The 57372-nt window shown below is 72.3% G+C and carries 45 protein-coding genes (2 of these 45 cut by a window edge); 20 read left to right on the top strand and 25 right to left on the bottom strand.

Going from position 1 to position 57372, the window contains the following annotated elements; translation table 11 throughout:
- Both C4V41_RS39730 and C4V41_RS65535 read right to left on the bottom strand, forming a co-directional pair.
- Nucleotides 1–163, bottom strand: the start of a protein-coding gene (locus C4V41_RS39730; RefSeq protein WP_200824531.1) for a MerR family transcriptional regulator. It extends 743 nt beyond the left edge of the window; 163 of the gene's 906 nt are visible here — the first part of the coding sequence; its start codon is at nt 161–163; its stop codon lies off the left edge, out of view.
- Nucleotides 164–212: 49 nt separating this feature from the next.
- A complete protein-coding gene (locus C4V41_RS65535) occupies nt 213–3893 on the bottom strand; it encodes a WD40 repeat domain-containing protein (protein WP_103961150.1) in 3681 nt (1226 codons plus the stop codon).
- Between the two features lie 132 nt (nt 3894–4025).
- On the opposite strand from C4V41_RS65535, the gene C4V41_RS39720 reads away from it, so the two are divergent.
- Nucleotides 4026–4703, top strand: coding sequence for a hypothetical protein (locus C4V41_RS39720; RefSeq protein ID WP_200824530.1), 678 nt, complete (start codon nt 4026–4028; stop codon nt 4701–4703).
- Between the two features lie 13 nt (nt 4704–4716).
- Here C4V41_RS39720 and C4V41_RS39715 read toward each other — a convergent pair whose 3' ends face one another.
- The gene (locus C4V41_RS39715) at nt 4717–5388 is read right to left on the bottom strand and encodes a response regulator (RefSeq protein WP_103961148.1); all 672 of its coding nucleotides are present in this window, start codon (nt 5386–5388) and stop codon (nt 4717–4719) included.
- A 43-nt stretch (nt 5389–5431) separates the two neighbouring features.
- On the bottom strand, nt 5432–6325 hold the full coding sequence (locus C4V41_RS39710) for a sensor histidine kinase (protein WP_103961147.1): 894 nt from the start codon (nt 6323–6325) through the stop codon (nt 5432–5434).
- Between the two features lie 132 nt (nt 6326–6457).
- On the opposite strand from C4V41_RS39710, the gene C4V41_RS39705 reads away from it, so the two are divergent.
- Nucleotides 6458–7579 (top strand): cobalamin-independent methionine synthase II family protein, encoded by a 1122-nt coding sequence (locus C4V41_RS39705; RefSeq protein ID WP_103961146.1) that lies wholly within the window; start codon nt 6458–6460, stop codon nt 7577–7579.
- A gap of 52 nt (nt 7580–7631) precedes the next feature.
- Here the strand turns inward: C4V41_RS39705 and C4V41_RS39700 are convergent, their stop codons facing one another.
- From C4V41_RS39700 to C4V41_RS39675, 6 genes are all read right to left on the bottom strand, one after another.
- Nucleotides 7632–9707, bottom strand: coding sequence for a beta-galactosidase (locus C4V41_RS39700; protein ID WP_200824529.1), 2076 nt, complete (start codon nt 9705–9707; stop codon nt 7632–7634).
- Between the two features lie 11 nt (nt 9708–9718).
- Nucleotides 9719–10588: a carbohydrate ABC transporter permease gene (locus C4V41_RS39695; protein WP_200824528.1), complete on the bottom strand. Its 870-nt coding sequence runs from the start codon at nt 10586–10588 to the stop codon at nt 9719–9721.
- Nucleotides 10585–11454: a carbohydrate ABC transporter permease gene (locus C4V41_RS39690; RefSeq protein WP_235030667.1), complete on the bottom strand. Its 870-nt coding sequence runs from the start codon at nt 11452–11454 to the stop codon at nt 10585–10587. The genes C4V41_RS39695 and C4V41_RS39690 overlap by 4 nt, the downstream gene beginning before the upstream one ends.
- Nucleotides 11451–12788: an ABC transporter substrate-binding protein gene (locus tag C4V41_RS39685; protein ID WP_103961144.1), complete on the bottom strand. Its 1338-nt coding sequence runs from the start codon at nt 12786–12788 to the stop codon at nt 11451–11453. The genes C4V41_RS39690 and C4V41_RS39685 overlap by 4 nt, the downstream gene beginning before the upstream one ends.
- Complete coding sequence (locus C4V41_RS39680) at nt 12785–13810, bottom strand: LacI family DNA-binding transcriptional regulator (RefSeq protein WP_103961143.1); 1026 nt, start codon at nt 13808–13810, stop codon at nt 12785–12787. Before C4V41_RS39680 ends, C4V41_RS39685 begins: the two co-directional genes overlap by 4 nt.
- Nucleotides 13811–13916: 106 nt before the next feature.
- Complete coding sequence (locus tag C4V41_RS39675) at nt 13917–16877, bottom strand: WD40 repeat domain-containing serine/threonine-protein kinase (RefSeq protein WP_103961142.1); 2961 nt, start codon at nt 16875–16877, stop codon at nt 13917–13919.
- A 128-nt stretch (nt 16878–17005) separates the two neighbouring features.
- Here C4V41_RS39675 and C4V41_RS62275 point away from each other — a divergent pair, with 128 nt between their 5' ends.
- On the top strand, nt 17006–17914 hold the full coding sequence (locus C4V41_RS62275; RefSeq protein ID WP_160150545.1) for a hypothetical protein: 909 nt from the start codon (nt 17006–17008) through the stop codon (nt 17912–17914).
- 5 nt (nt 17915–17919) lie between these two features.
- Here the strand turns inward: C4V41_RS62275 and C4V41_RS39665 are convergent, their stop codons facing one another.
- From C4V41_RS39665 to C4V41_RS39650, 4 genes are read right to left on the bottom strand one after another with little or no spacing between them, the layout of a single operon-like run.
- Nucleotides 17920–19527 carry an alpha-L-arabinofuranosidase C-terminal domain-containing protein gene (locus C4V41_RS39665; protein ID WP_103961141.1) on the bottom strand — a complete coding sequence of 536 codons (1608 nt, stop codon included), beginning with the start codon at nt 19525–19527 and terminating at the stop codon, nt 17920–17922.
- Between the two features lie 20 nt (nt 19528–19547).
- Nucleotides 19548–20378, bottom strand: coding sequence for a carbohydrate ABC transporter permease (locus tag C4V41_RS39660; RefSeq protein WP_103961140.1), 831 nt, complete (start codon nt 20376–20378; stop codon nt 19548–19550).
- A complete protein-coding gene (locus tag C4V41_RS39655; RefSeq protein WP_103961139.1) occupies nt 20375–21307 on the bottom strand; it encodes a carbohydrate ABC transporter permease in 933 nt (310 codons plus the stop codon). The genes C4V41_RS39660 and C4V41_RS39655 overlap by 4 nt, the downstream gene beginning before the upstream one ends.
- Nucleotides 21308–21328: 21 nt before the next feature.
- Nucleotides 21329–22813, bottom strand: coding sequence for an ABC transporter substrate-binding protein (locus C4V41_RS39650; protein WP_103961138.1), 1485 nt, complete (start codon nt 22811–22813; stop codon nt 21329–21331).
- Between the two features lie 345 nt (nt 22814–23158).
- Between C4V41_RS39650 and C4V41_RS39645 the strand changes: the two genes are divergently transcribed.
- Together C4V41_RS39645 and C4V41_RS39640 are read left to right on the top strand one after the other, a co-directional pair.
- Nucleotides 23159–24214: a LacI family DNA-binding transcriptional regulator gene (locus tag C4V41_RS39645; RefSeq protein WP_103961137.1), complete on the top strand. Its 1056-nt coding sequence runs from the start codon at nt 23159–23161 to the stop codon at nt 24212–24214.
- Nucleotides 24215–24291: 77 nt separating this feature from the next.
- Nucleotides 24292–25443 (top strand): hypothetical protein, encoded by a 1152-nt coding sequence (locus C4V41_RS39640; protein WP_200824527.1) that lies wholly within the window; start codon nt 24292–24294, stop codon nt 25441–25443.
- Here the strand turns inward: C4V41_RS39640 and C4V41_RS39635 are convergent.
- The 6 genes from C4V41_RS39635 to C4V41_RS39610 form a co-directional block, all read right to left on the bottom strand.
- On the bottom strand, nt 25421–26320 hold the full coding sequence (locus tag C4V41_RS39635) for a helix-turn-helix transcriptional regulator (RefSeq protein ID WP_103961136.1): 900 nt from the start codon (nt 26318–26320) through the stop codon (nt 25421–25423). The genes C4V41_RS39640 and C4V41_RS39635 overlap by 23 nt on opposite strands.
- 10 nt (nt 26321–26330) lie before the next feature.
- Nucleotides 26331–27176 (bottom strand): phytanoyl-CoA dioxygenase family protein, encoded by an 846-nt coding sequence (locus tag C4V41_RS39630; RefSeq protein WP_103961135.1) that lies wholly within the window; start codon nt 27174–27176, stop codon nt 26331–26333.
- Between the two features lie 69 nt (nt 27177–27245).
- Nucleotides 27246–29078 (bottom strand): MGH1-like glycoside hydrolase domain-containing protein, encoded by a 1833-nt coding sequence (locus tag C4V41_RS39625; RefSeq protein ID WP_103961134.1) that lies wholly within the window; start codon nt 29076–29078, stop codon nt 27246–27248.
- Nucleotides 29075–30967 carry a glycoside hydrolase family 127 protein gene (locus C4V41_RS39620; protein WP_103961133.1) on the bottom strand — a complete coding sequence of 631 codons (1893 nt, stop codon included), beginning with the start codon at nt 30965–30967 and terminating at the stop codon, nt 29075–29077. The genes C4V41_RS39625 and C4V41_RS39620 overlap by 4 nt, the downstream gene beginning before the upstream one ends.
- Entirely contained in the window at nt 30964–33039 is a 2076-nt protein-coding gene (locus C4V41_RS39615; protein WP_103961132.1) for a golvesin C-terminal-like domain-containing protein, read from the bottom strand. The genes C4V41_RS39620 and C4V41_RS39615 overlap by 4 nt, the downstream gene beginning before the upstream one ends.
- Before the next feature lie 46 nt (nt 33040–33085).
- Complete coding sequence (locus C4V41_RS39610; RefSeq protein WP_103961131.1) at nt 33086–34054, bottom strand: dihydrodipicolinate synthase family protein; 969 nt, start codon at nt 34052–34054, stop codon at nt 33086–33088.
- 185 nt (nt 34055–34239) lie between these two features.
- Here C4V41_RS39610 and C4V41_RS39605 point away from each other — a divergent pair, with 185 nt between their 5' ends.
- The 7 genes from C4V41_RS39605 (at nt 34240) to C4V41_RS39575 (ending at nt 41674) form a co-directional block, all read left to right on the top strand.
- Nucleotides 34240–35286, top strand: coding sequence for a LacI family DNA-binding transcriptional regulator (locus tag C4V41_RS39605; protein WP_103961130.1), 1047 nt, complete (start codon nt 34240–34242; stop codon nt 35284–35286).
- Nucleotides 35287–35326: 40 nt separating this feature from the next.
- Nucleotides 35327–36256, top strand: coding sequence for an ABC transporter permease (locus C4V41_RS39600; RefSeq protein ID WP_103961129.1), 930 nt, complete (start codon nt 35327–35329; stop codon nt 36254–36256).
- Nucleotides 36253–37116 carry an ABC transporter permease gene (locus tag C4V41_RS39595; RefSeq protein WP_103961128.1) on the top strand — a complete coding sequence of 288 codons (864 nt, stop codon included), beginning with the start codon at nt 36253–36255 and terminating at the stop codon, nt 37114–37116. The genes C4V41_RS39600 and C4V41_RS39595 overlap by 4 nt, the downstream gene beginning before the upstream one ends.
- 61 nt (nt 37117–37177) lie before the next feature.
- Entirely contained in the window at nt 37178–38722 is a 1545-nt protein-coding gene (locus C4V41_RS39590) for an ABC transporter substrate-binding protein (protein ID WP_103961127.1), read from the top strand.
- Entirely contained in the window at nt 38719–39738 is a 1020-nt protein-coding gene (locus C4V41_RS39585; protein ID WP_103961126.1) for an ABC transporter ATP-binding protein, read from the top strand. The genes C4V41_RS39590 and C4V41_RS39585 overlap by 4 nt, the downstream gene beginning before the upstream one ends.
- Nucleotides 39735–40580 carry an ATP-binding cassette domain-containing protein gene (locus C4V41_RS39580; RefSeq protein WP_103961125.1) on the top strand — a complete coding sequence of 282 codons (846 nt, stop codon included), beginning with the start codon at nt 39735–39737 and terminating at the stop codon, nt 40578–40580. Before C4V41_RS39585 ends, C4V41_RS39580 begins: the two co-directional genes overlap by 4 nt.
- A 59-nt stretch (nt 40581–40639) precedes the next feature.
- Nucleotides 40640–41674, top strand: coding sequence for an endonuclease/exonuclease/phosphatase family protein (locus tag C4V41_RS39575; protein WP_103961124.1), 1035 nt, complete (start codon nt 40640–40642; stop codon nt 41672–41674).
- A gap of 294 nt (nt 41675–41968) precedes the next feature.
- Here C4V41_RS39575 and C4V41_RS39570 read toward each other — a convergent pair whose 3' ends face one another.
- Entirely contained in the window at nt 41969–42391 is a 423-nt protein-coding gene (locus tag C4V41_RS39570; protein ID WP_103961123.1) for a nuclear transport factor 2 family protein, read from the bottom strand.
- 33 nt (nt 42392–42424) lie between these two features.
- On the bottom strand, nt 42425–42907 hold the full coding sequence (locus C4V41_RS39565; protein WP_103961122.1) for a DUF3237 domain-containing protein: 483 nt from the start codon (nt 42905–42907) through the stop codon (nt 42425–42427).
- A gap of 132 nt (nt 42908–43039) precedes the next feature.
- Here C4V41_RS39565 and C4V41_RS39560 point away from each other — a divergent pair, with 132 nt between their 5' ends.
- The 3 genes from C4V41_RS39560 to C4V41_RS39550 all read left to right on the top strand — a co-directional run bounded on the left by C4V41_RS39560 (nt 43040) and on the right by C4V41_RS39550 (nt 48279).
- Nucleotides 43040–43693: a winged helix-turn-helix transcriptional regulator gene (locus C4V41_RS39560; protein ID WP_103961121.1), complete on the top strand. Its 654-nt coding sequence runs from the start codon at nt 43040–43042 to the stop codon at nt 43691–43693.
- 741 nt (nt 43694–44434) lie between these two features.
- Nucleotides 44435–47233, top strand: coding sequence for an MMPL family transporter (locus tag C4V41_RS39555; RefSeq protein WP_103961120.1), 2799 nt, complete (start codon nt 44435–44437; stop codon nt 47231–47233).
- A 161-nt stretch (nt 47234–47394) separates the two neighbouring features.
- Nucleotides 47395–48279, top strand: coding sequence for a phosphatase PAP2 family protein (locus C4V41_RS39550; RefSeq protein ID WP_160150544.1), 885 nt, complete (start codon nt 47395–47397; stop codon nt 48277–48279).
- On the opposite strand, the gene C4V41_RS39545 is transcribed toward C4V41_RS39550, so the two are convergent.
- Both C4V41_RS39545 and C4V41_RS62270 read right to left on the bottom strand, forming a co-directional pair.
- Entirely contained in the window at nt 48215–49183 is a 969-nt protein-coding gene (locus tag C4V41_RS39545; protein ID WP_235030665.1) for an NAD-dependent epimerase/dehydratase family protein, read from the bottom strand. The two genes, C4V41_RS39550 and C4V41_RS39545, sit on opposite strands and share 65 nt — an antisense overlap.
- A 216-nt stretch (nt 49184–49399) precedes the next feature.
- A complete protein-coding gene (locus C4V41_RS62270) occupies nt 49400–50563 on the bottom strand; it encodes an N-acetyltransferase (RefSeq protein WP_160150543.1) in 1164 nt (387 codons plus the stop codon).
- Between the two features lie 201 nt (nt 50564–50764).
- Between C4V41_RS62270 and C4V41_RS62265 the strand changes: the two genes are divergently transcribed.
- From C4V41_RS62265 to C4V41_RS39530, 3 genes are all read left to right on the top strand, one after another.
- Nucleotides 50765–51964, top strand: coding sequence for an aminotransferase class I/II-fold pyridoxal phosphate-dependent enzyme (locus tag C4V41_RS62265; protein ID WP_160150542.1), 1200 nt, complete (start codon nt 50765–50767; stop codon nt 51962–51964).
- 63 nt (nt 51965–52027) lie between these two features.
- Complete coding sequence (locus C4V41_RS39535; protein ID WP_160150541.1) at nt 52028–53203, top strand: ROK family transcriptional regulator; 1176 nt, start codon at nt 52028–52030, stop codon at nt 53201–53203.
- Between the two features lie 14 nt (nt 53204–53217).
- Nucleotides 53218–54183, top strand: a complete 966-nt coding sequence (locus tag C4V41_RS39530) for a hypothetical protein (RefSeq protein ID WP_103961116.1) — start codon at nt 53218–53220, stop codon at nt 54181–54183.
- Between the two features lie 23 nt (nt 54184–54206).
- Here the strand turns inward: C4V41_RS39530 and C4V41_RS39525 are convergent, their stop codons facing one another.
- A complete protein-coding gene (locus C4V41_RS39525) occupies nt 54207–55646 on the bottom strand; it encodes an MFS transporter (RefSeq protein WP_103961115.1) in 1440 nt (479 codons plus the stop codon).
- A gap of 137 nt (nt 55647–55783) precedes the next feature.
- Here C4V41_RS39525 and C4V41_RS39520 point away from each other — a divergent pair, with 137 nt between their 5' ends.
- Together C4V41_RS39520 and C4V41_RS39515 are read left to right on the top strand one after the other, a co-directional pair.
- Nucleotides 55784–56755 carry an NAD(P)H-dependent flavin oxidoreductase gene (locus tag C4V41_RS39520; RefSeq protein WP_235030664.1) on the top strand — a complete coding sequence of 324 codons (972 nt, stop codon included), beginning with the start codon at nt 55784–55786 and terminating at the stop codon, nt 56753–56755.
- A gap of 37 nt (nt 56756–56792) precedes the next feature.
- Nucleotides 56793–57372, top strand: the 5' end (the start) of a protein-coding gene (locus tag C4V41_RS39515) for a PP2C family protein-serine/threonine phosphatase (protein ID WP_103961114.1). 617 nt of this gene lie beyond the right edge of the window; only the first 580 of its 1197 coding nucleotides appear in the window; its start codon is at nt 56793–56795; its stop codon lies off the right edge, out of view.

The following is a 57372-nucleotide window of genomic DNA, read 5'->3' as shown; positions in this document are numbered from 1 at the left end:
GCGCCATCAGCGACCGGATCTGCTCGACCTGCCGTACCGCGATCGGGTCGTACTCCCGGTAGCCGTTGGCGCGGCGGCCGGGGACGACCAGGCCGGCCGCCTCGTAGTAGCGCAGTGCGCGCACCGTGACCCCGGTACGCCGCGCCAGCTCGCCCACTCTCACGATCGAAACCATAAACCTGGACCCTGGGGTACAGGTCAACCCCTTCAGCTCAGAGGTGGTAGGTGAAGCCGAAGAGTCCGGCCGCGCCGACCGCGCACACCCCCGAACCGTCCGGGAACCAGGCGCAGTCGTGGAGATCGCCGTCCACCAGGATCGCGCTCTCGCAGGTACGCGTCTCGACGTCCCACACCTGCAGGCACCCCTGCTTGGTGGTGGTGACGAGCCGGGCGCCGTCCGGGGAGAAGGCCACCCCGGTCAGCCATTCGTCCGGGCCGAACCGGGCCGCGCACTCGCCCACCTCGTCACCGCGCAGGTCGAACAGCTCGATGGATCCGAACAGCGTGGCCGCCGCCAGATGGCGGCCGCCGGGGGCGATGGTGAGTGACTCGGCGTGGCCCTCCGTGTCCAGGCCGGGCCCCATCGGGCGCCCTTCCCTGGTCCACAACCGCAGGTCGGAGCCCGCTGAGACGGCCAGCCAGGAGGAGTCCGGTGCGATCGCGACCGCGGTCACCTCCTCCGCGTACGGTCCCAGGACCGTGGTGCCCGGCCCGTCCGGCGTCTGGATCCGTACCGTGTTGGCCACCGCGACGGCCATCCAGGTGCCGTCGGGCGCGATCGCCGCCGACGGCGCGTGCATCAGGGCGCCGGCCTGCGGCGTCTGCTTCGTCCAGCGCACGGTCCCGTCGGGGTCGAACAGGCGGATGCGCGCCTCTGTGTCGCCGGTGATGAGGAACCTGCCGCCGGGGGCGATGGCGACGCTCCACATCCAGTCGTCGGGTCCCTGTTCCCGTACGCTGCCGTCGGGGTTCCACAGGGTGAGACCGCCGGGGCCGGCCGTGGCCAGGTAGGAGCCGTCGTCCGCGACCGCCACCGAACTCAGGGTGCGCCGCCGGTCGCGCGGCTCGCCGGGACCGGCCCGCGGCGCCACGCCGACGTCCCAGACGCGGACCGTACGGTCGCCGGCCGAGACCAGCCGGCGGCCGTCGGGCATGATCACCAGGCCGCTGACGTCCACGGTGTGGGCGGGGAACCGGGCGCGTACCGAGCCGTCGAGGCCCATGATGGCGATGTTCTCGTCGATGTCGGAGACCGCGAGCCAGGTGCCGTCAGGGGCGATGGCCAGGCCCTTGCCGTGGGCGAACACGCCGTCCAGCTCACCGCGCGGGGTTCCGTCGGCGTTCACGAGCAGGATGGTGCCGTGGCCGGACATCAACGCCAGCCACTCCCCTGAGGGCGCGATGGCGACCATGTCGGCACCGCCGTCCTCAACGTCATCAGTGCCGTCGTCCGTGGCGAGGTCTGTGTCGTCGTCCCTGTCGTGGTTCGTGACGATGGTGGCTTTGCGGGTGCCGTCGGGGTGCCACAGCTCGGCGACCTCCCCGCCGACGGCGGCCAGCCAGGTGCCGTCGGGGGCGATGGCGACGCGGTCGTACGTGCCGGCTTCGACGAGGGCGCGTAGTGTGCCGTCGGCCTCCCAGAACGCCAGGAAACCCTCCCCGCCCGCGACCAGCCACGTCCCGTCCGGTGCGATGGCGAGGGTGTTGGGGTCGTCGGGCAGGTCGTCGAGGACGGCGCGCGGCTTTCCGTCGCGTTCCCACAGCCGTACGGTGCCGTCCCAGCTCGCGGTGGCCAGCCAGTCGCCGCCGGGAGCGACGGCCACCGCCGTGACCCGTCCCTCGTGCCCGAGCAGGGCGGGCATGCCGGTGCCGTCCGCCTGCCAGCGCATCACCCGCCCCTGGTCTCCCCCGGCGGCCACCCAGGAGCCGTCCGGGGCCATGGCCAGGTCGGTCATGCGCTCGGACCGGCTGTGGTGGGTACGCAGCAGCGCCGGGTGCTGCAGGTCGGGCGCCGTCCAGCGGGATTCCAGCCACGGCTCGCCCAGCTCCTCCAGCCATCGGCGGGCCTCCTCGCCCTTGCCCGGGGCCGCGTTCAGGCGGGCGGCGAGCGTGGGCAGCAGGTTGAGGCCCTGCTCGCGCGCCGGTTCGAGCAGATGGGACGAACCCGCCAGAATCCGCCCGACCACTTCGACCTGCCCCAGCCTCATCCCGGCGAAGTCAGCCGAAGACCCGGCCGAATGCTCAGGCAGGGATCCGATCAGGGGATCGGCGAAGGAAACGGTGGGGGAATCGACATCGGTCGTAGGGCCGACCACGGCGGAACGGGCCAAGGCAGGACCGGAGCCAGGAGGATCGGTCACGGCCGGCCCGATGACGACGGTGGTCGCAACGGGGCCGACCACGGCGGGACCGGTCACTGCGGGGCCGGCTTCGGCGGGGCTGACCACGGCAGGACCGGTCGGGGCGGAACTGCTCACGGCAGGGCTGATCACGCCGGGGCTGGTCACCGCAGGGCTGATCACGCCGGGGCTGGTCACCGCAGGGCTGGTCACGGCAGGGCTGGTTTCGGTGGGGCTGGTTTCGGTGGGGGTGGTTTTCGGGGGGTGGAGGGCCCTGGTGAGGTCGGACAGGGTTGCGGTCAGGCCGGACTGTTGGAGGCGCATGGAGAGCCACGACGCGTCGCAGACCAGTTCCTCCAGCAGTTCCCGGTCCCCCGCCTCGGCGTACAGGCGGGCGAGGTTGCGGAGCATCCACTCGCCGGTGCCCGGCAGGTCGCCCCACCCGTCCGGGGTCTGGCTCGGGGAGCCGTCGATCAGGGCCTGGCGCGCCCGCTCCAGCCCCTCGGGCCCGAGGAGTTCGCGGACGCGAGCGCTCACGGCGGTCGCGAGCAGCAGCACCGGATGGTCGGTACGCCGTCTGACCAGCGACATCCCCTCCAGCCTGGCGATGAGCGCGCCGATCCGGCCGCCCGTCGTGCTCTCACCGGCGCTCCACATCATGGCCGCCACCCCGATGGGTACGGCCTCCCCCGCCTCGAACACGCCGAGCCGCAGGAACCGTTCGGCGGCGGCCGGGTCCACCATGCGCAGCCAGTCGACCGCGTGATCCACGATCGCCCCGATCAGGACCGCGCGGGAGGCGGGATCGGTCAGGTCCACGCCGGAGGGCAGCCGGGCGGCCAGGCGCGACGCCGCCTCCGTGGCCGCCTCTCCCGTCACGACCTGGCTGGCCAGCGTGCCGTGGATCAGGCCGAGGGCCAGCGGCCAGCCGCCGGTGGGCGCCGCCAGCCGACCGGCCGTACCCTCGTCCAGCGCGGGCAGGTCACGGCGCAGCAGTGCCGCGCTCTCCGAAGGCGGCATCGGCCCGACGGGCACCGTGATCGCGAATTCGAGGTCCGCCTCGGCGGCCCTGGCGGTGACCAGCCACGTACATCCCGGCATCGCGAACGCCAGCGACACGACCATCCCGGCATGCGCCAGCCCGTCGATCACCATCAGCCGGGCGGACGGCTTGAAGATCTCCTCCTGGAGCAGCCGATACACCGCCGCCTCGTCATGGGCCAGCTCCAGCGGGTCGAGCCTGCCCATCCACGAGTACGGCTCCAGCTCCTCCCCGTTCAGATGCTCCAGAACCCTCCCCAGCTCCTCCGCCCACTCCTCCGGGTGGGCCCCACCGGAGGACACCCAGCCGATCCCCTCGGGAAAACGCTCCACCACCTCGGGACGGCGCACCGCGGCCGCGGCGGCGGCGGTCAGGCCCAGCCCTTCGACGCCGGCCACCTCGGGAACGACCACCACCAGCCCGCTCTCCCCCGAGGTGAGCGCGGTCACGAGCCGGTCCACCACCTCGGGCCGCTCGATCCATCCCGCCGTGCCGGGAATCGCCCCCGCCATGTACGCCTCCTCCTGGCCGCCGTCTTCCCGATCAACGACCCGGTGCCCGGGGAAAGTTGCCTGCTGAGCGACGCTTCGCAAAACGCTGAAGCGTGACGGTACGCTTCCCGGCCGCTACTAACCTGGCGTCCCATGACGTACGGCCCCCACCCTCAGCGGCAACCCCCGTTCAACGCCCCGTATCCACCTCAGCAGATGCCCCACCAGCCTCCCGCCTACGGGCCGCAGCCCGTTGTGATCGACGTGGGCGGGGATGCCAAGGTCAAGGCGGTGATCGGCGGGTCCGTCGCCGGGGTGATCGGGCTGTTCGCGATCTTCTCCGCTCTCGGCGGGCTGACCACGGGCGGCGCGGGCGGCGCGATCGCGGGCGGCGTGCTGGGGCTGCTCTTCCTGTTCATCGGCCTGCTGCCGATCATCACCTGGAAGAAGCTGAGCCGGCCGCGCAAGCTGGTCTTCGACGGCTTCGGCGTGCGCTGGGACGATCCGCAGGGGCGGCCGTGGGCGGTGGCGTGGACGGAGCTGTCCGGGGTGGGCATCTCGCGTACGCAGCAGCGCCGGGTCAAACCGGCCGACTACCTGATCCGCAAGACGATGGTCCGGCTCGACCTGTTCCCCGGCGACCAGGGCTTCCGGCAGCGGCATCCGGAGATGGAGCACCTGTGGGAGTTCCACACGGTCAAGAACGGCTACCGGTTGCCGCTGGGCTCGAACCCGAAGTACATCCCGGTCATCGAGCGCGCGATGGGGCAGTACCGGCCGGGCGCCTATCTCGGGGTGAAGGACGAGGGGTTCATGGTGGGGCTGGTCTGACGTCTGCCGGGTGTCATTCGCGGCTCGGTGAGACGAGGCCGGTCTCGTACGCCAGGACGACCGCCTGGGCACGGTCGCGCAGGGCGAGCTTGGCGAAGATGCGGGCGACGTGGGTCTTCACGGTGGCCTCGCTGAGGGTGAGCGCGTACGCCAGCTCGGCGTTGGACAGGCCCTTGCCCATGAGCGTCAGGACCTCCAGCTCGCGCGGCGTCAGCGCGGCGAGGTCGCCGTGGATCGGCCGTGGGCCCGGCGCGCGGTCGGCGGCGGCGAAGCGCTCGACGAGGCGGCGGGTGATCGAGGGGGCCAGGAGCGCGTCGCCGGTGTCGACCAGGCGTACGGCGGCCGCGAGGTGTTCGGGGGTGACGTCCTTGAGCAGGAAGCCGCTGGCGCCGAGGGCGAGGGCGGCGTAGACGTACCGGTCGAGGTCGAACGTGGTCAGCATGATCACGCGGCAGGCCGGGGACTGGGCGAGCACCCGCCGGGCCGCCTCCAGGCCGTCCATGCCGGGCATGCGGATGTCCATCAGGACGACGTCGGGGGCGAGCCTGAGCGTCTCGGCCACCGCGTCGGCGCCGTTGGCCGCCTCGCCCACGACGTCGATGCCGCGCGCGGTCAGGATGAGCCGGAAACCGGCCCGTACCAGCTCCTGGTCATCGGCGATCAGCACCCGGGGTCCCGCCGTCACGGCCGCTCCAGGGGAATCCGGACACGCACCTGCGGCCCCGTTGTCACGGCCGCTCCAGAGGGATGCGGGCGCGGACGCGGAAGCCGCCGCCGAGGCGCCGCCGGGCGTCCAGGTCGCCGCCGTAGACGGCGACCCGTTCCCGCAATCCCAGCAGCCCCCGCCCGGCCCCGCGCGCCGGCACCTCACCGCCGTCCGGCGACCCGCCCGAAAGACCGTCCGAGCGGCCGCGTGGTGCTCTTTCGTCGCCGAACAGGCCGCCCCTTGGTGCGAGGGCGGCGCCGGTGAGGACGCTGGGGCCGGTGTTGAGGACCTCCACCCGCAGGTACTGGTCGGTGTAGCGCACGGTCACCGCCGCCTCACCCCCGTCGCCGTGCTTGAGCGCGTTCGTCAGCGCCTCCTGCACGATCCGGTACGCCGTCACATCCACCCCGGCCGGCACCGGCCGCGGCTCCCCCGAGATCCGTACCTCCACCGGCAGCCCCGCGAACGCGATCCGGTCCGCCAGCGCCCCGAGCTGTCCCAGACCAGGCTGAGGCGCCAGGTCGTCGCCGGCCGGCGGGTCGGTCCCGTCCTGGGCGGGGGCCAGCAGGCCGAGCAGGTGCCGCAGCTCGGTCATCGCGTCCCGCCCCGCCGCCTCGACGGCCTTGAGCGCGGTCTCGGCCGTGCCCGGCATCGTGGGCAGCACCTCGCGGGCGGCCCCGGCCTGGACGACCATGAGGCTCACGTTGTGGCTGACGATGTCGTGCAGCTCCGCCGCGATCCTGGCCCGCTCGGCGTCCACGGCCGACCGGGCGGCCCGTTCGCGCTCGCGTTCCAGCAGCCGCCCCTGCTCCGCCAGTGCCGCCCGGTAGCGCCGCCGAGTCCGTACGAGCGCCACCGCCAGCCACCCCGCGGCCCCGCACGCCGGCCCGAGGGCGGCGATCAGCCATTCCTGCACCCGATCATCTTCCCGCCCGACAGCGCTGAGCACATCCTCCCGAAGCCGTACATCCAGGGGATGACAGCGAGGATGACTCGGCGCAGAGTGGCTCTTGAACGGAGATCTCAAAGCACCACGAAGGAGGAAAGCATGCCCGCGACCCACCACGCAGAGCACGTCGGCAGCCTCCTGCGCCCGCCCGAGCTGCTCCAGGCCCGGCAGGCGCGCGAGCGCGGCGAGATGAGCGACGAGGAACTGGTCAAGCTGGAGGACGACGCGGCGCTGGCCGCGATCGAGGTCCAGCGCGAGGCCGGCATCGAGGTCTTCACGGACGGCGAGGTACGGCGGGCCACCTGGATGGCCGGCCTGCTGGAGTCGCTCGGCGGGGTGGTGCCCGTCCCGCCGCCCTCCCCGGTCTGGTACCGGAACGGCGGCGAGACGGTGCCGGCCGAGGAGACCACCTTCGACATGGTGGCCGCGAACGCCAAGGTCACCCAGAAGACGAACCTCACCGCGATCGAGGCGGAGTTCCTCGCCCGGCACGCCCCCGGCCAGTTCAAGATCACCATGATGAGCTCCTCGATGGGCAACCTGCTGTGGCGGCCCGAACTCAGCCGGGAGGTGTACGCCACGCCCGACGACCTGGTCCGTGATCTGGCCGCCCTGCGGATCAAGGAGATCGAGGGCCTCCTGGAGCGCGGGGTGAGCTGGATCCAGCTCGACTCGCTGAGCTACAACAACGTGATCGATCCGGAGTTCCGTACCCGGTTGCTGGGCCCGGCTGCGCCCACCGGGGAGGCCGTGCTCGACATGGCGGTCACGATCGACGCCGAGCTGGTGCGCGCGACCAAGCGGATGAATCCGGACGTCACGGTCGGCCTGCACATCTGCCGGGGCAACAACCGCAGCGCGTGGATGTCCAAGGGCGGCTACGAGCCGATCGCCGAGCGGCTGTTCGGTGAGGTGCCGGTGGACCGGTTCCTGCTGGAGTACGACACCGAGCGGGCGGGCGGGTTCGAGCCGCTGCGCTTCGTCCCCGATGGCACGACCGTGGTCCTCGGGCTGGTCTCCTCCAAGGTTCCCCGGCTCGAACCGCAGGACGAGCTGCGCCGCCGGATCGACGAGGCGGCCGCGTACGTGCCGCTGGAGAACCTGGCGCTCAGCCCGCAGTGCGGCTTCGCCTCGACGGCGCGGGGCAACCTGCTCACCGTGGACGAGGAGCGCCGCAAGCTGGCGCACGTGGCCGAGACCGCCGCGCTGGTCTGGGGCTGAAACCCCGTGAAAAAGGGGCCCGCCGTGACAGCGGCGGGCCCCTGAACAGGCGTCAGCCGGTCTCCTCCAGCACCAGCACGTCCCACGGCCCGAGCCGCAGCTCCGCCCCGGCCGCGTGAGGGGTGTCGCCGAGCACGTCGCGCACGGGTACGGGCACCGCGACCGCCGTCTCGTCCCACGTCCAGTTGTGCAGGAAGCGCACCCGCCGCCCGTCCGCCGCCGTGGCACCGGTCGAGGTGACGCCGGCCGGCATCGACGCCCACGGCCCGGCGGCCGGGGCCAGCCAGCGGAACAGGGCCTCGCCCAGCACCGCGTTGGGAAGAGTGCCCACATAGGTGATGCGGCCCTGCCCGTGCGCCCGGGTGGTGATCGCGGCGAACCGCCCGAAATGGGGGTGCCGGTAGCCGGCCAGCACGTCGGCCTCCTCGGCGTGCAGCCCATCGGCCCAGCGGGTGCCCGCCGCGTCCGGGGGCAGCGTCAGGGACGAGCCCTCGAGAGCGTGCACGGGCAGGTCGGCGGACAGGTTGCTGAACTCGTCGTACCAGGCCCCGGCGGCGTCGGCGAAGCCGGCCGGCTGCACGTCGCGGCGGGCGCGGGCCTCGTGGTCGGCGTAGCAGGAGCGCGGCCCCAGCACCAGGTGACCGCCCGCGGCCGCGTACGCCCGCAGCCAGTCCAGGGTGGCGTCGTCGGTGACGTAGAGGCCGGCGGCGATTAGCACCGGCTGCCGGGCCGCGACCTCGGCCGGATCCTGCGCGACCGCCTGCCCAGCGTGCAGCAGCCGCACCTGGAGCCCGGCGTCGAACGCGCCGCGGTAGAACGGGTCGAACAGGCCCTGGTAGGACCGCTGGTCAGGCCCGGCCCCGTCGGCCAGCGCGGGCTGTGCGGCCAGGGCCCACTTGCTCGGCGTGGAGTAGATCATCAGCACGTCGGCGTCGGGGGTGAGACCCGCGACCAGGTCGCCCGCCCGTTCCAGCTCGCCACCGATCCGGGCCAGCTCCCGGTACGTGCGCCCCGGCCGCCCGCTGTGCGGCAGCACGCCGCCCCAGTACGTCTCGGTGCCGAACACCAGTGTCCGCCACTGCCAGTACTCGATCATGCTCGCCCCGCGCGACACCAGCGCCCAGGCGGCCTGCCGCCACTGCCCGTCATAGGCGGGCTGGTTGTGCCAGGGCCCGCCGATGGCCTGCGCGTTGGTCTCGGTGACCAGGAACGGCTCCTGCCGCGAGGCGAACATGCGGTCGGCCACCAGGTAGAACGCCCACGTGTCGTGCGTCATCCAGTGCTGCGAGGCGTCCTGCCCGGCCGGAAGGGCGAGCCCGTCCTGCATGACGTAGTACGGGTTGCCGGCGGTGACGTCGAGATGCCGCGTCAGCTCCTCGTCCGCCACGCCGGGCCGGTCGTAGGAGATGCACGTGGTCACGAACTGCCCGGGCTTGGCGTACTCCCGGACGATGTCGGCCTCCCAGTTGATGAACGCGGTCACCTGCTCGGCCTGGAAACGCCGCCACGCCTGCTCGTACTGGGGCTGGGCGTTGCCCTCCGGCGTCCAGAGGTCGGCCCAGCCGGACAGCCGGTGCGACCAGTAGACCAGGCCCCACTCGCGGTTGAGCGTCTCCACGTCGCCGTACCGGCCGCGCAGGTCGTCGACGAACCGCTGGAAGACGCCGTGGTTGTACAGCAGGTGCGGGCCGGGCTCGTTGTCGACCTGGTAGCCGATGATCGACGGATGGCCGGCGTAGCGTCCGACGACCTTGCGGATGATCCGCTCGGCGTGGAAGCGGAACGCGGGGTGCGTGAAGTCCATCTCCTGGCGGGCACCCCAGCCGATGCGCCGCCCCGTGCTCCGCTCGCCCGCGATCTCCGGGTAGAGCCGGGCCAGCCACGGCGGCACCGCGTACGTCGGCGTGCCGAGGATGACCCCGATGCCGCGCTCGTACGCCCCGTCCAGGGCCGGCTCCAGCCAGTCGAGGTCGAACCGGCCGTTCTCGGGCTCCCAGGTGGACCAGACCGACTCCCCGACCCTGATCACCGAGAAGCCCGCGTCCGCCATCAGGTCGAGGTCGGTCTTGAGCAGTTCGGTGGGGTGGTATTCAGGGTAGTAGGCGGCACCGAAGAGGACTCGCTGCACAGATGTTCCTTTCATTGTTTGACTCCGCCGGCGGTCAGGCCGCTCTGCCAGTAGCGCTGCAGCATCAGGAACGCCGCGACCAGCGGGATGATCGACAGCAGCGAGCCGGTGACGACCATCGGAATGACGTCACCGCTCGCCCCGCCGCCCATCGTCGCCTGCGCGGCCCAGTTGGCCAGGCCGACGGTGACCGGGTAGAGGGAAGGGTCGTTGAGCATGATCAACGGCAGGAAGTAGTTGTTCCAGGTGGCGACGAGCGTGAAGAGCAGCACGGTGACGAATCCGGGCGCGAGCAGGCGCATCACGACCTGCCAGAAGATCCGGAACTCGCCCGCGCCGTCGATGCGCGCCGCTTCGAGGAGGCTGTCGGGCACCGCGTCGTCGGCGTAGACGCGCATCAGGTAGAGGCCGAACGGGTTCACCAATGAGGGCAGGATGATCGCCCACGGCGTGTTCACCAGCCCGCCCTGGGCGAAGATCAGGTACGTGGGGATCGCCAGCGCCGTGCTCGGCACCATGATGGCCCCCAGCACCACGCCGAACATCGGCCGGTTGCCGCGGAAGCCGAACTTGGCGAACCCGTACCCGCCCAGCGCCGCCAGCAGCGCCGCGCCGCCGGCGCTGACGACGGAGTACAGCGCGGTGTTGAGCAGCCAGCGGCCGTAGACGCCGTTCTCGGTGGTGAACACCTCCCGCAGGTTCGACGGCAGCGCGAAGTCGTCGGCGAACCAGAGGCCGAAGCTGCCGAACAGGCCGGCCGTGGTCTTCGTCGAGGCCACGACCAGCCAGAACAGTGGCAGCAGGAAGTAGACGAGGAAGGCCAGCATGCCGAGGGTCAGCAGGGGGCTGCGGCGCCCGGCCGCCCTCGCGGGGGCGGTCATGGCCGGTTCCGGTTGACGGCGAGCTGGACGGTGTACGAGACGACGACGATGATCAGGCCCAGCAGGAACGAGACGGCGGCGGCGTAGTTGACGTCCTGGCTGGTGAAGGCCAGCGAGTACGCGTACAGGTTCGGGGTGTAGGCGCTGTCGATGACGTTCGGGGCCAGGCGTTGCAGCAGTTGCGGCTCGTTGAAGAGCTGGAAGCTGCCGATGACGGAGAAGATCAGGGCCAGCAGCAGGGCGGGCCGCAGCGCGGGCACCTTGACGCTCCAGGCCGTCCGCCAGGCTCCGGCGCCGTCGACCGCGGCGGCCTCGTACAGCTCGGGCGGGACGGCGCGGAGGGCGGCGTACAGGATGATCATGTTGTAGCCGGCGAACTCCCAGGTGACGACGTTGGCGATCGAGCCGAGCATGAAGTCCTCGCCGAGCAGGTTGGGGGCCGGCAGGCCCAGCGCGCCGGCGAGCTGGGCGATGGGGCCGAACTCGGGGCCGTACAGGTAGCCCCACATGAGCGCCGCGACGACGCTGGGCACCGCGTACGGGACGAAGATGCCCAGCCGGATGAAGCGGGAGAGCCACATCATGCCGCTGTCCAGCGCGAGCGCGAACAGCAGCCCGAGCCCCAGCATGATCGGGACCTGGACGAGGAAGAACCTGACCACTCGCAGCACGCCGCCGAGCAGCCGTTCGTCCCCCAGCGCGCGCACGTAGTTGTCCAGGCCGACGAACGTGGTGCCGCCGATGAGCTGCTCCTTGAACAGGCTCAGATAGCCCGCGTACGCCAGCGGCACCACCAGCATGGCGACGAACACGATCATGAAGGGCGCGACAAAGAGGTAGCCCGCCCTGACGCGGTGCCCGCTCACTTGGCGACCTTGAAGCCCTGGCTCTCCGCGTACGTGGTGATCCGCTGCTGCCACTGGTCGAGCGCGGCCACCGGATCGGTCTTGTCGGCCAGGGACTTGCCCACGGTCTCGTCCCAGTCGTTGACCGTCTGGTCCAGGAAGGGCGGCCAGGTGAAGTCCTTGGTCACGGTGTCGCTGATCCCGGCGAAGACCTGGTTGACGGCCTGGCCGCCGTAGAACTCCGGCTTCCGGTCGACGAACGACTTGTCCGACAGCAGCGCCTTGGTCGGCGGGAAGAGGAACTGCTCGTTCGCCATCATCGTGGTCGACTCGGGGTCGGTGTTGAGGAACTCGGCGAACTTGGCGGCCGCGATGGGGTTCTTCGTCGTCTTGATCACGGCGCTGGTGGAGCCGCCCCAGTTGCCCGCCTTGTTCTCGCCGGCCGCCCACTGCGGCAGCGGCGCGGCCCGCCACTTGCCGCTGGTGTCCTTGGCGCTGGTGGACAGGAACACCGGCCCCCAGGCGGCGGTCAGCCAGGTGGCGTACTTGCCCTTGTTGAGCGCTTGGTACCACTGGTCGGTGAAGTCGGGATCGGTGGCGACGACACCCTCCTTGACCAGGCCGCCCCAGTAGGCGCCGAGCTTCTTGGAGACCTCGTCGTTAACGCTAACATCGATCTGCTCGGCAGTGGCCATCTGGAACGGCTTCGCTCCGGCCTGCCACAGCAGCCCCATCCAGGCGCCGTTCTGGTTCCCGGCCAGGTTCGTCAGATAGACGTCGGGGTCGGCGGCGTGCAGCTTCCTGGCGGCGGCCGCGAACTCCTCCCACGTCTTGGGCGGCTCGATGCCGTGCTCGTCGAAGATGTCCTTGCGGTAGAGCATCCCCATCGGCCCGGTGTCCTGCGGGATGGCCCACACCTCGCCGTTCCGGCCGGTGACCTGGGCCCAGGTCCACTCGACGAACTTGTCCTTGAGCGCCTCGGCGCCGTAGGGCCGCAGGTCGAGCAGGCTCTCGGTGATGGTGAAGGTGGGGATGTACTGGAACTCGATCTGCACGACGTCCGGCGCGCCGCTGCCGGCCTTCAGCGCGGTGCGCAGCTTGGTGTACTGCGGCTCGCCCTGCCCGGCGTTGACCACCTTGACGTCGATCGCCGGATACTTCTTCTCGAACAGCGCCACCTCCTTCTCGATGCCCGGGACCCAGGTCCAGAACGTGAGCTCGGTGGGGGTCTGGAGGGCCTTGTCGACATCGGCTCCAGCCGGCTTCTCCGCGGGCCGGCCTCCTCCGCCGCAGCCGGCCAGGAACAGGACGGCGGTGGTTGCGGCGGCGAGCCACCGAGATCGTGGCATGGTCATGTTCTCTCCTTGGGGGGTGCGGTGGAGTGACGCACGATCAGTTCCGCCGGCAGATCGTCGTTGACGACGGCCCCCGAGCCGTTCTCGATCTCGCCGGCCAGCAGGGTCAGGCCGTGGGCGGCGATGGCCTCGAAGTCCTGGCGGACGGTGGTCAGCGGCGGTGAGAGGTACGGCGCGGACGGGATGTCGTCCATGCCCACGACGCTCACCTCGTCCGGCACCGGGCGGCCGGCCTCGGCCATCGCGCGCAGCAGGCCGATCGCCATGTCGTCGTTGGCCACGAACACCGCCGTGACCTCGGGGTCCGCGGCCAGCACGCGGCCGGCGGCGTAGCCGGAGGCGGGCGTCCAGTCCCCCGTGAGGTGCGGCGGCTCCGCGGCGCCCGCGGCGGCCAGGGCCTCCCGCCAGCCGCGCAGCCGGTCACCCGCGGTGAACCAGCGCTCCGGGCCCGCGACGTGCCACACGGTACGGTGCCCGAGCCCGAGCAGGTGCTCGGTGGCCAGCCGGCCGGAATCGACGCCGAGGGCGCCGCCGACCACCACGCGCGGCCCGCTCACGCCGGGGATGTGGCTGAAGCTGAGCACGGGCACGTCGGGGTCGATGCGCAGCGGCCGGCCCTCGTCGATGGGCTCGGACAGCACGATGCCGTCGACGCCCTGGTCGAGCAGGGATTCGACGGCGGTCATCACGTTGCCCGCCTCGCCCTCAAGGGTGTTGACGACGCTGAGCGAGTAGCCGATCTTCCTGGCGTGCCGTTCGAGGGCGACGAGCATCGACGACGGGCCGTACAGGGAACTGCCCAGGGAGGCGACGCCGATACGGTGGAAACGGCCCAGGTTGAGCGCGCGGGCGGCGGTGTTGCGGCGGTAGCCGAGCTCGCGGGCGGCCTCCAGCACGCGTTCGCGGACCTCCGCGCTGACGTACTGCTCGCCGTTCATCACCCGGGAGACGGTCTTCTGCGACACGCCCGCGCGGCGGGCGACGTCGACGCTTCCGGGCGGCCTGCGCCTGAGCTCGGACATCGGGGCGGCTCCTCGCGCCTGACTACGTAGTCAGGTGCCTTTCACTGTCACCATCGCGTGCCCGGATTGTCAAGGGTCCCCCAGTGGCAGACCTCAGGGGCAGACCTCAGCGGCAGACCTCGCGGAACGGAAGACCCGGGACGTACGCCGCCCATTCCCGCGGGGTGAGGGCGCGGGCCGCCTGGGCGCAGGCGAGGGTGGTGGCGTCCTGGGTGAGGGCGGTCGTGTCCCATTCCCACACGGCGTAGGAGTCGCCCGTGACCTGGACGAGGTCGGCCGCCACGGCCACCAGCCGGGCGCCCGCGAACGCCAGCGCGCCGACCGCGCCACCGTGCCCGGCCAGCGGCGGCCCCAGGGGGCGGCCGGTGGCGGTGTCCCACAGCCTGACCGTGCGGTCCCGGCTCGCGGTGGCCACCACACCGCCGTCCGGGCCGAACGCCACGGCCTGGACCGGGCCCGTGTGGCCGGTCAGGGGGACGGCGTGCGGGCGCGCCGCCGCCGCGTCCCACAGGCGGGCGGAGCGGTCGCCGGATCCCGACACCAGCAGGTTCCCGGCGAAGGCCAGGGACGTGATCCGGCCGGTGTGACCGCGCAGCACACCACGCCGCCGCCCGGTCGCCACGTCCCACACGACCACCGAACCATCGGCAGCCCCGGCCGCGAGCAGCGCCCCGTCTGGGCTGAAGGCCGCCACCTCGGCCGCGTGCCCTGTCAGCGGCGGCCCTTTGGCCTTGCCATCGGGAAGCGTCCAGAGCCGGACTGCCTTGTCGGGGCCGGTCGTGGCCAGCAGGGTGGCGTCGTGGTTGTAGGCCAGGGGACGGCCCCGGACGGTGGCGGGGCCGTTCAGGATGGTGGTGTTACCGTCGCCGGAGGCGGCCAGGGAGCGGCCGTCGGGGCTGACGGCCAGGCCGTCCACGGGGGCGTCGCGCCGGATCGGCACGCGTTCGCCGAGCCAATGTCCCGACCGCACGTCCCACGACCACAGGCGGCCGACGCCGGGACGGCCGGTGTCGTACGGCTGGACCACGAGCCGGGAGGCGTCGGCGCTCAGCACGGCCTGGCTGGTGTCGGGCCGCTCGTACCAGCGGGCGGGCCTCGGACGGTCGGCCGGGACCTCGCCCACTCCGTCGGGGCCCGGCAGGGTGAGCCGGTGGCGGATGCCCCTCGGGACCTGCCAGAGCCGTACGGTCGTGTCCGCGCTCGCGCTGGCCAGCACGGCGCCGTCGGGGCTGAACGCGACCGCGCCGGCCACCTGGGTGTGCCCGGTGAGCGGCTCGCCGAGGGGCCGGCCGGTGCGGACGTCCCAGAGCCTGATCGTGCGGTCCTGGCTCGCGGTGGCCAGCACCTCGCCGTCCGGGCTGAAGGCCGCCGAGGTGACGAGCCCGGTGTGGCCGGTGAGCGGGCGGCGCGCCGGCCGCCGGGTGGCGACGTCCCAGAGCTGGACGCGCTCGCTGCCCGTGGTGCCCGCGATGAGGGTGCCGTCGGGGCTGAACGCGAGCGCGGCGGCCTTCTCACCGGGCTCCGGCGCGACGGTCCCGGCGGCCGGTCGCAGGGGGTCGCCGGTCAGGCGTCCCGTGGCCACCTCGAACGTACGGATCGGGCCCCCGGGGTAGGCGGCCGCGATGAACGCGCCGTCCGGGCTGAACGCGACGGGGCCCGGATCCCCTTCCGAAGAGCGCAGGGTGGCCAGCGGCGCGCCGGAGACGGTGTCCCACAACCGGGACTCACCCCCGGCCGTGACCAACAACCTCCCGTCGGGACTGAACGCCGTCCACCGCCGGGCCGAGGCCGTGCGTTCGCCCTCGGTCCACTGCCGCCGCGTGGCCGTGTCCCAGACGCGCACCCGCCCGTCGGCGCCGGCCACGGCCAGGTGCCGGCCGTCCCGGCTGTAGGCCACCGCTCCCCCACCGGTCCGCTCGCCGTCCACCGGCCATTTGACGGGTGCGAGCCGGGTCAGGTCCCACATGCGCAGCGGCTCGCCGTCGCCGCTCGCGACGAGGTGCGCGCCGTCGGGGCTGAAGGCGACGGAGTGCGCCTCACCGGAGAAGCCGCCCAGCACCGCGAGCTGCGGCCGGGCGGTGGCCGCCCGGACGGCGGCCCGGGTCTCGGCCGCGTGCCGGTCCATGCCGTCGGGGGAGATCCGGGCGGCGGCGACCGCCAGCAGCCTGGCCAATCGCGGTTCTGCGACGGCCAGCGTCTCGCTCCTGGCGATGAGCTCGCGGCCGAGGGCGAGGTCGCGTTCGGCCGTGGCGCGGTCGCGTTCGGCGTACGCGTTCCTGATCACCAGGCCCGCCGCGGCGGCGAGGAGTAACACCACCAGCGCGGTGACGACGATGGACCGGCGGCGGATCGGCGCGGGTCTCATCGGTTGGAGAATGAGTGGGCTGTGCGGGCCACGGGCGCGCTCCTCGGCCTTGGCCAGCAGGTCGCCGCGCGCGGACTCGTTCGGCGCGACCAGGTGCAGCAGCAGCTCACGAGCCCCCGGCGGCTTCTCCGACAACGCCGCCGCCACCAGCGACCGCAACCCCGGGGGCAGGTCCTCATTCGCGCCGGCCTCGTGCGCGCCCGTGGCGGCGAACCGGACGAGCGCGCCCCAGGCGCGGACGTCACCCGCCTGATCGTGGTCGAGCGGCCCGGCGGGCTGGGCGACGTCGATGACCCGGGGCCCGTCCAGGCCGAGCAGCACCTTTCGGGGGCCGAGCGCGCCGTGGACGATCCCGGCCTCGTGCAGCGCGGTCAGGGCGGTGGCGGTGCCGGCCGCGAGCCGGTGCAGGTCATCGCCGGTCAGCGGGCCGTACGCGGCCACCACCGCCCCCAGCGACGGCCCGTCCACGTACTCGGTGACCACGTACGGCCGCCCGTCGTGCACACCGCAGGCCAGCACGCGGGCCGTACAGGGGAAGGACGAACCGGCCACCCCGGACCGGGGCGGGTCGCGCAGCAGCTTGATCACGACCCGGCCGCCGGACGAGTCGCGGCCCTCGAACACGTCGGAGCCGAGCCGCCCCTCCAGCCGGTAGTCCCCGACCCGGGCGGGATCCTGCGCGGCGAGCGGAAGGCGGGCCATCGCGGACCTCCGCGAGCGACAGCGAATGACAGCGGCTACGCCGTCACGGTAGACGAGACACGACCGCGTGCCTGTGCCCCTGACGTCTCGATTCCGTTCTCTCCGGGGATTACCGATAGGTTCGCCCGATGACGGAAACAGCACCCGACGTCATCGGCGAGGCCCTGCTGCGGGCGTTCGCGGATCGGGGATACGACGCCAGGCTGCCCGAGTTCACGACCGTCAGCGTCAGGCTGCCGGACGGTTCCACCGCCACGGCGGACATCACCGCGTGGCGCGAGCACGCCGGCCGCGGCGGCCCCGACGTGCTGCCCAGGGCCGCCGCCGACTACGCCGACCAGGCCGCCAGGGCGTTCGAGCGCAGCGCCGGCCAGGTCCAGGCGGACACCTCGGCGAACCTGCGGGTCCGCCTCTACACCGACGACGCCCTCGGCGGCATGCGCGACGCGCTGGTGACCCGCCCGCTCGCCCCCGGGCTGGTCGAGACCGTGGTCGTCGACTACCCCGACTCGATCATGCCCCTGGAGCGGGCCCGGCTCGGCGGCCTGAGCGAGGACGAGGTCTTCGGCACCGCGCTGGCCCAGTCGCTCGAAGAGCAGCACTACACGAGCACCGACACCGTCCAGGGCGTGCCGGTGACGCACGTGGGCGGTGAGCACCTGTTCGTCGGCGCGCACGCGCACGTGCTGCGCCGCCACGCCGAGCGGGCGCCGTACGGAGCGCTCGTCTCCTTCCCCCTCCCCGAGTACGTGCTGGTCCACGTGATCGGCGACGTGCACCTGTTCGCCGCGATGGAGACCGTGCAGGACCTCTCCCAGCGGCTCTTCGACTCAGGCGAGAAGGCGCTCAGCCCGCAGGTCTACTGGTGGCGGCCCGGCCCCTACGAGGAGCTGCCCGAGGCGGCGGCCCTGCGCGGCGGCCAGGTCCCCGACCTGCGCCCGGTCGGCATCAAGGTCGACCACCAGGAGAAGAGCGTCGCCTTCCAGACCACCGACACCGACCGGCTCGCCGAGCTCTGGCTGAACGACCACGCCTGACCCCGTCAGAGGGCCAGCACGGTCACCGAGCGCGGCGCGATCTCCCACGTGCCGCCGCTCGCCTCGACCCGCCCCAGATCCCGCACGCCGACCGCGTCCGGCTCGCCGAGCGTGTTGACCACGTTCAGGTCCGCGCTGATCGTGCGCACGTGGGCCGCGCCGGGCCCGGCGGCGCCGTCGAGCACGAGCCGCAGTCGCACGCTGTCGTCGCGGTGCCGGTTGACGACCGCGATCCGCACCGAGCCGTCGTCGGCGCGGGTGGCGGACACGTCGAGGTAGGGCACGGTCATGGGCGCGGTGAGGAGGTGCCCGTCCGGGCCGCGGTTGTCGCCGAGCCGGACCGAGGTGGTGCGGGCCGGGCCGTCCACCTCGCACGGCAGCACGGTGCGGCCGGTGTGGTGCCGATAGAGGTGCCACACGTGGTAGATGGCCGACCGCAGCGCGCCGCCGGGGCGGGCGACGACCAGGCCGTTGGCGTTGACCAGGTTGACCGGGTTGGCCATGGTGACGGGCGCGGGCAGGCCCGCGGTGCGGTGGACGGCGTGGAACACCCCGGCGCAGAAGACCACATCGGCGATCGACCTCGGGCTCCAGCGGTTCACCCGGACCCGGCCCGGCTCGTCCACGGCGGTGGTCTCGCGCGGGGCGACGCCGCCGTCGTCGCCGGCCAGCGGCTGGGGCCAGGACTCCGGTTCGAGGTGGCGCATCGTCCACTCGTCGAGGGCGAGCGCGGGCGGCCGGTCGAGGCCGGTCTCGGCGGCGATCTCGGTGACGAGCCGGGAGTAGGTGTGGATCTCGCGTTCGAAGTAGAGGGACTGGGCGACGGTGGCGTCGTAGTCGTCGCCGGTCCACAGGTGGGTGCTCGCCCCGTACAGGTGCAGGGACAACTGGTCGAGCATGCCGCCCGCGCGTGCCAGGAGCGGGCGCGTCCACTCCTCCTGCTTCCAGGGGATGCCGACGCCGATCAGCCGGATGCCGGGGTCGGCCAGGCGCATGAACTGGGCGTGCTCGCGGGCCGCGGCGGCGTACTCGTCCGCGCTCCGGTAGCCCATCTGCCAGGGGCCGTAGACCTCGTTGCCGACGCCCCAGTAGCGCACCTTCCACGGCTCGGCCCGCCCGTTAGCGGCGCGGCGGGAGGTGAGGGTGGTGTCCCTGGCGGAGTTGGTGTACTCGATCCAGCGCACCGCCTCGTCCACGTCGCGCGCCGAATGCACCAGGTACGGCTCCGCCCCCACCGCCTCGCACCAGGCCAGGAACTCGTCGGTGCCGAAGCGGTTGGTCTCCAGCCCGCCCCAGGCCGGTTCGAGCCGGCTCGGCCGCCCGTCGCGCGGGCCGATGCCGTCCTCCCAGTGGTAGGCGGAGGTGAAGTTGCCGCCGGGCCAGCGGATGGGTCCCGGCCCCAGCTCGCGGCAGAGCTCCAGCACGTCGGCGCGCACGCCGTTCAGGAGGCCGGGGTCCGTGACCGACAGGGGTGAGCCCTCGTCGAACACCCCGCCCTCGATGTTGCCGAAGAAGGCGGACTCCAGGAAGTGCCCGTAGACGTCGTCGTCGATCCGGCCCACCGGGCGGTGGGTGTCGACCGTGACGAGCGCCTCACGGCTGGGGCTGGACATGTCGGAGAACTCCGTTCCTTTCACTGCTTCACCGCTCCCGCGATGCTGTCGACGAACTTGCGCTGGAGGGCGACGAAGACGGCGATGACGGGGATCAGCGAGATCACCGCCGCCGCGGCCATGCCCGCCCAGTCGGTGCCCCGCTCCCCCACGAACACCGTCATGCCCACCGCGAGCGTGCGCAGATCGGGCTCGCTGAGCGTGAACACCAGCGGGAGCAGGTAGACGTTCCAGGCGAACAGGTACGTGAGGATGACCACCGTGGCGGTGATCGGCCAGGCGAGCGGCAGCATCACCCGGAAGAAGACCGTGAAGTGCCCGGCGCCGTCCAGGCGGGCGGTCTCCTCGAGTTCCTTCGGCAGGCGCCGGAAGTAGCCCGCGTACAGCAGGGTCGAGGCGATCTGCCCGCCCGCGCCCAGCCCGAGGATCACCCCGGCGTGCGTGTTGAGCAGCCTGAGCTGGTCGGTGAGCTGGGTGATCGGGATGATCGTGTAGCCCTCCGGCAGGAAGAACGTGACCAGGAAGAGGCCGATGAGCAGCTTCTTGCCGGCGAAGTCGTAGCGGCCGAGCACGTACCCGGCGAGGGCGCTGCGCACCACGACGAGCAGCACGGTCCCGACGGTGATGATCAGGGTGTTGACGAAGTAGCTGCCGAAGCCGACCTCCGTCCAGGCGCGGCTGTAGTTCTCCCAGACCGGCTCCTCCGGCAGCAGGCCGAGCCCGCTGCCGAAGATGTCGGGCGAGGTCTTCAGCGACGCCGAGATCAGCCAGAGGAACGGATAGACCCACAGCCCGCCGAGCACCGCCAGCAGGACGACGGTCACCACCCGCCCGATGCCGGGGCGCCTCACGACGTCCCCATCCGGCTCCGGGCCCAGCGCATGCCGAGGGCCTGGGCGACGGCGAAGAGCACGGTCAGCACCCCGAACAGCACCGCCGCCGCCGAGGCGTAGCCCAGTTGGGGGATGTTGGCCTGGAAGGCCGTACGGAAGATGAAGATCTCGATCACCTCGGAGGAGAAGGACGGGCCACCGCCGGTGAGGGTCTGCATCAGGTCGAAGACGTTGAACGCCGCCACGGTGTCGATCAGCGTGATGATCACGAGGAACGGCACCAGCAGCGGCATCGTCACGTGCCGGAACTCCGCCCACGCGCCGGCGCCGTCGATCATGGCGGCCTCGTGCACGCCCTGCGGGATCGTCTGCAGCGCGGCCAGCCAGTAGATCAGGGTGATGCCCAGCCACTTCCACACCCAGACGGCGATGCCGGCGTACAGGGAGGTGCCCGCGTTGGCGGCGAAGTTGGCGGGCGAGTCGATCAGCCCCGACCAGACCAGGGCCACGCTCACCGGGCCGCTCGCGTCGAGCAGCAGGGTGAACACGACGCCGACGATGGCGCCCGTGGTGACGACCGGCAGGAAGAACAGCGTGCGGAAGAAGCCCTTGAACGGCGTCTTCTTGCTGTTCAGCACGATCGCCAGCAGGAGCGCCAGCCCGACCCGCAGGGGTACGGCGATCACGAGGAACACGATCGAGTTCCAGAAGGCGTTCCAGAACAGGTCGTCCTCGATCAGGCGGGCGAAGTTGTCGAAGCCGACGAAGGTGCCGGCGGTCGCGAAGCCCGGCCAGTCCAGGAACGCGAACCACCAGGAGGCCAGCAGGGGGTAGATGGTGTAGGCGCCGTATCCGAGGAAGGTCGGGAGCAGGAAGAGGTAGATCCACCAGTCCCGCCGCAGGCGCCGCGCCAGTCCCGGCTCCCGGGCCGTTGTCGTAGATGTCATCGTGCTCCTGTCCGGCCGGGCTCAGCGCCCGGCGTAGGACTTCTGGTCGTAGTCCGCCTCGCGGTCCCAGTTGGCGAACACCCAGGCGTTGAGGTCGACCTCGGCGCCCTTCTCGCGGACGGCCTTGACGGCGCGCTCGCGCTCGGCGCTCAACTGGTCCTTGAAGCGGCGCAACTGGCCGCCGACGTCGGTGGAGGCGCCGGTCAGCACCGACTGGACGATGTCGCCGAGGTTGGGGTGGATGTCGCGCATCTCGGCCAGCGCCTGCCACACGCCCGGCGTGCCGGCCTCGGGGATCGGGCCGATCCTGACGTCGTCCTGGAAGTTGGCGACGCACTTCTTGTACGTGGGATGCGCGTCCGACCGCTCGACGGCCTCGGCCAGCGCGGGCGGCTGGTCCATGGCGGCGGCCAGCTTGGCCTGGAACTCCTTGGTCGTCATCCGCAGCAGGACCTCGGCGGCCGTTTTGGCCTTCTTCGACTGGTTCGACACCCAGAAGGTGCCGGCCATCGGCGCGTTGTAGATGAAGTTCCTGGTCGTCTCGGGGCACGGGATGTGCCAGGTGCCGACTCCGCGCTCGACCGCCTCGGGCTCGTCCACGCGCAGGCCGCCGATGAACCAGGCGCCCCACAGGTAGACGGCCGCCTGCCCGGCCGCCCAGCGGGCGCGGGCGTCGCGGGGGCCCATCGACGCGGACGCCGGGTGCACGACCTTGTCCTTCTGCAGCGAGGCGAGGAACTCGATGGCGTCGATGTAGGGCTGGGAGTCGTAGACGTACTCGCCGGTCGCCCAGTCGACGGCGCCGGGGCCCGGCGCGCCGGCGCTCATGGCCAGCCGGTGCACGAGCGCGCTCAGGTACTCCGTGTCCTTGGTCGGCACCACCATGCCGTACACGTCGCCGTCGGTGCCCTTGGTGACGCGGCGGGCGATCTCGCGGAGTTTGTCCCAGGTGCCCGGCTCTTCCTCCGGGTCGACGCCGGCCTCCTTGAGCAGCGCGGTGTTGAACCACGGCACCGCGTCGTGCCAGCGGCCGGAGAACGGCGCGAAGGAGTAGATCTCGCCGTTGAAGCGGTGGACGCCGTCGTACAGTTGCCCGCCGACCGGGCTGCCCGCGAAGCCGGCGAGCTTGCCGATGGGCTGGAACCAGCCCTCGCTCACCAGCGCGGCCGGTGAGACGCCGCCCAGGCCCGCGAGCGAGTGCACGTCGGGCATCTGGTTGCTGCGCCTGGCGACCTGCAGGGCCTGGCCCAGGTCGGGCCCGTCCATCTGGCGTCGCTCGATGGTGACGCCCGGGGTGGCCTGCATGTACGGGGCGAACAGGTCGTTCTGCAACATCTTGGTCAGCGGGCGGAACTGGTCCCACCACTGCAGCGCGCCACCGCTGCCGCCGCTCTTCTGGCTGAGTTGCCCGCCACCGGTGCACCCGGTGAGCGCGGCGGCCAGGAGGGCTCCCGTGCCACCGAGAAGGCGGCGCCGGCTTATCTGGTTCGAATCATGCCGCCACATGGCGACTCCTCTATGTCGTCGACTCGGTCAGCGACCAGTCCGCCCGGCCTCTGGATCGCAGCGGCCCCCGTGGGGTGGATCTATGTTTGCGCTAACCTAGGGCCGTTGTTCATCATCGTCAAGGATGTGACCGGGTACAACCTGGGACTTCGGATGTTCGCGTGAACACCTCGGCCCGGCTCCGTGCGAGGATTTCCGGCACCCGATGTAGCCTGTCGGCGGCACCTCGAGGGGCCGGCCGCCAGGGATTCCGCCCGTGGCAGCCGCCTCTCGCGCTGCCCCGACGAAGGGAGACGGCCCGGCGTGGTGCGATCACCGGGGACGAGGGCGTCCGCAGGGCCCTCCATGGCCGACGTCGCCGAGCTCGCCGGCGTCTCGGGCCAGACCGTGTCGCGGGTCGTCAACGGCAACGACCGCGTGACCGCCGCGACGCGGCTCAAGGTCGAGACCGCCATGAGGCAGCTCGGCTACCGCGCCAACATCGCCGCCCGCGCGCTGGCCACCGGCCGGTTCGGGACGATCGGCGTGGTCATGTTCAACCTCAGCGCCGTGCTCAACGTGCGCATCGTCGAGGCCGTGGTGGCCGGGGCGCAGGCGCGCGGCTACTCGGTCAGCCTGGCCGTGGTCGACGGGCCGACCGAGAAGGAGGTGCACGCCGCCGTACGCGGTCTCACCGACCGGGCGGTCGACGGGGTGATCGTCATCGAGGCCCGGGTGCTCGACACCCCGCACCTGCGGCTTCCCGACGAGGTGCCGCTGGTCATCGCCGACAGCAGGGCGGCGCACAAGCATCCCACGTTCGGCACGGACGAGGCCGCCGGCGCGCGTGCCGCCGTGGACCACCTGCTCGGGCTGGGGCACGCCACCGTGCACCACGTCGCCGGGCCGGCCGGCTCCAACCCGGCGCAGCGGCGGCGGGCGGCGTGGCAGCGGCAGCTCAAGCGCTCGGGCCGCGTGGTGCCGCCGCCGGTCGTGGGCGACTGGTCGCCGCGCTCCGGCTACGAAGCGGGCCTCCGCCTGCTGACGGGCGGGAGGATGACGGGCGGTGGGGTGACGGCCGGTGGAGTGACGGCCGCCGGAGCGACCGCTGACGGCGTGACCGCCGAGGGGGTGACGGCCGTGTTCGCCGCCAACGATCAGATGGCCGTGGGCGTGCTGCGCGCGGCGGCCGAGCTCGGGCTCCGGGTGCCGGAGGACCTGAGCGTCGTCGGGTTCGACGACCTCGACTTCACGCCCTACCTCACCCCGCCGCTGACCACGGTCCGGCAGGACCTCGCGGCCGTGGGGCGACGCTGCGTGGACCACCTGATCACCCAGATCGAAGCGGGCGCGGCCGAGAGCGCCAGCAGGTTCGTCCGCCCGGAGCTGGTGACCCGGGCCTCCACCGCGCCACCCCGCTGACGCCGTGCCCCGCGCCATTGACAGGCCGATCAAGTTAGCGCAAACATGATGTTCCCGTTTGCTTTGGGAGGTCACCTGTGCCGCTCCGACTGCCGATCATCGCCCTGGCCACCGCCCTGACCCTTTCCGCCGGTTCAGGAGAGACCATGAAACCGGTCAAGCCGCTCGCGTACGGCGCCCTGGGCGCGAACTTCAACCAGAACCTCGACGCGCTGGACTACCGCGAACTGCGCGAGTCCGGAGCGCGGTGGGTGCGCGGGTTCTTCCCGATGCCCGCCACCGACCAGGGCGACCCGGCCGCGCACTTCGCGATCAAGACCATCACCGAGGCCGCCGGCCGTGGCCACGACACCATCCTCAGCCTGAAGTTCCCCTACGACCGGGCCTCGTTCCCGCAGCCCGGCAGCCCCGAGATGGCCGCCGAACTGGCCCGGCTCGACCGGGTGCTGCCGGCGGTCCTGGGCAAGGTGGACATCCTGACGATCGGCAACGAGCCGTTCATCGAGAGCCTGCCCGCCGAACGCGACACGCGGCTCAACGTCTTCTACGAGACGGTGGCCCGGCACGTGATCGACGTCCGGCGCGCGCGGTGCGGTGGAGACTGCGCGACGACCCTGTACATGGGCGCGCTCAACCGCCTCGACCTGGCCGACCGCCGCACCCCGGCGGCCGAGCGCTGGATGACCTTCGTCCGCGAGACGCCGGAGCTCGCGGGCGTGGACATCCACCCGCACGTCCCGGAGCCGGAGAACACCCAGGCGTTCCTGGACTACATCCTGCCGAGGATGCGCCCCGACCAGACGTACCTGGTCACCGAGTTCTCCCTCGTGTGGCACTGGAAGAAGCACCTGCGAGACCCGATCGCGCCCGCCTTCGCCCAGCGGTACGGCTTCGCCGCCGGCACCCAGGTGTGGCAGGTCATCAAGGCGGCCATCGACGCGCCGTTCCCCCAGCGGCAGTGGAACGACTTCCTGACGAGCAGCCCGTGGTTCATGGACCAGGCCGGCTTCCTGCGGGACCAGATGCGGCTGTACCGGGGCACGGGCCGGCTGGCGGTCGCCACGTACGCCTTCAAGCAGGACGACCTGATGACCACCGACTTCGGCCCGGCCAAGGATCCCTGGCTGCTGAACAGCGTCTACGTGCCGTACACGGTGCGGCCCCGGGGCAACGGCCTGTCGGCGCCGAGCCTCTGGCTCAAGGACTTCAAGGCGCTGCAGAAGAGCTGACCGCTCCCCAGGGCGGTTCACCCGTACCGGGGATGAGGGACTGCAGCGCCGCCAGGCCGCCGGAGTCCGCCGGCGAGGACGGCGCGGCCTCCGGCGGGGTGCCCCGGAAGGTGGTCGGCGCCATCCCGTAGATCGCGCGGAACCGGCGGGAGAAGTGGTACGCGTCCGCGAAACCGCACTGTACGGCGATCGCCCCCATGGACAGGTTGCTCTGCCACAGCAGCGGCTCGGCCCGGGTCAGCCGCAGCAGCTCGATCGCGGCGACCGGGCCGACGCCGAACCGGCGACGGAACAGGCGGGTCAGCGTGCTGGGCGAGACGCCGGCGGCGATGGCGAGCCGTCGCATCGGAATCGGCCGTGCCACCCCGTCGGACCAGAGCTCACGGACCAGGCGCATCATCGCGACCATCGGCTCCGGCAGGGGCTCTCGTGCCCGGCCGGGCGAGGCGGGAGCGGCCAGGAAGATCAGCACCAGCAGCCTGAGCGTTTCGCGGGCCTGGGTCTCCCACGCGGGCGGGCACTCACTACCCAGTTGAAGGAGATAGCGGCACAGAGCGCTCATCGGGTCGTGCCGGCCGTTCAGGTCCCGGACCAGTGGCCAGGCGGCCGGTGGGTGGCCGGTGAGCGTGAAGTGCACGTACGCGTGCCGGGTGCGGGTGCGGGGATCCCAGCGGAACGAGTCGCGCATCCCCGGCCGGATGAGCAGCAGTTTTCCCGGGACGAGCGGGAGCAGGACGTCGTCCCACCGCCAGGTGGCGCTGCCCCGCAGCAGCCAGACGAACTGGTACGACCTGGCCTCGCGCGGGCCGAAGGTCGAGCCCGGCGGGTAGTCCGCGACCGCGGGTCCGAGGCGGGGCAGCAGGTCGATGGAGGTCATTCGCCGGCCGTCACCTGTCGCAGCCGCCGTCCCTGTTCGGGCGGACGCGGGCCCGGCGCACCTGCCGCAGGCCCTTGTACGCGTACGGGTCGGCGCCGGCGACGAGGACGATGTCACGATGGTCCGCCTGCGCCATGGGCGTCCCCGCCGGCGGAGCGTCCCAGGGCAGCAGGGACTCCGCGCTCATGTAGTGGTTGACCAGGGCCCGCCGGTAGCCGTGGCGGGCGGTGTTGGGCAGCGACTTGTGCAGCAGGTAGCCGTTGAACACGACCGCGGAGCCGGCCGGGACCTCCACGGGCACCGCGCCGGAGTCGTCGAAGCCGTAGGACTGCACCGTACAGTCGTAGCGCGGGTCGTCGTGCTCGCGGTTCGGATACAGCACCCCCGGCCGGTGCGAGCCGGGCAGCACCCAGAGGCAGCCGTTCCCGACGGTGGCGTCGTCGAGCGCGAGCCAGACCGCCGTGAGCGAGCGGTCCCGGGTCGGGATGAACATCTCGTCCTGATGCCAGGCCTGGCCCGGCTCCCCTTCGGACTTGATGAACAACATCGACTGCATGGCCTTCACGTTCGGCCCGATGACCGTGGTGAGCGGGGAGACGATCGCCGGATGGCGCATCGCGGCGAGCATCAGGCCGGAGAGCTTGTGCGGGTAGTGGACGCAGAGGAAGCGGCGCAGCACGTCGTCGTCGGTGTCGGCGGGGCCCGCGGGGAGCGCTCCCTGGACGTCGCCGAGTTCGCCGCGGCAGATGCGCGCGCTCTCGACGAGCAGTTCGTCGACTTCGCCGGGGCTGAAGGCGTCGCGCAGGACAAGGAAGCCGTCGTGGTCGTACCTGCTCTTCAGTTCGGTGTTCTGCACCGCTCCATCCTCCGGGTCCGGGTCATGTCACGGCCATGGTGCGCGTACGCATCCGGATGGCTGATCAGGTCACCAGGGCGCGCGGAAGAAGCCGGTTTCGCCGCGCTCCATGAGGACGATGAGGCTCAGCAGCGCGCCCCAGGTCTGGAACGGCTCGCTGTTCGGCTTGTCGCACGCGCCGCCATGGACGCTGGAGTAGTTCTCGTGCACGTGGCGGTGCTGGTTCCACTCCTTCAGCACCAGCCTGGATCCGCCCTCGGCGAGCCACGCGGCCGCCTCGGACTCGCCGGCCCGCAGCAGCCCCAGGTAGACCAGGAAGTTCACCGGCGGCCACGCCCGCCCGGCCCAGTACGTGCCTTCGCGCAGGTCGAGCGGCTCACTGCGCGGTGAGGTGGGCAGCACCCACTCGCCGCCGAAGCCGTCGTCGGCCAGCAGGTGCCCGGACACCATCCGGCGGATCCGTTCCTCCGTGCCGACGCCGGCCAGCAGGGGGTAGAAGCTCATCGTGGACAGCCGCTCGGTGGGCAGCCCCGTGTCGGTGCGCCTGCTGCGGTAGATGCCGCTCGGCTCGTCCCACAGGGAGTCCATCGCCGCCACGACCACCGCCTGCCGCTCCCGCAGCTCGGCCGCGGCCTCCCGGTCGCCCAGGATGTCGGCGATGCCGGCGAGTGCCTCGCAGTCGGCCGCGTACAGGCTGTTGAGTCCCACGTCGTGGGCCGCCAGCAGGCTCTTCACCTGGTCGAAGGGGACGTCCTCGAAGACGGGATGGTTGTCCCAGCCCGTCTCGCAGGTCGCGCCGAAGTGCTGGTGGACGCGCGGGATGTCCTGCGGCGAGGGGAACTCGGGGTCGAAGTACGTCGAGCCGGCGCACAGCAGGTCGCCATCCCTGCGCACCCGCCACCACCAGCGGTTCCAGGACAGCAGCGGCTCGAAGGTCTCCTCCAGGAACCACCGGTCGCCGAACGTGCGGTGGAGCTCCCGGACCACCATCGAGCCCACCGGCGGCTGGGACCCGTCGTAGGTCCTGCGGCCGGTGCCCTGCTCGACGTTCGGGACGAAGCCCTCCGGCGTCAGGGCCCGCAGCATCTCGATGGTGTTGACGTAGGCGAGTTCCCTGCTCGACACGGCCGCCAGCAGCGCGTTGAAGAAGGCGTCCCAGCAGAACAGGGCGTAGCCGCCGCGCTTGCCGACGTTCCACAACCGGCTGACGGTCGTGACGACGCGCGACCGCGAGGGCTCGTAGATCGTGTTCCAGGAGATGGCGTCCCTGACGATCTCGCGGTGCTGCGCCACAGGGTCGGTCCCGGCCGTCCCGATCTCGGCGGAGGCGCGGGCGACGATCTCCGCGATCTCCGGCAGGTCGCGGGCGTGACCGGTGCTGATCCCGACGGCGCCGGTCAGCTCCATCGCCAGGTACGGCCCGTCGATGTCGGTGTAGGGATCGTCCATGTGCGGGGCGGTGCAGAAGACCCGGACGGTGCCGCCCGGACCTTCGGCGGTGATCCGGCCGCCCTCGCGGGTGACGGAGCCGGGCCGGTTCCACAGATAGGCGGCGCCGGCGGTCAGCAGCGCGCTCCTGCGCTGGCCGGCCGTGGGTGTGACCAGCACGACCAGGTCGTCGCCCGCGTGCGCGCTCTGCACCCGGATCGTGATGCCCGCCCACGTCACGGTCGTCTCGGTGTACCGGCCGTCGTGGGCGTGCCGGCCCAGGGTGACACTCTCCGCGCCCTCGGTACGGCGGCCGATCTGGGCGGTGCGCAGCGACGTGCCCCGGTAGTACTCCTTCAGGCCGAGGGACAGGCCCAGAGCGTCGGGGAGCAGGATGTGGCCGAGCACGCTGCGGGTGTCCCAGGTGTTCCAGCCCTGGGCCAGCGCGGCCTGAATGTGGGCGTAGTTCGTCATGTCTTCCTTGGAATCCATACGCGCATGGCGTGCGGGCCGCGGTTGGCCCAGGCGTAATAGGGGATCAGCTTGAGGTCCGCGGGCGGTGCCGGCGGACGCGGCTGCTCGCAGGGCCGGTAGGGCGTCGGGGCGGGTCCCGGCGCGAGCGCGCCCGCCGCCCGGAGCGCGATCACGCCGCCGAGCAGGTCCGGCAGGTGTTCCGGCTCCAGCGGCACCTCCGTATTGATGCGGAGGTCCTCCAGGACGGCGCCGTCCGGCTGGTCGGGCTGCTCGATCGCGTAGACCAGCGGCCCGCGCATGACCGCGACGCAGCCCCGCGTGGCGTCCACGCGGTCGTCGGCCACCAGGACCCGGGCGGGCATGGGCATCCGTAGCTGAACCTGGTCGCCGGGCCGGAACAGCCGCCGCGTGCGGGCGTAGGTGCCGGGTGCCACCGGCCTGAGGCGGCCCAGGCTGCCCAGGCGGGCCCCTTGGGCCCAGTCCGGTACGCGCAGCGCCAGCTCCACCTCCCGCGGCGGCGCCGCGCGCACGGTCACGGTGACCAGCCCGTCCCACGGGTAGCCGGTGCCGATCTCCACGCTGAGGTCGCCCGAGGTCAGCGTGCCGGGCACGTACTGGTGCACCTGGAGGCCGTCCGCCGTGCCGGTCGCCAGGTAGGAGGGCAGGGCGGCCAGCGTGCGCATCACGTTGGGCGGGCAGCAGGCGCAGTTGAACCACGGGCGGCGGCCGTGCGCCGGTGAGCGCTGCACCTCGCCCCGCGCGCCGGTCCGCCGGTGCAATGTGTTGACGTAGAAGTAGTCCGCCCCGGTCAGCGACACCGCGGGCAGCAGCGCGTTGTAGAGCAGCAGCTCGATCTGGTCGGCGTAGAGGGGGTCTCCGGTGGCCAGCAGCAGCCGCCACGCCCACTGCAGGGTTCCGATCGCGGCGCAGGTCTCCGCGTACGCCCGGTCGGGCGCCAGCTCGTACGCCTCCCCGAACGCCTCGCCGTCCCAGCGGGAGCCGACCGCGCCGGTGATGTGCTGCTTGCCGCGGCGCATGGCGTCATACTGCCGGCGCAGCGTGGCGAGCAGAGCGGCGTCGCCGGTCTCGATGGCGACGTCGGTGGCGCCCGCGGCCAGGTAGACGGCCCGCACGGCGTGCCCCTCCGGCGACTCCGTCTCGCGTACGGGCAGCCGGTCGGAGTAGTGGGCGGGGTCTCCGTAGTGTGAGGGATCGAAGCCGGGTTTGGCCGCGCGACCGTGGCCGCGGGCTTCGACGAAGTGACGGGCCAGGTCCAGGTAACGCCGTTCACCCGTCTCCCGATAGAGCTCGACCAGCCCCATCTCCACCACGGGGTGCCCGTCCACCTCGCCGCGCCGGCCGGGGCCGAACGTGCCGGCGAGATGGTCGGCGAACCGGGTGGCCACCCGCAGCAGCCGCTTCTCGCCGGTCGCCCTGGCCGCGGCCACCGCCGCCTGGAACAGGTGGCCGGCGCAGTAGAGCTCGTGGCTCATCCACAACCGCGCGTACCGTTCCTCGCCGCGGATCTGGGCCACGGCGTTGAGGTATCCGTCCTCGCGCTGCGCCGCCGCGATCGTGGCGCCGAGTTCGCGCAGCTCCTCCAGCAGCCCTTCGCCGGGGTCGCGGGCGTACTCCCAGGCGACCGCCTCCAGCCACTTGTAGACGTCGGAGTCGCGGAACCCGGCGCCGCTGGCCGCGCCGGTGGCCTGACCGGCCGCGATCCGGAGATTGCCGATGCTGCCCGCCTCGGTCAGTCGTTCGCGGCCGAGCGGGATCGCGGCGCGGTTGGCCTCCAGGCGCCGCGCCCAGAACCCGCCGGCCACGCTGACGCCCGAGAGCGGCAGCGGGCGCAGCTCTACCGCGGCGGCCGGGCCCGGCAGGACCGTCATGACGACGCCTGCCGCCGGAACCGGACGGCGTCGGCGATGACATAGCCGTTGGCCGCGTCGCTGAGCTCGACGTACCCGGCGGTGCCGGCGCGGAAGGTGAAGGTGCCCAGCGACGTCCACTCGCCGGTGCGCGCGTCGGGCACGCCGCGCTTCTCCTGGTTGACCGTCTTCGAGGTGGTGCCGCTCGCGTGGTGGACGACGTAGACGGCGTTGGTCGCCCGGTTGGGGTCGGCCGTGTAGGAGACGAGCACCTCGTACCGGTCGTCGCCGGGCAGGGCCGGTCGCCAGCGGGCCGTGTTCGCGCCGGTGCCGCGGGCGTGCGTCACGTAGTTGAAGCCGTAGTAGCCGGGGATGCTCCTGCCGCTCGCCCAGGTGCCCGTGACGGCGAAGCCGAGCCCGCCGTTGTCGACGGTGACCTCCTCGCGGACGTCGGGCTTGGCGAATGCCTGGACGAGGGTGAGCCGGTCGAGCGAGATGGCCGTGCCGCCGCCCCGGCCGGCGCCGGCCAGCGTGAAGCGGACGGTGTGCCGCCCGGCCGTCAGCGCCGCCCGGCCCAGCAGGACGACGTCGTAGCCGGCGCTCCGGAACGAGGTCAGGTCCACCGTGGAGGTGCGGAGCTTCTTCCCGTCCACGGTCACCGTCACGAGGCCGCCGTCCGGCGACCGGTAGTGGCGCACCCACAGCTCGTGCTCGCCGTCGCGGGTGACGACGAAGGGATATTCGACGAAGTCACCGACCGCGGCGGGGGCGAAGGCCAGGCGGGCGTCGTCGCGGGCGGTCGCGTCGCGCAGCACCGTCGCCGTCCCGCCCGAGCCGGCCGCGCGCGCCGCCGGGCGGCCCAGGTCGTACGTCTGCGTGGTCAGGTTCGGGCCGGTGGCCAGGCTGTCCCGGCCCGTGGTCAGCCATTCCAGGTTGAAGCGGGCCGCGGCCACGCGGCGCGGGCTGCCGTCGAGGTCGCCGTCGCAGCCGTACAGGAGGATGATCGTGCCGTCGGACAGGCGCGCCAGGTCCGAATAGTAGCTGCGGCCCGGGTGCACGGTCCTGCTGTACCTCAGGGATTCGCCTTCGTCGTAGCTCACCGAGACGGTCATGTTCCACCGCATCGGCGCGTCGGGCCGGCTGAACAGCACCCGGTTGACGTCCTGGCCGCCTGTGTAGCGCAGGAAACCGGTGTCGACGCCGTTGAACAGCCCCGCGCTGAACTCCATGGTGGGCAGCGACCAGCTCAGGCCGCCGTCCTGGCTGACCGCGACGTCGCGCGGCCAGTCGCCGCCCGAGCCGGGCCGGCTGTTCATCACCACCCGGCCGTCCGCGCGCTGCACCAGCCTGGCCTCGCCCACGACGGGAAGGCCGGCGCCCATCGGCACCTCGCCGCCAGACTTCCAGGTGGCCCCATGGTCGTCGCTGTAGACGGTGGAGGCGCCGTAGTGGCGCTCGGCCGCGGGGACGCCGGTGATGATCGTCCGGTGGGCGACGGAGAGGAGCAGCCGGCCCGAGTCGAGCTGGATGCCGTGGCCGGGCCCCGGGCCGTGCATGGCCCAGTTGTACGGGAAGTGGGCGAACAGGCCGGTCAGCTCGCGCCGCGCGCCCCAGGTGAGACCGCCGTCCTTGCTGGAGATGACGTACATGGTGCTGGAGTCGGAGGAGCAACTGGTGTTCTCCGGTAACCGCACGCAGAGCCCGAAGAACAGGAACACCTCGCCGGTCGTCCGATCCACCACGAAGGTGGGGTTGGCATAGCTCTGGCCGTTGACGGACGGCACCACCGCCTGGGAGGGGCTCCAGGTCTGCCCCTTGTCGGTGCTGCGGCGCAGGAGCAGGTCGTGCGGTCCGGCGTCGCACACCTCGTGCCGGCCTTCCGTGCAGGCCAGGATCGTGTCGTCGGGCAGCGTGGCCAGGCCGTACACGTGGTAACTGGCCAGCGGATCCACGGTGGAGTCCCAGAGGGTGCTCTCCGCGAAGAACGGTTCGGCCGCGCCCTGCGCGGCCACGGCGGGGGAAGGCAGGACGGTCGTGGCGGCACCCGCGGCGAGCCCGAGGGCGAACGTGCGGCGGCTGATGGGCATGGGCATGGGGCTCTCCTCGAACGAGCTTCCTGAGGACAGGAGGGGGCGGGGTTTACTCGGACCGGCGCGCCACCTGCGGGATGTGCGGCCGCACGAGGTCGTGCAGCCGGGACAGCGCGGTGCGCAGCGTGGTGAGCTCGGTCTCGGTGAGGGGCAGGAACGGTGCCGTGGCGTGGGGCGGGCAGAGCCCCAGCTCGTGCAGCGCGGACTTCATCACGACGATGCCGCTGGCGCCGGGCCGGATCCCGAAGAGCGCGGCCAGCCGGTCGACGCCGGACTGCCGGGCGTCGGCGGTGGCCTGGTCGCCGGCGCGGGCCGCCTCGTACAGGCCGGTGCAGAGGGCGGGCGCGAGCATGCCCACGCCCGGCACCAGCCCGGCGGCGCCCAGGCGCAGCCCTTCGGCGAGCAGCCGTTCTGCGCCCTGGGCCACCTGGAAGCCGGGCCGTTCCGCGGCCAGCGCGCAGAACTCGGCGAACAGGGCGGCGTTTCCGGAGCTGTCCTTCAGGCCGACGACGGCCGGCTCATCGAGCAGGCCGCGCACCACGGACACGGGGATCGGGTTCCCGGTGTATCCGGGACTGTTGTAGATCACGACGGGCCTGCCGTGACCGGCGGCGGCGCGGAAGTGCGCGTCCAGTTCGTCTCCGGTGTGCCGGAAGTATGACGGCGCGAGCACGACCACGGCGTCCAGGTCGAGGCCGGCGAGGCACTCCATCCGCCGCAGGGTCTCCCGGGTGCCGGTGCCGGCGGCGGTCACCATGATCCGGGCGGGCGGCCCGGCCAGCTCGCGCCACATGGCCGACACCTCGGCCGCGTACGCCCGGACGGCGCCGGCGGGCAGCAGCGGGCCCTCACCGTTGGTGCCGCCCAGCATCAGCGTGGTGACGCCGCCGGCCGCGAGGTGGGCCAGCAGCGGCCGGACGGCCGGCGGGTCGGGCCGCCCGCGCCGGTCGAGCGCGGTGACCAGTGGAATGATCACCCCGGCGACCGGATGGCCGGACAGGTCGGCACGGGCGGCCATGACACCTCCTCGGCGGGTGATCCGGACGGTACCCGCGGACTCTGCCGAGCGCCAGATGCTAATAGGTATTAGTAATTGCGGCTAATCGAAGATCGGCGATTTCTTCCTGGTCCATTGACTTTTCACAGAATTGGAAGCAAGACTTTGCGCACATCGGGTTAGACGCATTAGCGCGGGAGGCTCGCATGAGTCGCGGACCGGTGCGAAGACCTACCCAGGCCGACATCGCGCGCCTCGCAGGAGTCAGCCAGGCCACCGTCTCGCTCGTGCTGAACGAACGGAACGACGTCCGGATCAGCCCGTCGACCCGGGAGCGGGTGCTGACGGCGATTCGCGAGTGGGGTTATGTCGCCAACGCGTCGGCGCGCTCCCTGGCCGGCGGCCAGAACAAGATCATCGGGGTGTACACGTTCGAGCCGGTCTTCCCGACGACCAGCGTGGACTTCTACTTCCCGTTCCTGCTCGGCATGGAGCAGGCCGCCGCGGATCTCGGCTACGACCTGCTGATGTTCACCAGCGTCGGCGGCCAGCGGCAGGTCTTCCGTGACGGAGCGACCCGGTTGTCGCTCGCCGACGGCACGCTGCTGCTCGGGCGCGACCCCAACATCGAAGAGATCGAACGGCTGCGTGACACCGGCTACCCGTTCGTCTATGTCGGGCACCGGGAGGTGTCCGGGGCGCCGGTCTCCTATGTGGCGGCCGACTATGCCGGGGCGACCAGGCTGCTCACCGAGCGGCTGCTCGGGCTGGGGCACCGGCGCGTCGCCTACGCCCGCATCGGCGACGGCGGTGCGCAGCCCAGCCGGGACAGGGAGAAGGGGTTCCGGGAGGCGACGCCCGCCGGGCAGGCCCGCAGGCTCGCCGGCCCGGTCTGGACACTGGAGTCCCCCGACGACGTGCCCGGCCTGCTGACGGAGATCCGGCACGGCGGCGTCACCGCCGTGGTGGCCGAGCAGGTCCTCCTGGCGGAGGAGCTCCTGGCCGCCGCGCACCGGCACGAGATGTCGGTCCCCGGCGACCTCAGCGTCGTCGTGCTGGGCGACTCGACCGGCGCGCGCCGCACCGGCACGCCCTGGACCGGCCTGGTGGTCCCCCGCGAGCAGATGGGCCGGCGGGCCACACACCTGCTGGTGCGGCTGCTGGAGACGCCTGAGCCGCAGGCCCGCAGAGAGTACGTCGAATGTCCCCTCGAACCGGGCGCGACGGTGGCCCCACCAAGGAGAGCGCAGTGACCAAGCCCGCAGCCCCGCCGCTCCTCCCGGAGCGGCCCACATGATCAGGGTCGTCGCCAAACGGCTGCTCGTCGGTGTGCTGGTGATGTGGGGAGCCGCCTCGCTCATCTTCCTCATCGTCCGGGTCGCGCCCGGCGACCCGGTGACGATCCTGCTGGGGCCGGACGCGAGCCGCGAGCAGGTGAGCGAGCTCACCGCCAAGCTCGGGCTCGACCGGCCGGTGCTCACTCAGTACCTCGGCTACCTGGCCGACGTGGCCCGGCTGCACTTCGGCGACTCCTACCGGTTCGACCGGCCGGCGATGGCGGAGGTGTTCGAGCGCCTGCCCGCGACCGCCGACCTGATGCTCGCCTCCACCCTCATCGCCGTGCTCTTCGGCCTGCTGCTCGGGCTGCTGGCCGGCGGGCGGCCCGGCGGCGCCCTCGACCGGCTGGTCACGGCGGGCACCATCGCCCTGCAGTCGTTCCCCACCTTCTGGGTGGGCATCATGCTGATCCTCGTCTTCGCGCTGGCCCTGCGCCTGCTGCCCAGCGCGGGGGCGGGCTCGCCGCTGCACCTCGTGCTGCCGGCGATCACGCTGGCGCTGCCGTTCACCGCCATCGTGGCCCGCCTGACCAGGACGAGCGTCGCGGAGACGATGGGCGAGCCGTACATCCAGACGGCCCGTTCCAAAGGTCTCACCGAGCGGCAGGTCCTGCTCGGCCACGCGCTGCGCAACTCCCTCATCCCCGTGGTGACCATCGTCGGGCTGCACATGGGCGGGCTGATGGGCGGAGCGGTCGTGGTCGAGAACGTCTTCGCCTGGCCCGGCCTCGGCACGCTCGTGGTGGACGCGGTCTCCAACCGCGACTACGCCGTCGTGCAGGCGGCCACCTTCCTGATCGCGGGCATCGTGATGGTGTTCAACCTCGTCGCCGACCTGCTGTACTCCCAGATCGATCCGCGCATCAAGCTGGACGGTGCGGCATGACCGCCGTCGCCGCCGTCCGGCCCGCCGCCGGGGTGCGCGGGCGGTGGCTCGGCCGCGTCCCGTACGCCGTGCTCGCCCTCTACGCCGTGGCCGGCGGGATCGGCCCGCTGCTCATCGACTACAACCCGGTGCGCGTCTCCCTCGACGACCGGCTGCTCGGCCCGGGATCGCGGGTCGCCTCGGGCGCGGTCGCCTGGCTCGGCACCGACGCCCTCGGCCGCGACGTCCTGGCCCAGGTCGTCTACGGGGCGCGCACGTCGGTGCTCATCGGCGTCGCCACGGTCGTCGTGTCCTGCCTCATCGGCGTGAGCGTCGGCATCGTGGCCGGCTACTTCCGCGGCTGGCCGGACACGGTGCTCGCCCGCGGCATCGACGTCCTGCTCGCCTTTCCGGCGATCCTGCTGACCATCGTGATCGCCGGCGCCTTCGAGCGCAGCGTCCTGGTGGTGGTGACCGCTCTCTCGGCGACGGCCTGGATCTCGTTCGCGCGAGTCACCCGAGGCGTCGCCCTGTCGGTGCGCGAGCGGGCCTTCATCGACGCGGCCCGCGTCCTCGGTGTACGACCGCTCTCCATCCTGGTACGGCACATCCTGCCGCTCACGGCCGGCCCGGTGGTCGCCCTGGCGACGCTGGAGTTCGCCCTCGTCGTGCTGGCCGAGGCCGGGCTCAGCTTCCTCGGCATCGGCCTGCCCAACTCGGCGGTGTCGTGGGGCCAGACCATCGCCAACGGAAAGCAGTACCTCGAAACCGCCTGGTGGATCTCGGCTCTGCCCGGCGTGGCCCTGTCCCTGCTGATCATCAACATCGGAATCCTCGGCGACCAGCTAACCGCCCGGCACGGGCGCGGTCACCTCAGATGAGACACGAACCGGCGAATCTCCCTTCTCCTCTCAAGCACCCCCGGAAGGCGGGAAGACGTCCATGACCAGACCTCTTGCCTCAGGCAGGCCGCGCCGCGCGGCGCTGGCCCTCATCGCCGCCGTGACCGTCGCGCTCAGCGGATGCAGCGCCGCCAGCGGCGGCGGCACCACCGGCGGCTCGGGTGGCGGTGACGGGGAGATCACCGTGGCCGGCACCTACGCGATCGAGAGCCTCGACCCGGGCAGCCCCACGGGCGGCAGCGCCACCGGCACCCAGCTCGCCTCCCAGGCGATCTTCAGCCGGCTGGTCCGGCCGCGCCCGGACGGCACCCTGCAAGGTGACCTCGCCACCTCGTGGAAGCCCGACGCCACCGCCACGCAGTGGACGTTCACGCTGCGCCAGGGGGTGAGGTTCAGCGACGGCAAGCCCGTCGGGGCCGACGACGTCGTCGCCTCGTTCAAGCGGCTCATCGAGCTCAAGAGCACGAACGCGGCCAACTTCGCCGGCTACACGATGACCGCCACGTCGCCCTCCGAGGTGGTGCTGAAGGCGGCCAAACCGGACGCGGCGGTGCCGTACAAGCTGGCCATCTTCTACGTGCTGCCCGGCGGCCTGAAAGGCGAGGACCCGGCGTTCTTCCAGAACCCGGTCGGATCCGGGCCGTTCAAGGTCGAGAAGTTCGACTCCTCCGGGACCCTCGTGCTGGTGCCGAACCCCGGCCACTACGGCGGCGCGCCGAAGATCGGGCGGGTGACCATCCGCAAGATGCCCGAGCTCGCGGCCCGGCTGACCGCGCTGCGGACCGGCGAGGTGGATCTCGTCTGGGGCATCCCCGACGACCAGCTCGCGGGGCTGCAGGGCGACGCCGGCCTCAAGGTCGAGACGGTGCCCAGCACCGCCGTGTTCACCATGTGGTTCAACTCCTCCGCGCCGGCGCTGAAGGAGGCCGGGATCCGGCGGGCGCTGTGGCAGGCGGTCGACTTCGCGACCATCATCAAGCGCCTCTACCCGCGGACGGGCACCCTGGCCGACGCCCCGGTCTCGCCCGTCACCCTCGGTTACGTCCCGCAGGAGCCCGTCCGCCACGACCCGGCCGCGGCCAAGGCGGCGCTGACCGACGCCGGGTTCGACTTCTCCACCAAGCTGCGGCTGCAGTTCGCCAACGCCGAGTTCCGGCCGTTCAACCAGGCGATCGTCTCCGACCTGCAGAAGATCGGCGTCCAGGTGGACCTGCTGGAGAAGGAGCAGGCGGTGTTCACCAAGGACCTGCTCGCCCTGAACTGGGACATCAACTTCCAGCAGTTGTCGAACCCCACGTTCGACGCGGCCAACACCCTCGGCCGGCTCTACCCCTGCGCGGCCAAGCGCAACGGCTACTGCAACCCCGGCCTCGACAAGCTGCTCGCCGCCGCCGGAGCCAGCGCGGACGGCAAGAAGCGGGTCGAACTGTACGGCGAAGCCAGCAAGATCATTTGGCGGGACGCGGTCGGCATGTTCCCGATGGCGGTCAAGTACGCCTACGCCTGGAACCGACGTGTCACCGGCGTCACCCCGGATCCGAACGGGCTGCCCGACTTCGCCGGCGTGCAGGTCAGCGGCTCATGAGCCGCATGCCGGCACCGGCCGAGGCGGTGGTCGGGGTGGACGGGCTGCTGGAGGTGGACGGACTGGTCATCGACCTGCCCGCTGCCGGGGGCGGTGTCCGCGTCGTCGACCGGGTGACGTTCGACATCCCGCCGGCGACGACGGTCGGGCTCATCGGCGAGTCGGGCAGCGGCAAGACGATGACCGCCAACGCCGTGATCGGCCTGCTCCCGGACGGGGCGGTGACCGGCGGGCACCTGCGCTGGCGAGGGTCGCCCGGCGAGGACCTCCTCCAGGCGAGCCCCGCCAGGCGACGGCGGCTGCGCGGCCACGAGATCGCGATGATCTTCCAGGACCCGCTGGCCGCGCTCAACCCGACCCAGACGATCGGCCGCCAGGTGGGCGAGATCCTCCGCCGCGCCGGCCGCCCGCGTGCGGAGGTGCGCGGGCGGGTGCTCGAACTGCTCGAACGCGCCGGAATCCCCGAACCGGCCGCCAGGATGCGGAGTTACCCGCACGAGTTCTCCGGCGGGATGCGGCAACGGGCCATGATCGCCCTCGCCCTGGCGGGCAGTCCGGCGCTGCTGCTCGCCGACGAGCCCACGACCGCGCTGGACGTGACGGTGCAGGCGCGCATCCTGCGCCTGCTGCGCTCCATCCAGGAGGAGCAGGGGCTGGCGATGCTCCTGGTCAGCCACGACCTGCGGGTCGTGGCGCATGTCGCGCACCAGGTCGTCGTCATGTACGCCGGCCGGGTCGCCGAGCGCGGCCCCACCGGGGCGGTGCTGGCCGCCCCCGCCCACCCCTACAGCCGTGCGCTGGTCGAGAGCGTGCCCGCGGTACGTAGCCGTACCGCGCTGGCACACCCCTTGCCCGGCACCCCGGCCACCCCGGCGAACCGCCCGCCCGGGTGCGCGTTCCATCCCCGTTGCCCGCTGGCGCGTGAACGGTGCCGCACCGAGGAGCCGCCGGCCAGACCCGTCGCGCCCGGCCGATGGGCCGCCTGCCACTTCGCCGAGGAGCTGCTGCCACGATGAGCGAAGGCACCGGCGCGACCGGCGACCTGCTGGAAGTGCGTGACCTGCGGGTCAGTTTCGGCCGCCGTGGCATGTGGTCCCGTGGGACCGCGAACTTCGTCGCGGTCGACGGCGTGAGCCTCACGGTGGCTCCCGACGAGATCGTGGGCCTGGTCGGGGAGTCGGGGTCGGGCAAGACCACGGTGGCCCGCGCGATCGTCGGCCTGGTCCGGCCCGACTCCGGCGCCGTCCTGCTCGACGGCGTGCCCCTGGGGCCGGCCGGGCGCCGGACCATGGCCCAGCGGCGTACCGCGCAGATGGTCTTCCAGGATCCGCGCTCCTCGCTCAGCCCGCGCATGACCGTCGCCGCGATCATCGACGAGGCCTGGCGCACCCACCCGGGCGCGGCCCCGCCCGGCGACCGTACCGCCGCCCTGCACCGCCTGCTCGACGACGTCGGACTCGACGCGGGCGTCGCCCGGCACCGGGCCGGCCAGTTGTCCGGCGGGCAGTGCCAGCGGGTCAGCATCGCCCGCGCGCTCGCCGTCAGGCCGCGGCTGCTGGTGTGCGACGAGGCGGTGTCCGCCCTGGACGTGTCGGTCCAGGCGCAGATTCTGCGGCTGCTGGTGGACCTGCGCGAGCGCCACCATCTGGCGATGCTCTTCATCTCCCACGACCTCGGGGTGGTGCACCAGATCGCGGACCGGATCGCCGTGATGCGCCGCGGTGTGGTGGTGGAGGAGGGGCGGGCGACGGACGTTCTCGGCTCACCGCGGCACGAGTACACCCGCAGCCTGCTCGACGCCGCCCTCGAACTCGCCCCCGCGGTTCGCCGGCCGGACCCTGAGCCGCCCGATTCCTGATCGTATTCAGGGGTGTTTCCTCATCTGCGTTTAAGGATCGTCGCTTAACGTAAGCGGCTGTGCTGGTGCGAGAGGTCGTTGAGGCGACGCGGCGGGCGCGGCCCCGTCAGGTGTGGCGGTCACGGGTGGCCATCGGGGTCGCGGTGGTGTTCGCGGTGGGGACGGCCGTGCGGGTCGTCGGAGCGGAGAATGGAGCGTTCCTGGTCCCGCTGATGGCCTTCACTCCCTACTTCGCGATCCTGGCGGTGGTGGCGCTGGCGATCGTGGCCGTGGTCCGGAGCCGGGCGGCGATCGCGATCATGCTGGTGGTGTGCGCGTGCCTCGCCTGGTGCGTGGTGCCGCGGGCCGTCCCGGGTGACGCTCCCGCCGGTGGGCGGCCGTTGCGGTTGCTGACCACGAACCTCAACGGCGGCCGCGGTGACGCGACGGTGATCGTCGATCTCGTACGCGACCTGCGCGTGGACGTCCTGAGCGTGCAGGAGCTCACCTGGTCGGCCAGGGAACAACTGGCGGCGGCCGGGCTGGGGGCGCTGCTGCCGTACCACGTCGGGAGGGCCGAGTTCCGCGGCCCCGAGGGCAGCGGCGTGTACGCCCGCCACCCCCTCAAAGAGCGCACCGGGCTGTTCCAGCCGGTCGGGCACCACATGCCGGTGGTCGAGGTGGCGCTGCCGGGCGGCCCGGCCGTGGAGGTCGTGGTGGTGCATCCGGTCGCGCCCGTGCCCGCGACGGTGCCCGAGTGGGAGGCCGGCATCGCCGCCCTGCCACCCGCACCCACCACCGCGTCCACTGCTGGGCCCGCCGTTGCGTCCGCCTCTGGGCTGTCGCGTGTTCTGGCGGGCGACTTCAACGCCACCCTCGACCACGCCGTCTTCCGCCGCCTGCTGGACACCGGCTACACCGACGCGGCGGCGGCCACGGGGCAGGGCTTGGTGCCGACCTGGCCCATGAGTCGCAGGGGCCGCTCGCTGCCGCCGCTGGTGACCATCGACCACGTGCTCACGGACGCGCGGGCGGGGGCGGTGAGCACGCGGGTGTACGACGTACCGGGATCGGACCATCGCGCCCTCTTCGCGGACCTCCGGATCGGGGGTTAGGCATGCCGATGGCGTCGCGTATCCGGGCGGCGGTGCTCGGTCGTGCGGCGGTGTCGAGGCGGCCTATGCGCAGGAGGATGTGGCGGGCACCGGCGTCCCGGTAGGACCGCGGCCGGTCGACGCGGCGGGCTCGCACGTCTGCAGGAGCGATACCGGCTCCTTGCGGGCTTACTCGGGGTCGTCGTCGATGGCGATCGTGGCCATCGGCGCGGAGGCCAGGTGAGCACCGTCGCGGGCGGCGTACATGGTGGTGTTCCGTTCGCGAGCAGGGCGAGAACACTCCGGCCTCCCGCGTCACGAACGGCTTCCGGTCGTTGACGCGGCGGTGAGCGCGGCCTGGGCCTGGGGAAGGTCGATGAAGGTGTCCTTACGTTCGACCAGCCCGTCCTTGTCGAGCGTCACCACGTCGAGGCAGTCGAAGCGGATCGGGCGCCGGTCGCCGCCGGGGCCGGTGAGGACGGCGGTGAGCGCCCAGTCGAGAATCCAGTGGCCGTCGCCGGTGATCGCCCGGTGGACGTCGAAGCCCATCTCCGGCCACTGGGCGAACATGGCGGCGAAGGTGTCGCGAAGCGCGGCCCGGCCGTGGACCGGCTGCTCGCCGTTGTGCAGCCAGAACATGGTCGCGGGCGAGTGCAGCGCGACGATCGCGTCCAGGTCGCGGGTGGCGAAGGTCGCGGCGTAGGTGTCGAACAGTTCCCTGACGTTGGTGGTGGGCATGGCGGCCATCCTTTCGATCACTGACCGAACGGGTCAGCGGACGCTGTAGACGCGGTAGTTGACGTGGTTGAGCGACAGCTCGTTGACGGCGATGGCGACGGTGGAGTTCAGCCACGCGTAGCGCTCCGCGCCGGTCTCGAACAGCGGCGCGGAGCGGGCGTGCATCTCGTCCCAGCCGATGGTCTCGCCGGCCCCCAGCCGGCCGATGGCCTCGTCCGAGAGCGTGGCGCGGCCGGTGACGGTGACGTACACCAGCTCGTCGTCATGGGTACGGATCGTCGCCCGGACGTCGAGGCGGGCGACGCGGTCGGAGCCGACCATGATCCAGTCGCCGCCGCCGGGCAGGAACTCGCCGCGCAGCCGCGGTCCCTCCACGGTTCCGCGCTCGACGACCGCGATCATGCGCGTGCCCAGCGGGGTGGAGAAGGTCTGCATGGTCTGGAACGTGATGGCGAAGTCGCACAAGGGCTCGACCGCGACCGTGGTGATGGCCGGGTCGGTGTCGGCAAGGGTCATGGGGGCCTCCGTGGCTGATCGTGTGTCCTGCTGCGGGATCACCTTGTAACGATCACTTGGAGAAGTCAAGTAGGTAGTTGGATTTTCCAAGTCTCCGCTTGGATGCGGAGCGACGTGCGCTAGGCTGCCGGCATGGCATCGCGTCCCTACGGTCACTACTGCGCGGTGGCCAAAACCCTCGACCTGATCGGCGAGCGGTGGTCCCTGCTGGTCGTCCGCGAGCTTCTGGACGGCCCGAAACGCTACGTCGACCTACTCGGCGGCCTCGTGGGCATCTCCACCGACATGCTCGCCGCCCGCCTGAAGGCCCTCGAAGAAGCCGAGATCGTCACCCGCCGCACGCTGCCCGCGCCCGCCGCGTCAAAGGTGTACGAGCTGACGCCGCTCGGCCGGGACCTGCAACCGGCGGTGACCGAGCTGGCCCGGTTCGGCATCCGCCTGCTCGGGGACCAAGGAGACGACGACGCCTTCCAGATCCACTGGATCACGCCGTCACTGCGGGCCATGTTCCAGCCGGAGCGGGCCCGGGACCTGTCCGTCACCGTCGAGCTCAGGGTGGGCGCCGACGCCATGCACGCCCGCGTCGCCGGCGGCGCGCTGCACACCTACCCCGGCCCCGCCGACGCCCCCGACGCCGTCCTGACCTTCACCGACGCCGCGACCCTCGCCGAGATCGGACGCGACCCCGCCGCGTCACTAACCGCCGTCTCCACCGGCCGCCTCCACGTCCAGGGAACCCCCGAGGCCGTCCAAGCCACCAGAGAACTCTTCGGCCTCACCCGCTAACGACCATCCGGGGTGGGGCAAGTCGGGTCGGGGCCCTTGTGACGGGTCGAGTCGGGGGCACCTGGGCCGGAATGGAGCCAGCGATGCGGACCGAAAGTCGCCCAACGCGAGCCGAGGGCCGCCCGACGCAAACCGAGGAAGACCCACCCCGCGCACGGGCCAGCCGCGCGAACCGAGGTGGGCCCGGAACCAACCCCGGCGGCGCGCACCAGAGTACGGCCCGGCACCATGCACCGGACCGCGAGCCGAGGGCCGCCCGACGCGAGCTGAGGGAGGCCAACCGTGTACGCGAGGCGGCCGCGTGCGCGAGGCGGCCGCGTGCGCGAGGCGGAGCCGGAGTGGAGGGTCGGCGGTGCGGGCAGGAGCGCGACCCGGCGGCATGGACCGCAGCGCAACCCCACGACCTGGAGCGAAGTGCGACGCGACGACATGGACCGCAGTGCGACCCGACGGTGTGGGCCGAAGAGGGGTGACGATCAGGTCTGAGTCCGCTATTTCCGGCGTGTCATCATTTCCATCCGCATAACCCGAATATCTGCCGAAAGCCCGGAATCTCACCCCAAACAAGGGGACCCAGCAATCATTGGATGTCCCCTTTGATCTATGTGTGACGCAAATATAAGACACCTGCCTAAAGTTGTTTAAGCGGGACCGGGAATTTAGTGTCTACGTGCCGGCCGGCACATTCGTCTCGAGGCCGGAGGTGGGCGGGAATTGTCGGTTTTCATTCGCTTGGCGGGTATGCGGAGATTCGCCGTGGGCGTGGTGCTCTGCTGGGTGGCCCTCGCCATTGCCGCCATGCTCACCAGCGGCCCGCTCGACGACGTCCGAGTCACCAGCGGCACTTCGATGCTGGCCAGGAACGCCGAATCGGCCCGGGTTCACGACCTCTTGGCCGAGCAGGGCGGCAGGGTGGTTCCCGCTCTGGTGGTCTACGAGCGGTCCGGCCCGATCGAGGCGCGCGACCACGCCGAGGCCGCTCGCGACCTCCGGGAGTTCGCGGGCGTGCAGGGCGTGGTCGGCACGGCGGCGGCGCCGGCGCCCAGCCCCGACGGGCGGGCGCTGCAGGCGACGGTCCTGCTGACGGGCAAGCCCGGCGTGCTCATCAACCCGCTGGTCGAACGACTGCGCCAGATCGTCGCCGAGGGCCGCCCGCCGGGGCTGTCCGGCCATGTGAGCGGGGCCGGTGGCGCGGCGGCCGACTACGTCGACTCCTTCCGCCGGGTGGACGGCACGCTCCTGGCGCTGAGCATCGGCGTGGTGTTCCTGGTGCTACTGGCCGTCTACCGCAGTCCCGTCCTCTGGGTGATTCCGATGCTCGCCGTAGTGGTGGCCTATCTGTGCTCGGCGGCGGCGGTCTACGCGTTGGCCGAGGCGGGATGGATGACGCTGCGGGGGGTCACGCCCGAGGTGTTCACCGTGCTGGTGTTCGGCGTGGCGACGGACTACGCGCTGCTGCTCATCGCCCGTTACCGGGAGCGGTTGCGGGTGACGGCCGACCAGAAGGCGGCGCTGAAGGGCTCGCTGGCGGGCGGCATCCGTACAGTCGTCGCCTCCGCGCTCACGGTCGCGGGCGGCGTCGGCTGCCTCCTGGTCGCCGACACGAACGCGCTGCGCTCGATCGGCGCGGCGGCCGCCGTGGGGATCGTGATCACGATGGCGGTGATGGTGACGTTCCTGCCCGCGCTGATGCTGCTGGGCGGACGACGCGCCTTCTGGCCCGCCACTCCACGTCCCGGCCAGGTGGGGCGTGACCGGCTCTGGCCGCGCGTCGCCGCCTTCGTCGGACGGCGACCCCGGCTGTCCTGGGCCGGTTCAGCCCTGCTCCTGGCCCTGTTCTGCGGTGGGCTCACCACCTTGGACCCCTCGGGCATCCCGCCGTCGGCCCTGTTCACGCTGCGCATGGACTCGGTGGCCGGCTACGACGCCCTGAAGCGCCACTATCCCGCCGCCGCCCCCGTGGTGGTCCTCGCCAGACAGGACCAGAGCACCGCCGTGGCCGAGGCCGCCCGAAGGACCACCGGCGTCCTGTCCGTCCAGCCCGCCCCTCCCCCGCAACAACGAACAGGCGGCACACTGTCCGCACCACCCCCGGGCCAGGACGGAACCACGCAGCCCGCGCAACGAGCGGACCTGGGCGGCGCCACCCGGTCCGCACGACGAGCGGACGTGAACGACGCCCAGAGCTCCACGCGACCAGCGGACCGGAACGGGGCGGCTGCAAGGCCCGCACCACGAACGAGCCCACACGGGACAACAGGGTCTGCGCCGCGAACGGGCCAGGACAGGACCACGGGGCCCGCGCCACGGATGGGCTCAAACGGGGCGGCTACGGGGCCCGCTCGACAGGCTGGGGAAAACAGCGCCAAGCGGTCCGACGAGAACGGCGCCACACGCCTCGGGCGGAACCCCGGAGGCGCCCCGGCCATGCGACCCCGGCACGGCCCGGACGGCGCCCTGTCCACGCGGTCTGGGCCTGAGGCGAACGAATCCCTGTCCACGCAACTCGGGCGTGGGCCGGACACCGTATCCGCACGGCCCGGACGTGGGACAAACAGGTCCATGCCCGCGCAGCCCGGACACGAGACGGGCACCATGACCAGGCAGCCCGGGCGCGAGACAAACGGGTCCCTGTCCACGCGGCCCGAACGCGAGACGGGCGCCCGGACCGCGCAGCCCGGACGCGAGACGGGCGCCATGTCCAGGCAGCCCGAGGGCAAGGCGAACGGCATGTCCATGCGGCCCGTGCGGAAGACGGACGGTGGCCTGTCCGTGCGGCCCGGCGAGGGCAGGAGCGGGTGGTTCGCGCCGGGAATGGGTGGTGGCCTGGCGGGGCCGGATGGGGCGGCCGGGCGGTGGCAGGTGCTGGATGTGGTGCTGGCCGCCGAGCCGAACACCCCGAAGGCCCAGCAACTGGTGAACGACCTGCGCCGGTCGGTCCATACCGTGGCCGGTGGGGCCGCGCTGGTCGGTGGGTTCACCACCGAGCAGCTCGACACCAAAGACGCCGCCCTCGACGACGCGCTGCTCGTCATACCACTGATCCTGCTGGTCGTCGGGCTGATCCTCATCGTGCTGCTGCGCTCGCTGGTCGCGCCGCTGCTGCTGATCGGCACGGTCGTGCTGTCCGTCGCGGCGACGCTCGGCCTGTGCTCGGCCCTGTTCACCCAGGTGCTCGGCTATCCGGCCGTCGACCCGTCGTTCATGCTGTACGCATTTGTCTTCCTCATCGCCTTCGGCATCGACTACAACATCTTCCTGATGGCCCGGGTACGCGAGGAGGGCGTCCGCCTGGACACGCGGGCCGCCACGCTGCACGGGTTGCGGGCGACGGGCGGGGTGATCACCGCGGCGGGGGTCGTCCTGGCGGCGGCGTTCTTCGTCCTGACCGTGCTGCCGCTGGTCCCGGTCATCCAGCTCGGGCTGCTGGTCGCGATCGGGGTGGTCGTCGACACGGTGATCGTGCGCTCGTTCCTCGTGCCGGCCCTCGCCCACCACCTGGGCCGGGCCATCTGGTGGCCGGCGCGCGGGGCCTTGTGAGCGGTACATCAACGCGGAGCCCTGTGATCGGTGAATCAATGCGGGGCCATGTGAGCGGCGAAGCAACGCAGGGCCCTGTGAGCGGTACATCAGCGCGGGGCCCTGTGAGCGGTGAAGCAACGCAGGGTTCTGTGAGCGGTCGATCAAATGGAGCGGAATTCGTGAAGATACGGCCCGTAGAGGCGGTGTTGCTGGGTTATCTCGGCATCATGGCGGCGATCGTGGTCCTCTCGCTGGACCGGCTCGACGACGGGCCGGCGCTGCTCGCGGGTTATGGGGCCGCCGCGCTGTTCGTGCTCGCCCTGGCGCGCGGCGAGCGGCGGCTTCCGACGAGCGGGACGGTGTCGTTCCTGCGGTTCGCCGCCCCGCTGCTCGTGCTCCCGTTCGCCTATGCCGCCGTCGAACGTACGGTTCTCGTCGTGCACGGGCGTTATGTCGACGACGCCGTACGGGCATGGGAGACGGCGCTTTTCGGCGCACTGCCCAATATCGCCGTCACGGCCATCGGGACTCCCCTGCTGACGGAGCTGCTGACGTTCTGCTACTTCTCCTTCTACGGCTGTTTCCTGATCCCGGTGGTGCTCTACGCCCGCGGGCGCAGGGCGCTGGCGGAGCGTCACCTGTTCGCCGCACTGACCGCGATGCTGGCCTGCTACCTGGGGTTCATCACCGTCCCGCTGGCGGGCCCGGCACTGACCTGGCCCGAGCTGTACGCCGCCCACCGGCCGTCCGGCTATTTCATCACCGACCTGCAGAACACCATCATGACCACCCTCGACCCGCCCGGCGCCTGCTTCCCGTCCTCACACGTGGCGGGCGCCTGGATCACCGTGCTGTGCCTGCGCCGATACGTCTCCGCGACCGCCCGCCGGATCCTGTGGACCCTGACCATCGGGCTGACCGTCGCCGTCGTCTACGACTGGTACCACTACGCCTCCGACGTCGTCGCCGGGCTGGCGGTGGCCCTGATCGCCTATGCCGTCACCGAGCGGTACTCGGCGCGGCGAGCGCCTCAAGAGCCTCCGCGAATCCCTGCCGGAGTGTAGTGGCGGGCGTGAAGCCCAGCTCCCGTACCGCGTCGGCGGGCGCACACGTCCAGTCGGCGCGGCGCATCTCGCGGGCCTTGTCGCGGTTGAACGCCGGAACCGTCCCGCCGGCCCGTCCGGCGAGCTCGGCCAGGGCGGCGGCGGCGCGTACGGCGGGCAGCGGCAGCGGGATCACGAGAGGGGCGCGGTGGCCCGCCGCCTGGGCGAGGCAGCGGCAGATCTCGTCCCAGTGGTAGACGTTGCCGTCGCCGATCGCGTATGTGCCGGTCCTGGGGTCGCCGGGGCGCAGGACGGGGCCGCGGTCGGCGGCGGCGAGCAGGGCGGCGCACAGGTCGTCCACGTAGACGAGGGCGTAGCGGTGGGGGCCGAATCCGGCCTGGACCACCACGCCGAGCCGGATCATGGGCAGGAGGGCGGGCAACAGCGCGGGCTCACCCGGGCCGTAGACGATGCCGGGGCGCAGGATGACGGCCGGCACCCGGTCGGCGTGCTCCCTGACGACCTGTTCCCCGGCCAGCTTGCTGGCGCCGTACAGGGACACCGGCGGGGCGGGGCCGGCGGCCAGGGAGGAGCAGAGCACCAGGCGCGGCGGGCGGGGCACGGCGGCCAGCGCGCGCACCAGGCGGGCCACGCCGTCGCGGTTGACCGCCCAGAACGCGGCGGCGGTGCGGGCCTTGAGCGTGGCGGCCAGGTGGATCACCCGTTCGGCGCCCGCCACCGCCTCGGCGACGCCCCGGCCGGTGGCCAGGTCACCGTGTACCACGTCGGCCCCCAGCTCGCGCAGCGCGCGGGTGCGGGATGAGGGGCGGGCCAGCGCGGTGACGGTCCCGCCGCCCGCCAGGATCATCCGCGTCAACCGGCTCCCGATGAACCCGGTGGCACCGGTGACCAGAAACCGCGTCACAGCACCGCCCCACCCGGGCGGGTCACAGGTTCCGCCCGACCGGCCGGAAACTCCGAGCGCGTAGCGGGTGCCGCCCGACCGGCAGAGAGACCCGGGCACGCAGCGGATGCCGCCTGACCGGCCGGAGGCTCCGGGCGCGTCACAGGTTTCGCGCAGTCGGCGGGCCGCCACGGGTGTGTCACGAGGCTCGCCTGATCGGCCAGTGGCCCCGGCGGGTCACAGGGCTAGGCCGTAGATGCGGTAGGTCTTGGCGCGGGTGCAGCCGGTGGTCGTGAGGTAGCTGTTGATGGCCTGGTTGTCCTCCAGGGTCCAGCCGACCTCCGCGCCACCGTAGCCGCCGGCGTAGATCGCCTCCACGGTACGCGCGTAGACCGCGGCCTCGATGCCCCGCCCGCGCATGTGGGGCACGACGCCGAACAGGACGGCCCGGACGCGGTCGATGCGGCGGGCCGCCAGCATGAGGCGTACCGCTCCGATCGGCAGGCCGAAGTGGCTCAGTCGCCCCCGTGCGGCGGGCAGGGCCTGGTTGAGGTCGGGCAGCGCGAGCCCGACCGCCACCGGTTCGCCCGCGACCTCGGCGAGCTGGACGAGCCCCGGGTCGGCGATCGAGCGCAGCCGCCGCCCCAGCGCGGTGAACTCGGCGTCCGTCATGGGCGTGAAGCCCCAGTTGTGCTGCCAGGCGCTGTCGAAGACGTGCTTGACCCGCATGATCTCGGCCGCGAAGTCACGGATTTCGAGCGGCCGTACGGTGAGCCGATGGAGCCGCTCGGCGCGGAGGGTGATCCGCCGCATCCGCTCCATGGGCGGCCGGGCGAGCTCCCACGTCCACAGGTCCTTGGTCTTGGTCAGCCCGCACGCCTCCAGCAGCGGCGGGTAGTAGGCGGGGTTGTAGGGCATCAACACGGCCGGCGGCGTGTCGAAGCCGTCGACCAGCACCCCGCACTCGTCGTTGGTGGTGAAGTTGACCGGCCCGAGCATCGTGGCGAGCCCGCGGGCGCGCAACCACCCCGCCGCGGCGTCGAACAGCGCGCGGGCCGCGTCGGGGTCGTCGGCGCAGGTGAACTGGCCGAAGAAGCCGTCGTTCGCCTGGCGGGCGGCGTTGTGGCGGGGATTGTGCACGGCGGCGACGCGGCCCGCGACGCGCCCGTCGCGGTGGACGGTGAAGAGTTCGGCGTCGCCGTACCCGAAGAAGGGGTTGCGGCGCCGGTCGAGCAGGCGGCGGCAGTCGCCGCGCAACGGTGGGACGAAACAGGGGTCGTGGCCGTGCAGCGCGTACGGCAGCTCGATGAAGTCCTTCAGCCCGCGACGGGTGCGCACCGGCTCGGCCGGAGGATTCTTCCCGCACGCACGCGGCTGTTGGAAGACGTCTTCCTCGTTCATGCGCACGTCCTTGTCGGGCTGAAGGCGGGGCACGACCGGGCCATCGGCACCCCTGGCCGCCGCCTGGCACGGCGTTCTAGATCGAGAGCAGCGACGATTACTCTACTGTTCCTAATGATTACTGTCAGCCACGATCCCTGCCAGCCACAGAGCGAGTCGCCGGAAAAGCTCAGGACCGAGCCGGAAAGTGAGTGCCGCACCGTGACGGACGCCTTCAGCAAGTGCCGACTCCCGCAGGACGAGGAGGCCATTCTCAGCTCCTCCCTCTACCCCTACTACCTGCCGGTCGAGGAGCGACCGGGCCAGGGCGAGGTCACGATCGGCGGCCGCCGCGTGCTCATGGCCGGCTCCAACGACTACCTCGCGCTCTCGGACGACCCGCGGGTGAAGGCCGCCGCGGCCGACGCGCTGCTCCGGCTGGGCGCGGGCAACTCCGGGTCGCGGATCCTCAACGGCACCCTGGCCCTGCACCAGAGCCTGGAGGAGGAGCTGGCCGAGTTCTTCGGTCACGAGGCGGCGATGGTGGTGACGACCGGCTACCAGGCGAGCCTCACCCTGGCCCCGCTGTTCGGGCCGAACGACGTGCTGCTCGCCGACCAGCACGTGCACGCCTCGCTCCTCGACGCCGCCCACGCCGGCCAGGCCCGGCTGCGGCGCTACCGGCACAACGACATGACCCATCTCGCCCGCCTGCTCGAAACCGTCGAGCCCGACCAGGGGGCGATCGTGCTCACGGAGGGCATGTTCTCGGTGGGCGGCGACCTGTGCGACCTGCCCGGGGTCGCCAAGCTGGCGGCGCCGTACGGTGCGCGGATCGTGGTCGACACCGCCCACGACGCGGGGCTGCTCGGGCCGGACGGCCGGGGCGCGGCCGAGCACCATGGCCTGCAGTCGGCCGTGGACGTGCAGACGATCACGTTCTCCAAGTGTTTCGGCACCCTCGGCGGCGCCGTCGCCGGACCCCGGCACGTCATCGACTTCCTGCGTCATCGCGCGCGGGCCGCGCTGTTCTCGGCCTCGCTGCCGGCGTCCTGCACGGCCGCCGCGCGGGCCGCCCTCGACATCATCCGTACGGAGCCGGAGCGCCGGCAGACGGTCCTGGCCGCCGCTGAGCGCCTGCGGTCCGGCCTGGTCGCGCTCGGGTTCGCCATCGCGCCCGGCGGCACGCCGACCGTCTCCTTCGTGGTGGGCGACGTCGTGCTGTGCTGCCGGTTCTGGGCCGAACTGCTGGAGGAGGGGGTGCTGGCCAACGTCATGCTGCCGCCGAGCGTGCCCGGCAGGAAGGCGCACCTGCGCGTCAGCGTCACCGCCGCCCACACCACCGCCCAGGTCGACCGGCTCCTGAACGCCATCGCCACCGTCGCGGGCCGGGTGGGCCCGATCGCGTGCCAGATCGTCTGAATTGACGTCCTGACCGACCCGAGATTATTTTCTACCCGTTAGTTATTCCTCTGAGGGATGGCGATGGGTGAAAGACACTCTCCGGTGCAGGACGTACGGCGCCTGCACCGGCGGCTCGTCCTGCGGAGCCTGCGCGACCACGGCCCCCAGCCGCGCGCGGACCTGGCCAGGCGGCTCGGCCTGTCCCCCACCACCATGACGAAGGTGGTGGGCCAGCTCCTCGGCGAGGGGCTGGTCGAGGAGGGGGCCTCGGACGGTGCGGGCGCGCGGGTGGGGCGTCCCTCGACGGATGTCGGGCTCCGCGCGGACGCCCGGCACGTCATCGGCGTCCAGGTCGGGGCGGGCACGGTGCGGCTCGGGCTGTGCGACCTGAAGGCGCGCGTCCTGCGTGGCGACTCCTTCACGTTCGACCTGGCGGGCGAGAGTCCTGAGCGGGTGGTGGCGCGGATCGGCGGGGCGGCCGCGGCGATGGCGGGCGACCGGCTGCTCGGGATCGGCGTCGCCGCCCCCGGCCCGGTCGACCGTGGGCAGCGCCGCAGCGTCCTGCCGGTCAACCTGGGGTGGCGGGACGTGCCGTTCGCCGACCTGCTGGAGCGGGAGCTGGGCGCGCCGGCGGTGGTGGATCACAACGTCCGCGCGATGGCGCTGGCGGAGGCGCGGTACGGGGACACCGGCGGCGCGGATCCCCTCCTGTACGTGTACGTGCGCACCGGCGTCGGCGCCGGAGTCGTCATCGGCGGGCAGCCGTTTCGTCCGGGGGCGCACGGGGTGGCGGAGCTGGGCCACCTGCGTGTGGTGGAGCGGGGGCGGGCGTGCGCGTGCGGCGCGACCGGCTGCCTGGAGACGGTGGCGGCGGAACCCTACCTGGCCGAGCAGGCCCGCCGTTTGTTCGGCCGCGAGCCCGCGGATCCGCTCGCCGCCCTGCTGGCGGCGGCCGCCGGCGAAGAAGGCGCCGCCGGCGAAGGGAGTGCCGCTGCGGTCGTGGACGACCTGGTCGGGCATCTGGCCGTTGGGCTGGCCGGGGCGGTCAACCTGCTCAACCCCGCGCTGATCCTGCTGGGCGGCGCCTTCGACACCGTCCCCGACCGGCTGTTCGGCCGTGTGCAGGACGAGTTGCGCGCCCGGGCGTTCCCCGTGCTGCGCGACGCGGTCCGTGTGCGGCGCTCGACGCTCGGCCCGGACGCCGGCGTGGTCGGCGGCGCGGCCGTCGCGCTCGACCGGTTCTTCTACGACGCCTGAAAGGCGGATGTCTCATGTTCGGTTACGCGCCACTGCCCGTGTTCGACCCGCTGGCCGGCACGGTGGTGCTGGCTCCGGAGAAGGACGAGGAAGGCTACTGGGCCGGCAGCCCGGGCGTGCTGCACGACGGCGAGCGGTTCTGGCTGACCTACCGGCGGCGGCGTCCCCGGGGTGAGCGGGCCGAGCGCGGGTGGTGGTGCGCGGTGGCGGTCAGCGACGACGGTGTGGAGTTCACCGACGTGTGGTCGGTGCACAAGGACGAGCTGAAGACCTCGTCGATGGAGCGCTTCCGCCTGACGCGGGCGGACGACGGCGGGTTCCGGCTGTATGTGTCGTACGTGGATCCGGCCGACAGCCGCTGGCGGATCGACGCGCTGGCCGCCGGGCATCCGTCGGAGTTCGATCTCGGCACCGCGGCCCCCGTCCTGACCGCCGCCTCGACGGGCACGGAGGGCGTCAAGGATCCGTACGCGCTGCGGGCCGGACCGGTGACGTACCTGTTCGCCAGCTACGCCGAGCCGCGGCCCGACCTGGACCCGGGGGCGCACGCCACCGCCGACGTCTACAACGTCGGCGCGACCACGCACCCCACCGGCCTGGCCACCAGCCTGGACGACGGGGCGACGTTCACCTGGCAGGGCCGCGTCCTCGACGTGGGCACGGGCTGGGACCGCTACCAGGCCCGGCTGAACAGCGTCGTCCCGATCCCCGGCGGCGCCGGCTACGTGGGCTTCTACGACGGGTCGGCCTCGCACGAGGAGAACTACGAGGAGCGTTGCGGTATCGCCGTCTCCTCCGACCTGTTCACCTGGCGGCGGTTGTCGGGCGAGCGGCCGTGGGTGACCTCGCCGCATCGCGGCGGCTCGGTGCGCTATCTGGACGCGCTGCTCATCGAGGACCGGTGGTGGCTGTACTACGAGATGACCCGCGCCGACGGGGCCCACGAGCTGCGGGTGATCCGCGTGCCTCCTCGTCCTTGAGCGGGCGTACGGGCTGCGCGTCCCTACTCGTCCTTGAGACCGACCACGGCCGGGGGCAGCCCTTCTTGGCGTACGCGTTCCGGGACGCCGAGGGTGACCAGGGCCGCGGCGAGCGCGGCGGCGGCGCCGATGACGAGGCCGGTGCGCAGCCCGTCCGCCGAGGGCACGGGCACGGGGCCGAGGCGGATGGTCAGGCCGGCGAGGACGGCGCCGACCACCGCGCTGGAGGCGGAGGTGCCGATGGAGCGCATCAGCGCGTTCAGGCCGTTGGCGGCCGCGGTCTCGTGCACCGGGACCGCGCCCATGATGAGGGCGGGCATGGCCGCGAAGGCGAGCCCGATGCCCGCGCTGATCACGCTGCCGGCGATCAGGATCCCCCAGGCGTACCCCATCAGCGGAAGGGCCACCAGGTATCCGGCGGCGATGACCAGGCTGCCGGTGAACAGGGAGATCTTCGGGCTGCGGACCCTGGACAGCCTGGCGGCCAGCGGTGAGACCGCCATCATGACCAGGCCGCCGGGGGCCATCCAGAGACCGGCCTCGAACATGGACAGGCCCAGCCCGTACCCGGTGGCGGCGGGCAGTTGCAGGACCGTGGGGCCGATCAGGGACAGGGCGTACATCGAGAAGCCGACCACGATCGAGGCCAGGTTCGTGAGGAGGATCTGGCGGCGTACGGTCGTGCGCAGGTCCACCAGGGGCGCGCGGACGCGCAGCTCCCACCAGCCCCACAACGGCAGTATCAGAGCGGCGGCGGCGAACAGGCCCAGCGTGGCGCCGCTGGTCCAGCCCCAGTCGGCGCCCTTGGCGACGGGCAGGAGCAGGCACACCAGGCCGGCGCTCAGGCCGAGCGCGCCGAGCAGGTCGAAGCGGGCGCGGGCGCGTACCGGGGACTCGGGGACGATGACCAGGATGAGGACGGCCATCAGCGCGCCGAGGCCGGCGGAGGCCCAGAAGAGGGCGTGCCAGTCGGCGTACTGGGCGATGGCCGCCGCCACGGGCAGGCCGAGCGCGCCGCCGACGCCGAGCGAGGAGCTCATGACGGCCATCGCCGAGCCCAGCCGTTCGGGGGGCAGTTCGTCGCGCATGATGCTGATGCCCAGCGGGATCACTCCGACGCTCACGCCCTGCAGCGCCCGGCCGGCCACGACCGGGGCCAGGGAGTCGGACAGCGCGCACACCAGCGAGCCGGCGACCAGCGCGATCGTGCTGATCACGAGGAGGCGGCGCTTGCCGTAGAGGTCGCCGAGCCGGCCGGCCACGGGGGTGGCGACCGCGCCGGCGAGGAGGGTCGCGGTCAGGACCCAGGAGGCGTTGGCGGGCGAGGTGTGCAGGAGCCTGGGCAGGTCGGGGATGAGCGGGATGACGAGGGTCTGCATGAGCGCGACCCCGATGCCGGACCCCGCCAGGACGCCGACGACGGCGCGGGGGGAAGAGAGCGAGGACGGCGAGGCGAAGGACATGTGCGACAGGCCCCCAAGTCACGACATAGGCGCGCTACGTACGGAATCTTAGACGGGGCAGGGGGCGCGGCCCCGGTTCCGGAAGGCTGGTTAGGATCGGTTCGCCACCCGATCCGGGCGTGGCGTCGGAGCCGTTCGTGAAGGAGGAGACGATGCTGCGCACCTGGCTGACCGACCGGTTCGGGCTCGACGTGCCGCTGGTCGGGGCGCCCATGGCGGGGGTGAGCGACGGGCGGCTGGCGGCGGCCGTGTCGGCGGCGGGCGGGCTGGGCATGTTCGGCGTGCCGGCCACCGCGCCGGCCTCGTGGGTCGCCCAGCAGGCCGCCGTTGCCGGGGCGAGCGGCCGGCCGTACGGGGTCGGGCTGATGGCCTGGACCCTGCCGGACCACCCGGGGCAGCTCGACGCGGTGCTCGAAGCGCGTCCCGCCCTGGTGTCGATCAGCTACGGCGACTACGCCCCCTATGTCGAGCCGCTGCGGCGGGCCGGGATCGCCGTGGCCACCCAGGCGGGCACCACGGCGGAGGCGCGGGCGGCCGAGCGGGCCGGCGTGGACGTGATCGTGGCGCGCGGCGGCGAGGGCGGCGGCCACGGCCGCGACGAGGTGAGCACGCTGCCCCTGCTGCAGGGCGTGCTGGACGAGGTGGGCGGGCCGGTGCTCGCCGCCGGCGGCATCGCCACCGCCCGCGGGCTGGCCGCCGTCCTGGCGGCGGGGGCCGAGGGGGCCTGGGTGGGCACGGCGTTCCTCGGCTGCGCCGAGACCACCCTGTCCGGGCCGGCGAGGGAGCGGGTGCTCGCCACCGGCGAGACCGGCACCGCGTACGGGCGGGTCTTCGACATCGCGCAGCGGCTCGCGTGGCCGCCGGAATACGGCGGGCGGGCGCTGCGCAACGCCTTCTTCGACCGCTGGCACGGCCGGGAGGAGCGCCTCGCCACGGACGAGGCGGCGCGGGCCGACCTGGAGGCGGCTCGCGGGGAGGGCGACTTCGACACCGCCTACATCTACGCCGGTCAGGCCGTGGGCCTGGTACGCGGGCAGCGCACCGCCGCCGACGTGGTGGCCGCCTTCGGCGCCGCGGACAAGCTGCTGCGCCGGTTCGGCGGCTCCTGAACGAGGCCACCTCCTCGTTACGGGGTAGGAGAGCGAAATGGAAAACGAGGGCGAGCGCGTTCTGGGCGGGCTGTTGCAGGCCATGCACCTGTCCGGGATGGAGGACCTGCCGTCCCTGGTCTCCGAGCATGCCCGGCTGATCGGCTTCGAACAGATCGTGCTCTACACGACCGACCTGCAGCAACAGCTCCTCGTGCCGCTGCCTGGGCAGAACGGTGAGCCGCTGGAGCCCGTCAGGATCGACGGCACCATGCCGGGCCGCGCCTTCCGCCTGGTAGAGGTGATCCGGGCCAAGAGCGAGGAGGGCCGGGTACGGCTGTGGGTGCCGCTGCTGGACGGCACCGAGCGGGTCGGCGTCATGGGCGTGACGATCCTGGACGACGGGGGGCTCGCCGAGACGCGGGCCAAGCATCTGGCCTCCCTGGTGGCGGTGCTGATGATCAGCAAGCGCCCGCACAGCGACGCCTACGCCCGGCTCGTACGAGCCCGCCCCCTGACCCTGTCGGCCGAGATCCTCTGGAACCTGCTGCCCCCTGGCACGTTCGCCAACGACGCCGTCGTGATCAGCGCCGCGCTGGAGCCCGCGTACGAGATGGGCGGCGACGCCTACGACTACG

The organism is Nonomuraea solani (assembly GCF_900108335.1).
Classification (GTDB): Bacteria; Actinomycetota; Actinomycetes; order Streptosporangiales; family Streptosporangiaceae; genus Nonomuraea; species Nonomuraea solani.
The sequence above is the reverse complement of the archived record's forward strand: the minus strand, read 5'-3'. Positions and strand labels throughout refer to the sequence as shown.

What these genes read in the sequence shown, in the direction of transcription:
- C4V41_RS65535 (WP_103961150.1), bottom strand. Translation starts at nt 3,893, where the DNA reads ATGGCGGGGGCGATTCCCGGCACGGCGGGATGGATCGAGCGGCCCGAG.
- C4V41_RS39720 (WP_200824530.1), top strand. Translation starts at nt 4,026, where the DNA reads ATGACGTACGGCCCCCACCCTCAGCGGCAACCCCCGTTCAACGCCCCG.
- C4V41_RS39705 (WP_103961146.1), top strand. Translation starts at nt 6,458, where the DNA reads ATGCCCGCGACCCACCACGCAGAGCACGTCGGCAGCCTCCTGCGCCCG.
- C4V41_RS39695 (WP_200824528.1), bottom strand. Translation starts at nt 10,588, where the DNA reads ATGACCGCCCCCGCGAGGGCGGCCGGGCGCCGCAGCCCCCTGCTGACC.
- C4V41_RS39685 (WP_103961144.1), bottom strand. Translation starts at nt 12,788, where the DNA reads ATGACCATGCCACGATCTCGGTGGCTCGCCGCCGCAACCACCGCCGTC.
- C4V41_RS39680 (WP_103961143.1), bottom strand. Translation starts at nt 13,810, where the DNA reads ATGTCCGAGCTCAGGCGCAGGCCGCCCGGAAGCGTCGACGTCGCCCGC.
- C4V41_RS39675 (WP_103961142.1), bottom strand. Translation starts at nt 16,877, where the DNA reads ATGGCCCGCCTTCCGCTCGCCGCGCAGGATCCCGCCCGGGTCGGGGAC.
- C4V41_RS62275 (WP_160150545.1), top strand. Translation starts at nt 17,006, where the DNA reads ATGACGGAAACAGCACCCGACGTCATCGGCGAGGCCCTGCTGCGGGCG.
- C4V41_RS39665 (WP_103961141.1), bottom strand. Translation starts at nt 19,527, where the DNA reads ATGTCCAGCCCCAGCCGTGAGGCGCTCGTCACGGTCGACACCCACCGC.
- C4V41_RS39655 (WP_103961139.1), bottom strand. Translation starts at nt 21,307, where the DNA reads ATGACATCTACGACAACGGCCCGGGAGCCGGGACTGGCGCGGCGCCTG.
- C4V41_RS39650 (WP_103961138.1), bottom strand. Translation starts at nt 22,813, where the DNA reads ATGTGGCGGCATGATTCGAACCAGATAAGCCGGCGCCGCCTTCTCGGT.
- C4V41_RS39645 (WP_103961137.1), top strand. Translation starts at nt 23,159, where the DNA reads ATGGCCGACGTCGCCGAGCTCGCCGGCGTCTCGGGCCAGACCGTGTCG.
- C4V41_RS39635 (WP_103961136.1), bottom strand. Translation starts at nt 26,320, where the DNA reads ATGACCTCCATCGACCTGCTGCCCCGCCTCGGACCCGCGGTCGCGGAC.
- C4V41_RS39625 (WP_103961134.1), bottom strand. Translation starts at nt 29,078, where the DNA reads ATGACGAACTACGCCCACATTCAGGCCGCGCTGGCCCAGGGCTGGAAC.
- C4V41_RS39620 (WP_103961133.1), bottom strand. Translation starts at nt 30,967, where the DNA reads ATGACGGTCCTGCCGGGCCCGGCCGCCGCGGTAGAGCTGCGCCCGCTG.
- C4V41_RS39615 (WP_103961132.1), bottom strand. Translation starts at nt 33,039, where the DNA reads ATGCCCATGCCCATCAGCCGCCGCACGTTCGCCCTCGGGCTCGCCGCG.
- C4V41_RS39610 (WP_103961131.1), bottom strand. Translation starts at nt 34,054, where the DNA reads ATGGCCGCCCGTGCCGACCTGTCCGGCCATCCGGTCGCCGGGGTGATC.
- C4V41_RS39605 (WP_103961130.1), top strand. Translation starts at nt 34,240, where the DNA reads ATGAGTCGCGGACCGGTGCGAAGACCTACCCAGGCCGACATCGCGCGC.
- C4V41_RS39600 (WP_103961129.1), top strand. Translation starts at nt 35,327, where the DNA reads ATGATCAGGGTCGTCGCCAAACGGCTGCTCGTCGGTGTGCTGGTGATG.
- C4V41_RS39595 (WP_103961128.1), top strand. Translation starts at nt 36,253, where the DNA reads ATGACCGCCGTCGCCGCCGTCCGGCCCGCCGCCGGGGTGCGCGGGCGG.
- C4V41_RS39590 (WP_103961127.1), top strand. Translation starts at nt 37,178, where the DNA reads ATGACCAGACCTCTTGCCTCAGGCAGGCCGCGCCGCGCGGCGCTGGCC.
- C4V41_RS39585 (WP_103961126.1), top strand. Translation starts at nt 38,719, where the DNA reads ATGAGCCGCATGCCGGCACCGGCCGAGGCGGTGGTCGGGGTGGACGGG.
- C4V41_RS39580 (WP_103961125.1), top strand. Translation starts at nt 39,735, where the DNA reads ATGAGCGAAGGCACCGGCGCGACCGGCGACCTGCTGGAAGTGCGTGAC.
- C4V41_RS39570 (WP_103961123.1), bottom strand. Translation starts at nt 42,391, where the DNA reads ATGCCCACCACCAACGTCAGGGAACTGTTCGACACCTACGCCGCGACC.
- C4V41_RS39565 (WP_103961122.1), bottom strand. Translation starts at nt 42,907, where the DNA reads ATGACCCTTGCCGACACCGACCCGGCCATCACCACGGTCGCGGTCGAG.
- C4V41_RS39560 (WP_103961121.1), top strand. Translation starts at nt 43,040, where the DNA reads ATGGCATCGCGTCCCTACGGTCACTACTGCGCGGTGGCCAAAACCCTC.
- C4V41_RS39555 (WP_103961120.1), top strand. Translation starts at nt 44,435, where the DNA reads ATGCGGAGATTCGCCGTGGGCGTGGTGCTCTGCTGGGTGGCCCTCGCC.
- C4V41_RS62270 (WP_160150543.1), bottom strand. Translation starts at nt 50,563, where the DNA reads ATGAACGAGGAAGACGTCTTCCAACAGCCGCGTGCGTGCGGGAAGAAT.
- C4V41_RS39535 (WP_160150541.1), top strand. Translation starts at nt 52,028, where the DNA reads ATGGGTGAAAGACACTCTCCGGTGCAGGACGTACGGCGCCTGCACCGG.
- C4V41_RS39530 (WP_103961116.1), top strand. Translation starts at nt 53,218, where the DNA reads ATGTTCGGTTACGCGCCACTGCCCGTGTTCGACCCGCTGGCCGGCACG.
- C4V41_RS39525 (WP_103961115.1), bottom strand. Translation starts at nt 55,646, where the DNA reads ATGTCCTTCGCCTCGCCGTCCTCGCTCTCTTCCCCCCGCGCCGTCGTC.